Source organism: Streptomyces sp. NPDC002276 (assembly GCF_053891435.1).
In genome coordinates, this window is the sequence record NZ_JBSFCQ010000026.1 from 56,976 (window position 1) to 114,646 (window position 57,671).

A 57,671-nucleotide genomic window follows, 5' to 3' on the forward strand; every position below is an offset into this window, starting at 1 on the left:
CGGTGCGGTGGTGTCGACGCGGGCATGCTGTGCGGGTTCGGGGAGCGGGCGGGGCGGACGATCGCGTTCGCCGCGCAAGCCGGAACGGCGACGCGGCCTGCCGGGTATCGGACCGCCGCGCGGCTGATCCGGCTGGCGGACCGGCTAGGGGTGCCGGTGCTGACGCTGGTGGACACCCCGGGCGCGGCGAACGACGCCGAGGCGGAGCGGCAGGGCGCGGGGGCGGCCATCGCGGACCTGTTCGGCGCGGTGGCGTCCGTCCGGGTCCCGGTCACGACGCTGCTGATCGGTGAGGGCGGTTCCGGGGGTGCGCTGGCGCTGGCCGCGCCGGGCAACACCTGGGCCACGCCGGACAGTTACTTCTCGGTGATCGCCCCGGAGCTGGCCACCGCGATCCTGAAGCGGGCGCCGGCGGAGACGGAGCGGACGGCGGACCAACTCCGGGTCCGTCCGGAGGACTTGGCGGAGCTGGGGGTGATCAGGATCCGGCCCGTGTGAGCGACGGGCCGTCATGAGAACACTCTCCGCACTCTTTACGCGTTACTTACTTAGGACATAACAGACAAATAACCCATTCAGCCGCACCCCGCCCGGCCCACCACAAGGCGCGCCGACTGCCCCGCCCCCGCACGATGCGAAAGAGGCCCGCCGCCCGGCGACGCCCCGGTCCGCTCTCGGGAGAACCTTCCATGACCGTCAGTCTGGAGCAGTTGCGACGCTGCCATTTCGCCGTCGACCTGGGAGCCGCCCGCACCCGTGTCTACGTCAAGGGCGCCGGGCTCGTCGTCGACCAGCCGTCCGCCGCCGCCGTGAACACGCGGACCGGCGCGCTGATCGCCGTAGGAGAGTTCGCGGAGAAGATGACGGGCCGTACGCCCGACTACATCCGGGTCGTCCGGCCGGTCTCCGGCGGCACGGTCGTCGACATCGAGATGGCGCAGCGCATGCTCCGGCACCTGATCGGCGACAAGGTGCGCCGCGCGCTGCGCCGCAAGCCCCGGCTGCGGGCCGCCGCCTGCACCCCGCACGACGCCGATCCGCTGGCGCAGCGCGCCGCGATCGAGACGCTGGTCGGGCTGGGGGCGCGCCGGGTGGAGCTGGTCGACACGCTGATCGCCGCCGCGGTGGGCTGCGGGCTCCCGGTGGAGCGGCCCGAGGCCACCATGATCATGGTGTGCGGGGCCGCCGCGACCCAGGTCGCCGTGCTCTCCCTCGGCTCGATCGTCACCGCCGAACGCATCCCGGTGGGCGGCGAGGCCGTCGACCACGCGATCGTCCAACACCTGCGCCACGAGCACGAGTTGATGCTCCCGAGCCAGTCCGTACGGCCGCTCCAGCTGGCCCTGTCCGGCAACGGTCTGACCCCACACGGCCCGACCACCACCGAGATCCACGGGCGGGACGTGGCGAGCGGCCTCGCGCGTTCCGTACGGGTCGACACCGCGGCCGTACGGGACGCGATCGAAACCCCGCTGACTGCCGTGCTCGACGGGATCGGCCGGGTGCTGCGCAACTGCCCGCCCGACCTGGTGGCCGACCTCGCGGACCGCGGGATCATGATGGTCGGCGGCAGCGCGCTGCTCCCCGGCTTCGACCAGATGCTGCGCGCGGCGACCGGGATGCCGGTGCACATCGCGGAGCGGCCGGACGTGTGTGCCGTACAGGGCCTGGGTTACATGCTGGAGGGCAAGATCGAGCCGCTGGTCCTGGCCCCGCTGGCGAGCGCCTGAGCGCGGAACCGGTCGGCCCGCGGGCCGGTGTCCCAGACCTCTCCCGGCTCCTCGAAGCCGTCCTGAGCGTCGGTTCCGAGCTCGAACTGCGCACCACCCTTCAGCACATCGTGGACGGCGCGGCCGAGCTGACCGGCGCGCGGTACGCGGCGCTCGGGACCGCGGACCCCGGGCAGGACGGGCTCACCGAGATCCGTACGGGCGGGGCCGAGCCGCCGCCCGCGGGGGTGCTCAGCGTGCCGATCCACGTCCACGACGAGGTCTTCGGCTATCTCCACCTCGCCGGGAAACGGCGCGCCTCTCCCGCCGGCGCCCATTCCGTCACCGCCGAGCCCTTCACCACCGAGGACGAACAGCTGCTGCACGTCCTCGCCGCGCAGGCCGGCATCGCGATCGGCAACGCCCGCCTCTACGAGACCGCCCGGCAGCGCGAGCGCTGGATCGAGGGCGCGGCGGCCGTCACCACCGCGCTGCTCACCGGGGAGCGGGCGGCCGACGCGCTGCTGACCGTCGCCGAAAGCGCCCGGGCCCTCGCCGACGCCGACGCGGGGGTGATCCTTCAGCCCACCGAGGCGGGCGGCATGGAGATCGTCACCGCCTCCACCTTCGAGGACCCGGGCGACATCGTCGGCGCGACCATCGCGCCCGGCAGCCCCGTCCTGGTCCAACTCCTGGGCGGCGAACCGGTGTTCATCGACGACTCGGCGACCGACCCGCGCATGACGACGCATGTACGGCACCGGTTCGGCCCCAGCATGATGCTGCCGCTCCAGACCGAGGGCCGTCTCATCGGCACGCTCGCCCTCCCCCGCCGTCCGGGCGACCGCCCCTACACGGCCGTGGAGCGGTCGCTGGCAACGCAGTTCGCGTCCCAGGCCGCGCTCGCACTCGTCCTGGCCGACGCCCGGCACGGCCGGGAACGCCTCGCCGTCTACGAGGACCGGGACCGTATCGCCCGCGACTTGCACGACCTGGTCGTCCAACGCCTGTTCGCCACCGGCATGTTGCTGGAGTCCGCCCAGCGCAGGGGCGGACCGGCCGACCCGGCCCACGCGGCCATCGGACGCGCCGTCGACGAACTCCAGTCGACGGTCCAGGAGGTCCGCACGGCGATCTTCGCCCTGCAACAGCCACCGGCGGAGGCGCCAACCGGCCTGCGCGGCAAGGTACTTCGGGAGACGGCGACCGCGGCGGCCACTCTCGGCTTCCAGCCCTCGGCCCATTTCCGGGGCCCGGTGGACACGCTCGTCCCCGACCAGGTGACCGCCCGACTCCTCAGCGCCTTGCGCCGCGCCCTCAGCGCCGCGTCCCGCCGCCCCGGCGTCTCCCGCCTGGAGATCACGGTCGACGTGACGGCGCCGCTGCCGGACGGGCGGGACGCGGTACGGATGAGGGTGTACGACGACGCCAGGCAGGACGGCGACTCCGGGACGACCATGACGTGGCGGTCACCGCTCTGAGCAGGGCGCGCTTTCGTTCAGGTGTGCGACAGCCGGAATAGAGTGATCGACGGGCCGTCCCACCGGAGGTCCCCGGCCCCCACCCACCCGCGAAAAGGGCGTACTCGTGAACAGGATCGGTGTCACCGGGCACCTCTTCCTCCCCGCCACCGTCCTGCCATCGGTGCGGGCGGGGATGCTGGACCTCCTGCGCGTCGGCGACGTCGACATGCTCAGCAGCCTCGCCGCCGGCGCCGACCAGCTCTGCGCGAGCCTCGCCCTGGACAGCGGCGCCACGGTCACCGCGGTGCTCCCCGGCACCGACCACGAAACCCACTTCACCGACGACACGGCCCGCACCGCCTACCACCGTCTCCTCGCCCGCTGTACCGGACGGATCGACCTGCCCGCCGAACCGACCCCCGAGGAGGCGTACGACGCGGCGGGCCAATGGATCGTGGACCACTGCGACCTGCTGGTCGCGGTGTGGGACGGCCGCCCGTCACGCGGCCGGGGCGGCACGGGCGACGTCGTCCGCCACGCCCGCCGGGCCGGTGTCGAGGTCAGGGTCCTGTGGCGGCCCGGCGTACTCCGCCCCTGAACATCCGCCGGACCGCCACAGGACCCTGACCAGGCTGCCCCGGCGGCCGCCACCTCGGACAACAGCCCGGTCCGGTCCCGGTCCTGGAGCCGTCGAAAGTCCGCGGCACGGCCGCGACCAGTGCGCGCAGGATCAGTACGGCCGTCAGTGCCGACCGCGCAGTCGCTCCCGGACCTAGAGGTCCCGGCGCTCGGCGAAGGGCCCGGACCGGATCGCGTGCATGCCGTCCGTGATCTGTCAGGGGCCGGGCCGGGCGTGGTCGCGGGCGTGGTCGCGGGCGTCCTGCCAAGGGCGGCCGACTTGGGTATCTCGGCCGCCGCCAGGAGTCGTACCGCCCGAGAGGGATGTTCAGCGCGTGCCGGACCGCCGCGAAGCCCCCGCCCCACGCCCGTGGTCCGGCACGTGACCGTGGTGACGGTACGTCAGAAGCACTGATTCCGTATCGACTTGGCACCGACCACATGGTGGGACTCCAAATCGGACGCTACCCTCCTTATCCGGGGAAAACGGGGATCGGGGGAGGTCGCCCATGCCTGAGATGTCGTTCGACTTCGAAAATCTCATCCGAATGTTCGCGAACAACCTTTACAGCGAGAAGAAGGTGTTCATTCGCGAACTCATCCAGAACGCGCACGACGGCATCCGCCGACGGACCCAGCGGGACGGAGGGGTGGTCGGCCGTATCGACGTGGAGACCAGGCCGCAGGACCTGGAGATCACCATCCGCGACACCGGGATCGGCATGAGCCGCGAGGACCTCGAAGGCTATCTGTCGAACATCGGCAAGAGCCTGACGAAGGAGGAGCGGGAGCAGGACAACTCCCTGATCGGCCAGTTCGGCATCGGCTTCCTGTCCGCCTTCGTGGTCGCCTCGAAGGTACGGGTGACGACCCGCAAGGTGGGCGCGAAGACGGGCTGGCTCTGGGAGAACGAGGGAAGCAAGGAGTACCGCCTGACCGAGTGCGAGGTACCCGCCGCGGGGACCACGGTGACGGTCACGCTGGCGGGCGTCGAGGACCGGGGAATCATCCAGGAGTCGGAGGTACGCACGCTGATCCGCCACTACGCGGACATGCTGACCATCCCGATCCATCTCAACGGCTCGCAGGAGCCGGAGAACACGATGCACATGCCGTGGGAGCGCACCGGCATCACCCCCATGGAACTCGACTACGACCTCCGCGTCTATGTGCAACGCACGCTCAACGACCGGGTGTTGGAGGTCATACCCGTCCAACTCCGCAACGGGGTGAAGGCGGAGGGCGTCCTGTACATCACCCCCGACCGCCTGTACGCCGTCGACCAGCCCCGCACCATCCGGCTGTTCCAGCGCAGGATGTTCCTGTGCGAGGACCAGCCGGACATCCTGCCGAAGTGGGCCAGGTTCATCAACGGCGTGATCAACACCCCTGATCTCACCCCGACTTCGGCCCGGGACAACTATCTGCGCGACGACCAGTGGTCGGCTCTGCGCGACGCCCTCGGCAACCTGGTGATCGAGCACCTGGAACGCCTTCGCGACACCCAGCGCAAGCGGTTCGTCGACATCGCCCGCTACCACCGGACAAGCTTCGCCTCCGCGAGTTACTACTACGAGGACTTCTTCGCGAAGTTCGCCGACCTGCTGCTGTGGCGGACCAACTGCCTGCCGGACGAGCCCAGTGGGACCACCGTCAACGATCCCCTGAACGACACGGGCACGACCGTCGCCCTGCGCACCCTCCCGGAGATCCTGAAGCGCCTGCCCGGCCAGGAGGGCGAGCCCAGGACCCTACAGTGCGTCACCGGGATGGACGCCGCCCGCCAGTACTTCGAGATCGCCAACGCGGCCGGGACCACGGTCGTCGACGCCAGCTTCGTCTTCGAGCCCCAACTCCTGGACGCCTACACCCGGTTGCCCGGCGTCAGCCTCCGGCTGGTCCACATAGACCGCGAGGACGCGCCGTCCGGCGACGCCATCTTCCGGCCGACCACCGGGGAGGAGGGCGCGGCGGCCCAACGGCTCGCGGACCGGATGAGTGCGGTCCTGCGCACACCTCAGGGCCACGTAATCCGCACCGAGGCCCGGGAGTTCAAGCCTTCGGACATCACGGCCGTCCTGCGGACGGACCCCCGCACGGAAGCTCAGGTCGAGGCGGAGGATGTGCTGCGCGACCCCAACGCCTCCCCCGGCGCCCGGGAGATGGCGGAGGCGATCCAGCGCATGACGCTGGGCAGCGGTCACCGGCTGACGATCAACGCCAGCAACGAACTGGTCCAACGGCTCGCCGCACACCACGAGAACGTGAGCCCCGAGGTGGGCCAGCTCATGCTCGCCCTCTACCACAGCGCCGTACTCGCCAACGGGCAGCTGATCACCGCCCACGCCGCGACCGCCTTCCACGACCAGCTCCAGCAGTTGATGGGCCGTAGCCTCGAAGCGCTGGACCTCGAAACGCGCTGCCGGACACTGGACGAGCGGCTCCGGGCGGCACAGGGCCGCAGCCGCGCGACCACCGAGCCCTCCCGCTCCACCCACCGCAGCTTCTTCATGATCACCCCCTTCGCCCCCCGCTACCAGCCCGTGATCGACGCCTGCCGCGAACTGGTGGAACAGCAGTGGGGATACGAACTCGTAGTGGCGAGCGAGCGCCAGGAGGACCACCGTCTCCTCGACAACGTCCAGGTGCTCATGGACGGGGCCGACGGTTTCATCGCGGAGATCACCGACAGCAACCCCAACGTGATGTTCGAACTCGGCGCCGCCTTCGCCGACCGCCGCGAGCGCCCGGTGATCCTCCTGCGCGAGAGCGCCTCCGCCGGGACCACGGCCCTCCCCGCCGACCTTCAGGCCCTGCTCTACATCCCGTACACCCTGGACAATCCCTCTCTGGCGGAGCACCTCCGCGCCGAGATGCGGAAGTCCCGCATCCTGCGTGTTCTCGTCGACGACAGCCAACACCCGCGCTACGTCGGCGCGAAGCTCCTGGCCGAGCTGATCAAGCCCGTCGTCCTCGCGCCGGAGACCCTCGACAGACTGGCCTCCCGCTACCGCACGACCCAGGACTGGCTGGCGGCCGAACCGGAGGAGGTGGCCAAGCTCCTCCAGCCGGAGCATCAGGGGCTGGCCCCATTCATCGTCGACCGGGCGCGGAAGCCGGAGCAGGCATGAGTGAGGCCGATGAGTACGACAAGCGGATGCGGCAAGCCTATAAGGCATACACATCAGGTGAGATGTGGACCGCGGCGCTGCTCTACGAGCGGGCGCACGAGTCGGCCGTGGCCCACGGATGGCGGGAAAAAGCCGTCTCCGCACTGAGGTGGGCCGCACACAGCTGGTTGGAGACCTCTGAACTCGACCGGAGCGTCAGGCTGATTCTGGACGCCATCCGGCAGGCGGAGGCCATGGGCAACGCCGACGAGCGGTACTGGCTGCACAGCATGTTTCTCTGGCACGCAATGTCTCACGACGTGATCGTCACCGACCTTGATGAACGGGTGGAACAGTTGTCGGAGCTTGCGTTGGACGCGTGGGGGCACGAAGGGGCCGCCACCAAGTCACGACGGGCCCAACTGCTGAACCAGAGAGGAAGGTGGGCGGCGGCGCTGGAGATCCAGGAGCTGGCGTGGGCTCAACGGGACGGTCCGGGGCCGAGCCACTGGCCCTCCGGCACCGCCTTCGCCGCCGCCGGGTACTGCCTACAGCTTTCCCGTCGGGACGAGGCGGAGCGCTGGACCGCGCTGCTCGACACCTTGGACGATCCGGGGGCGGACTCACTATTTGCCGGGCGTACGGCTGGCCTGGCGCTGTACGACAACGACACTCAGGCCGCACGGGCGGCATCACGGCAGGTCGACGCCTTGGCCCGACCGCAACAACCGCACGAACCCATCCACGCCACGCTGCGCGCGCTCTACGCACTGTTGCTCGACCCTGAGGAGGGCGACCCCGCACGCCCCTCCCACCTGATCCGGCTGCGCCTCGCACACGAGAAGGTCGCCGAGCCCATGCCGTTCTGGCTCCGCTTCGACTGGCATGGGGCCCTCGCCGCCCTGGAACTCGCCGGCCTCCGCCACGCCGCGGGCATGCTCCCGGTGGACGACTTCTACTACCGCAAGCCCCAAACTCTGCCCGACCCCCGGAACGCCCGCCTGCCCGCCGAGATCCTTCCCCGGCTGGCCACCTTCGAGCGGGCCTGCGACACCGCCCAGAAGTACGCGCACGAGGCCGACACCCGCTTCGGCTGCACCTGGCGTCAGCAGAGAATCGCCGATCTCAGGCAACGCGGCAGAGCCGTCGCCCAGGTCTTCCGCACCTGAAGCGCCTGAACTCCCGCTCCCGCCGCCGTCAGTACGGCAGCAACCGCCCCGAAGGCGTACGGCGGTCGATGGTGAGATCGCGGGGCGCGGCAGGCCGGCGGCTTACGCGAACGCGGATCTGTCGATTCATGGCGCCCTCCCGAGGCTCATCTCTCCTATGCCCAACGATCGCCCTCGTAACGCGCCCTCGCGTCGCCCTCTCGGAGGCATCCGACCTGCCACCTGAGGGGGAGCCGCGTGGGGCCGGCTACTCCTGGGGGAGGAGACCGGCCCCTGAGTCGGGCGAGGGGTTCAGTTCAGGCCCCTACCGTGGGGCCCATGACCACGTTGACGCTTCTGCATCCCGGCGCCATGGGCGCGAAAGTCGGCGGCCAGGCGGCCCTTGCGGGTGCCCGGGTGCTGTACGTCCCCACCGGCCGTGGCGCCGCCAGTCTCCAACGGGCCCGGGACGCGGGCCTGGAGGCGGCCGAGTCCCTTCAATCGGCCCTCGCGGCAAGCGACTTGGTGCTGTCGGTGTGCCCGCCGCACGCGGCGGAGGACGTGGCGCACGAGGTCCTCGCGCACCCCTTCCGGGGCGTGTACGTCGAGGCCAACGCGATCAGCCCGGACCGTACGAGGCGGATCGCGGCGGCGTGCGCGGAGCGCGGCGTGCTGATGATCGACGGCTCGATCGTCGGGGGCCCGCCCGGACCGGGCAGCGCGCCGCGCCTCTATCTGAGCGGCGACGGGAAGGAAGTGGCCAGGGTGGCGGCGGTGTTCGAGAACACCCGGGTCCTGGCCCGCCCTCTCGACGCCGGGATCGGTGCCGCGTCGGCGCTGAAGATGTCGTACGCCTCGTACCAGAAGTCGGCCCGGGTGCTGGCCGCCGTCTCGCACGCGCTCGCCGCGAGCCACGGCGTGGCGGCCGAACTCGCCCTGGAGGCAGGCTCGTTGACGTCCAACATCCTCGCCGAGACCGATCAGCTGCCGAGCGTCGCCGCGCGAGCCTGGCGCTGGGCACCGGAGTTGGAGGAGATCGCGGCGACCCTGCGCACGGCGGGACTGCCGCCGGAGCTGGCGGAGGGCGCGGCGAGCGTGCTGCGGCGATGGGACGACGACAAGGACCGCTTCGACCTGCCGTTGGCGGAGGTGTTGGAACACCTCCGCACGAACGAGGGAATGGAGAAGTGAGTGGAGAAGTGAGTGGAGGAGGGAGTGGAGGAGGGACTCAGGGGGCCGACACCGTGGGGCCGAAGGAAGCCGACGCCGTGGGCCCGGCACCGCGCAACTCCTGTACGGTGCCGCCGAGTCGGGCCCGGAACCCCTCCAGCAGCTCCGGCCGCGCGCTGACGACCCAGCGGGTGCCGACGAGGTACTTGCCGCCGTAGACGGCCGCGGTGTCGAGCCAGGTCACCTTGAACCGCTCCTCCGGGAACGTGGTGATCCGGTACTCGCCCTGCTTCGTACGGCACTGCCCCTCACGCAACTCCTCCGCCTCGAACCGGATCTCGGCGGTGCACCCGGTCAGCCCGGCGATCACCTCGACCTTCGCCGGGGCGACGACACCCGCCTCGGGAGCGGCGGTCACGGCCGCCACCCGCTTGCGCTCCTCCGCGTTCTCGCCCTCGCCCTCACCACCACCGCACGCCACGGCGAACGGGAGCAGGGCGAGCGCGGCACCACGGCGGAGGCGGGCGGTGTGTCCTCTGGTGAGCTGCGGCGTCTGTGTCTGGGGGGTCATGTCAGGGGGTACGGAGGTGTCGCGTCGGCTGTTCACCGCGTTCCCGCCACCATGGGGGGCATGACGCACCGCACCTCGGACACCGCCGCCGCCCCCATCCTCGGAGGGCTGCTCACCGAAGAGGGATCGGCCGATCCCTACCCGTTGTTCGAGCGGGCCCGGGCGCTCGGGCCAGTCGTGCCGGCCGGGGACGGGGTCCTGCTGGTGACCGGGTACCAGGAGGCGGAACGGCTGACGCGCGACCGTGCCTTCGGGATCCTCAGCGGGGAGACGCGCGAACCGGGCGGCTCCGGCTCCGCCGATCACCTCTCGCGGTGGGTCGTCGCCGCCTCCCTCCTGGAGACCGACCCGCCCGACCACACCCGGCTCAGGTCCCTGGTGTCCTCGTTCTTCGCGGGCCGCAGGGTTCCCTCGTTCGAACCGCTGATCGCTGCGGAGGTGGACGCCCTGCTCGACGGGGTGCCGGGCCACGCGGGACCCTCCGGCGGTGTCGACTTCATGGAGGCCTTCGCGTCCCGGCTGCCGATGGAGGTGATCTGCGAGTTGCTGGGCGTACCGAAGGCGGACCGGCTGAGGTTCCGTGCCGCCGCGTCCGCCCTCACGCTCACGCTGGAACTCGCCCCGCCCCCGGAGGCGGTACTGGCGGCCGACATCGCGGTGGCCGAACTCGTCGAGTATTTCCGGGACTTGGCCGCCCGGCGGCGCGCGGATCCGCGGGACGACCTGGCGAGCGCGCTGGCCTCGGCGGCGGACGGAACGGACGCCCGCCTCAGCGAGCACGAGATGCTGTCGATGTTCGTGCTGCTGCTCGTGGCCGGTTTCGACACCACGGTCAATCTGCTCGGCAACGCCGTCGCGCTCGCCGTCCAACACCCCCTGGCGGCTGAGGAGTTGCGCACCGGCCGGATTCCCGCCCCCGGATTCACCGACGAGGTGCTACGGCTCGAATCCCCCGTCCAGTACGCGGCCCGGGTACCGCTCGGCGAGGGGCTCGACGTCGGCGGGGTGCCCGCGCCCCTCGGCACGATCGCCCTGGTGTTCCTGGGGGCCGCCAACCGTGACCCGCGGCAATACGACCGCCCGGCGGAGTTCGACCCGTTGCGCACCGGACCGCAGCCGCTGGCCTTCGGCGGCGGCGCCCACTTCTGCCTCGGTGCCCCGCTCGCCAGGCTGGAGGCGAACATCGCGCTGCCCGCGCTGCTGCGGCGCTTCCCCCGGCTGAGCCTCGCCGAGGAGCCCGTCAGGAGGCGCGGACTCATGATGCGCGGCTACGAACGTCTGCCCGTGACCCTCGGCTGACATTCGCACGGGCGTTCCTCAACTCCCCCGTTACGGGTGGGCATTGCCTCCCATATCGCACCCAAGCAGACAGAAAATCCGGGGCGCGACGGAGGGGATAGTTAAGCTGCAATGCACAAATAGACCGCATATCGATGCATTTCTTTTCGTTTGGCTCACCCATACCCACAGGCTCCCCACCGGCCCCCCTCCGCCGGACGAGAGGCACCACCCGTGAAGTTCCTGCACCAAGAACGCGCCACCCTCGAAGCCCTGTTGCCGGGGCTCGACGCGGCCCTCGCGCGCTACCCGCTGTCCGAGCTGGAGAGCGCGCCGAGCCCCGCCATCGCCGAGTTCCGCGCGGCGGGCGGCCCCGCGCTGCTGGTGCCCACCGAGAACGCGGGCGTCGGAGCCGGTCCCCTCCAGGCCGTACGGGTACAGCGCGCCGTCGGATCCCGCTGCCCCTCGCTCGCGGTGGCGACCACCATGCACCACTTCTCGATCGCGGGCCTCGTCCAGGCCGCCGCGTACGGCAGCGGCACGGAGGGCCTGCTGCTCGAAGCCATCGCGAAGGAGGGGCTGTTGCTCGCCTCCGGCTTCGCCGAGGGCAACACCGGCCAGAACATCCTGGGGCCGCACATCACCGCCCGCCGCACGGAGAGCGGAAGCATCGTGCTGAACGGCAGCAAGATGCCGTGCAGCCTGTCCCGTTCGATGGACCTGCTCACCGCCTCCGTCATGATGGCGGACGACAACGGTGTCGAGCGGCTCGCGGTCGCCCTGATCCCCGCCACCTCACCGGGCCTTGAGGTACGGCCGTTCTGGAGCTCCCCGGTCCTCGCGGGCGCCGAGAGCGACCAGGTCGTGCTGACGGATGTCGAACTCGACCCGGAGATGGTGGTGTTGACCCGGGTCACGGCCGACGCCGTCCCCGACGAGCTGAACCTCGCCGGCTTCCTCTGGTTCGAACTCCTGCTGACGGCCGGGTACATCGGGATCGCGAGCGCCCTCGTCGAGCGGGTCCTCGGCAAGGCGGGCGGTCCGCAGGACCCGACGGCCTTCCTGGTCGACATCGAGGCGGCGATGCTCGCCGTCGAGTCGGTGGCCCGGGCCATGGACACGGAGGCGTGGAACGACGCGCTGCTCGTCGACGCTCTGTCGGCCCGGTACGCGGCGCAGGACGCCATCGCCCGCACCACCACGGCCTGTCAGGCGGCGCTCGGCGGCATGGCGTTCATCACGGCGCCCGACATCTCGTATCTCGCGTCCGCCGCCACCGGTCTCACCTTCCACCCGCCGTCCCGGGCCCGCATGGGCGCCCCGCTGCGGGACTTCCTGAACGGCGCGCCCCTGCGCATCGGTTGAGGGCGGTGCTGACAACGAACAGGAGCGGGTGGCCCATGGAGCGTGAAGGTGACGGAGACGGTGTCGCCCGCCGCGTCGAGGTGCTGCGTTCGATCGACTTCCTGCCGCCGTCGGTCTGGCGCGAACTGGCCCCGCCGGACGACCCCATGTGGTCCCGCGCCGTCTTCGAGGCCATGGAGGACGGCTCCATCGGCCCCGACGGCTACGCCTACCTGGTGGTCCGCAGCGGCCCGCGCACCGAGGCCGTACTGCCCCTGTCCCTCTTCCGGAATCTGCGCCTCGACGACGTCGTCGGCCTCCACGAGCGCCAGCTCCTCGCCCCCGTACGGAAGATGGCACCCCGCCTGCTGCGGGCGCCGATGCTCTTCTGCGGCAACTTCCTCGGCCAGGGCCATGTCCTGGCCCCCGGACCGCTCACCGACGAGGTCGCCAAGGTGCTGGTCGACGCCGTGCTCCGGTTCGCACGCACCGAACGCCTCGGCACCGTGGTCTTCAAGGACTTCGCCCCGGCCGGTCTCAACCCGCTGCGCACGGCGCTCACTTCGGCGGGCTTCTTCCCCGCGCCCAGCCTGCCCGACACCGAACTCCCCCTGACGGGCGGCACGTTCGACGAGTACATCGAGCGACTCCCCGCCAAGCCACGGCGGAACGCGCGCAGCAACCTCCGTAAATTCGCCGCCCATCCGGGACTGCGGATGGAGACGGTGGAGGACTTCCGCCCGCTCGTACCGCAGATGCTCGGCCTCTACCGGCAGGTCATGGTCCGGGCCGGGCAGCGACTCGACGTCCTCGACGCCGGCTTCCTCACCGCCCTCGCGGCCTCCCCCGGGCCGGACCGCCGGCTCGTGGCCTGCTTCGACGGCGAACGCCTCGTCGCCTTCCTGCTCTGCCTGTTCAGCGGTTCCGGCGCCACCGGGGCGCGGATCGGCCTCGACTACGCCCTCGCCCACGAGGCCCGCCTCTACCACAACGTGCACTACGCGGCGATCCGCCTGGCACTCGACGCGGGCTGCCGTCACATCCGCTTCGCGCAGACCGCGTACACCCCGAAGATCGAGTTCGGCTGCCGGCTGATCAAGCAGTCGTACGCGATCACCCATCTACGTCCGCTGCCCCGCGCGCTGCTGCGCCGGCTGCTGCCCGCGGCCCTCGCGGCGGCCCGCGCCGAGGCACTCGGCCCGCACGTCCCCGACCACGACTCCCACCACGACTCCCACCAGAAAGGTGCCCCCTCCCCATGCCCCGAGTAGAGGTCGAACTCCCCATCGCCGTACCGCCGGAGGCCGCGTGGGCCGCCGTCGTGGACGTGGAGGCCTTCCCCGCGTGCATGGACAGCGTGGACTCCGTGACCATCACCCGGCAGACCGACGACCGTCACCGCACCAGCGCCTGGGCGGTGCGGCTCAAGGGATCCGTGCTCCAGTGGACCGAGGACGAGGTCATCGACCCGGTCGCCCGCCGCTTCGACTTCCGCCAAGTCACCGGCGATCTGGGCGAGTTCATGGGCCACTGGGCCGTACGGCCCGCGCCCGGCGGACACAGCACGGTCTCCCTGGACGTCACCTTCGACATCGGCATCCCGCTCCTGGCCGACCTGCTCAACCCGGTAGCGGCGGACGCCCTGCGGGAGAACGCCGCCCAGATGCTGTCGGCGCTGGAACGCCGGCTGCTCGCCGCCGGGGACCCGGTGAGCCTCCCCACGCCCGCCCGTGAAGCCGAAGAGGAACACGACCGCGTATGAGCACGACAATCAGCGCCCCCTCCGACACCTTCGATCTGATCCGGCGTCACCTCTCCCCCCGGCTCGCGCTGACCGGTTCGTTCGCGGGGCGGGGCGCCACCGAGGTGTCCGCCGACGGCTGCCGGGTGACACTGTCCGACGGGCGTACGGCCCTGGACTTCGGTTCGTACGCCGTCACCCTGCTCGGCCACCGGCACCCGGACGTGCTCGCCGCCGTGCGCGGGCAGCTCGACGCGATGCCCACCTCGACCCGTAGCCTCGCCAACCCCACGGCCGCCGGTGCCGCCGCGCATCTCGCGGAGTACTTCCAACAGGCCCTGCCCAAGGTGTACTTCGGGCTCAACGGCGCCGACGTCGTCGAGGTCGCCGTCAAACTCGCGCGGCTGGCCACCGGGCGCAGCAGGGTCGTGGCGGTCCAGGGCGGCTTCCACGGCAAGTCCCTCGGCGCCCTGGCCCTCACCCACAGTCCCCTGTTCCGGCGGGGCCTGCTGGGCGCGGCCGTCGACGTCGTGCACGTCCCGGCCGACGACCCCGACGCCGTACTGCGGGAGGTGCGGGGCGGGAACGTCGCCGCGGTCGTCTTCGAACCCGTCCAGGGCGAGAACGGCGCGGCCGTACTGCCCGTCGACGTACTGCGCCGGTGGTGCGCCGACGCCGCACGGCACGGCACGTTCACCGTCTCGGACGAGATCCAGTGCGGGCTGCGCAGATGCGGGGAGCGCTCGGTCGCCCTCGCGGCCGGACTGCCCGTCGACGCCGTACTGGTCGGCAAGCCGCTCGGCGGCGGGGTCGTACCGCTGTCGGCGCTGGCCTGCACCGAGGAGTTGTACGCCCCGCTGAGCGCCGACCCGTTCCTCCACTCGGCGACCTTCGGGGGCCATCCGCTGAGCTGCGCGGCGCTGCCCGCCGCGCTCACCGCGATCGAGGCAGCGGCCGAACACGGGGCGCGGCTCGCCGCCGTACTGGACAGCGCGCTCGTCGAACTCGCGGGCAGACACGGTGAGTTGATCGCCGAGGTCCGCGGTACGGGCCTGCTGCGCGGGATCGACTTCAGCTCGCCCGGGGTGGCCGGGTCGGTGGTGGTCGAACTCGCCGGTGCGGGACTGCTGGTGTCGCCGTGCCTGGGCCGCCCGGGCACCGTACGGCTGCTTCCGCCGCTGGTCAGCACGGAGTCGGACATCGCGGAGGCCGCCGACATCCTCGACACGGCGATCGGCGCGGCGGCGCGGAACGCCACGTGAAAGGCCGTACCTCCACAGAAGAGAGAAGGGTACCCATGGACCTGAGCACGCGGGTCGACCACGCCGCTCAACCGGCGCTCACCCGGGCGGAGTTGTCCCTCACCGTCAGGACGGCCGTCTCGGACGTCCTCGGCACGGAGGTGGAGGAGATCAGCGAGACGACCCACCTCGGCAACGACTTCGGCATCGACAGCCTGGAGTTGATGGATGTGGGCGCCCGGCTGGAGAACGCGTTACGGGTCAAGATCCCGGTCTCCGACCTCCTGGAGGCCAAGACCGTCGGCGACGCCGTCGACCTGCTGGACCAGCGCCTGGGGCGGACCGCGTGAACGGCACCTCATCCACCGGGCGGACCCGGGTCGTCGTCACCGGTCTCGGGGTCAAGTCGCCCGCGGGCAACGACGTCGAGACGGCGTACGCGCGGCTGCTGGCCGCCGAGTCGACAGCCGCCGTCGCCAAGCATCTGGTGGAGGCGGAGCGCGGGGTCGCCGTCGAAATGGCCTGCCTGGTACCCGAGTTCGACATCGAGCCGTACATCACCCGGCGGGAGCGGCGCCAACTCGACCGGGCGGCCGAGCTGTTGCTCTGTGCCGCCGTGGACGCGGTGTCCGACGCGGGCGAGTCGGCCCTCGCCGACCTGCCGTCCTCGCGGGTGGGTGTCCAGGTCGGCACCGGGATGGGCGGCCTGGGGACGATGGAGGGCACCACCTTCGACTACGGCGCGGACCCGATGACGATGCCGGTGCACACCGTCCCGAGAACCATGGCGAACTCGCCGGCCTGCCGGGTGGCGATGCGCTACAACTTCCGCGGCAACTGCGCCACTTACGCCACCGCGTGCGCGAGCGGCAGCACCGCGATCGGCGAGGCCGCGCGCCGCATCCGGTACGGCGAGTTGGACGCGGTGGTCGCGGGCGGTGTCGACACACCCGTCACGACCACCATCGTGGGCGCCTTCGCCAAGATGCGGGCGCTGTCCCGGCGCGGCGACGAACCGGACCGGGCCAGCCGCCCCTTCGACACCGACCGCGACGGCTTCGTCATGGGCGAGGGGGCCGCCGTACTCGTCCTGGAGAGACGCGACTTGGCCCTCGCGAGGGGCGCCAGGATCTACGGCGAGATCACCGGCTACGCGGCCAACTGCGACGCCTTCCACATCGCCGCGCCGGACCCCGAGGCGGCCACGGCGGCCGAGTGCATGCGGCTCGCCGTCGCGGACGCCGGACTCGCACCGGCCGACATCGGGCACATCAGCGCGCACGGTACGTCGACGGTGCTCAACGACCGGGCGGAGGCGACCGCTATCCACCAGTGCTTCGCGGGACAGTCGCCGCCGCTGACGGCCGTCAAGGGCATGAGCGGCCATCTCATCGGCGGATCAGGCGCGTTGGAGGCGCTGTTGGGCCTGCTCTGCGCCGACCGGGGTGTCGTCCCCGCGATCGCGAACACGCTCGGCAGCCCCGAGGCCGACCTGGTGGACGTGGTGATCGGCCGACGCCGCACGATCGCGCGCGGGCCGGTGCTCTCCAACTCCTTCGGCTTCGGCGGTCAGAACGCGTGCCTGGTACTGGTGCCACCGGGGTGACCCACCATCGCCCCTCTCCTCTTCCCTCCCCGACTCACGGACTCACGGAACGGTCAACATCATGCGAACCCTTGTCACCGGCGCAACCGGTGTGGTGGGCACCGAAGTCGTCGACCGGCTGCGCGCGGATCCCGCCCGCCCCGGGCCGCTCACCCGGGTGGCCCGGCGGGCGCCGGACACGACGGTGACGACCTGGAACATCGGGAGCGAGCCGCCCCCGCCGGACCTGTCCGGGCACTGGGACGTGATCGTGCACACCGCCGCCTCCACCCGCTGGACGATGAGCAGGGCGGAGGCGCGGACGGCCAACGTGGAACCGCTGCGTGCGGTGCTCGCCCTGGCCGACCGGGACACCCATGTCGTCCATGTCTCCACGGCGTACGTGGGCGGGGTGCGGGCCCAAGAGGACCTGCGGGGACCGGAGTTCGAGGGATACCGCAACGGCTACGAGTGGTCGAAGGCCGCCTGCGAGTCGTTGGCGCGGGAGGAGCACGACGGGCCGCTGACGATCGTCCGGCCGCCGCTGATCGTGGGCAGGCGGGACGACGGGCGGATCGCCCGCTTCTCCGGGCCGTACACGATCGTCCACGCCCTGGTCTCCGGCCTTGCCGCGGTCGTCGTCGGCGACCCGGACGGCTACGCGGAGATCAGCCCCGTCGACGACGTGGCGGAGGCCGTCGCCTCGGCGGTGCTCGCCACTCCCCCGCCCCCGGCCGCCCCGCGCGTCGAGGTGATCGCGGGCGGCGGCGGCAGTCTGCGCCTCTCCGCCATGATCGACATCGCGTGCCGGACCCTCAACGAGTTCCGCGCCCAGCACGGGGCCGCCCCCATCGAGCAACCGCCGTTCGTCCCGACGCGCACCTGGAACCGCTTCTTCCTGCCCCTCGCGAACCAGTATCTGTCCCCGTTCCAGCATCACGCGGTCCAGCTGCTGGCCATGTTCCAGAGCTACACCAGCATGTCGACACCCTTCGAACCGACGCGAACGGTCCACGATCCGGGGGCAGTTCTGGAAACGGCGGTACGGCACTGGGCCGTGCGCAAGCCGCGACTGGCGCTGGCTCGGCCGAATCCCTGGACTCTGCTCACGACGTGATCAGTCGTCGGACCGGAGTTCCAGGTGGAGTTCGTAGCCGCCGTCGGTCGTCAGGCCCGAGGTGATGGTGCCGCCGAGGAGTTCGGCGCGCTGGCGCAGACCGACGAGGCCGTGGTGGGCCCCGGGGAGCGGGAGTGCGGGGCGAGTGGCGGCGGTGTTGGTGACGGTGGTGCGCAGGGTGCCGTCGCGGTGGTGGATGCGGACGGTCGCGGTGGCGCCGGGCGCGTGTTTGCGGACGTTGGTGAGTGCCTCCTGGACCGTGCGGTAGACGGCGCGTTGAAGCGTGGGCGGGAGTCCGTGCGGCAGGTCCGTCTCCAGTCGGGTCTCGATGCCGCTGGCGTCGATCAACTGGTGCAGGTCGGCGAGGGACGGCTGGGGTGTGAGTTCGGTGGGACGGCTGCCGGAGGCGCGCAGGACACCGACCATGTGCCGCAGTTCTTCCAGGGTCTGCACGCTGAGCCGGCGGATCGTGGCCCCGGCCGCTCTCGCCCCGGCGTCCGGGCTGCCGACCTGGAGCGCGCCCGCGGTGACGGCGATGAGACTGACCTGGTGCGAGACCACGTCATGCATCTCGCGGGCGAGTTGGGCACGTTCCTTCGCCAACACGGCCTGGGCACTGAGGAGTTGCTCCTGCTCGCGGGCCTCCGTGATCTCGGCGAGCCGAATCGTCAACTCCCGCCGGGCCTGCACGAGTTGACCGAGGAAGACCGGGGCGGCGGCCGTGGCGAGGGTGTAGGTGAGATGGACCAGGCTGTAGGTCTCGTCGAGTTCGTCGACATCGAGGGACGTCCACGGCCAGGGCATGAAGTCGACGGTGGCGAAGGCCAGCGCGCAGCCCGCGAGCAGCGCGCGGTGACGGCAGAGCGAGGAGAGGGTGTACAGCGCGGCCATCGTGGCGAACGCCGCGTCGCCGATCAGGGCGGAGGGCAGCGTGAGGGTGAAGGCGAGCAGCGGGCGGTGGCGGCGCAGCGTGAGCGCCAGGGCGGCGAGGAGGCCGTAGGCGGTGGCCGGGTGGTTGTCGCTGTCGAAGTTCACCCACAGGTCCAGCAGTGCGACACCGACCAGCAGCGCGTCCAACAACAGGGCGGGCGGGCGGCGGGAGTTCATCGGGCGGCTCCGTCCTCGGACGGCCTGAGCAGCCCGGCCCGTTCGGCGATCAGCGCGGCCTGCACCCGGTTGTCGACCCGCAACTTCTCGAAGACGACGCTGACATGGCCTTTGACGGTGCCGTTGCTCAGATGGAGCCGGTCGCCGATGTCGGTGTTGGAGAGGCCCTCCGCCAGCAGCACGAGGACGGCACGCTCGCGCCCGCTCAGCCGGTCGACGAGCCGGACGGCGTAGGGCTCGCGCCCGCCCTGGTCGAGGAAGCTGTCCACCACCGTGCGTATGACCTGCGACGACAGTACGGTTCCGCCCTCGGCCAACGTGCGGATCAGATACGGCAGTTGCTCGGGGTCGGTGTCCTTGAGGAGGAAACCGGCGGCGCCGGAGCGCAGCGCCGCCTCGACGTACTCGTCGGTGTCGAACGTCGTCAGCATGGCCACCACGGGAGGGTCCGGCAGTCGGCGGAGTTCGGCCAGGACGGTCAGTCCGTCCACGTCGGGCATCCGGATGTCGAGCAGGACGACATCGGGGCTCAACTCCCTTACGGCCTTGAGAGCTTGGCCGCCGGGGACCGCCGCCACGGCTCCGATGTCGTCCGAGGCGTTGAGGATGTGGGTGAAGCCGGTGCGGACGAGAGCCTCGTCGTCGACCACCAGGACACGGATCATGTGCGCTGCGCTCCTCAACTGCCCTTACTTCTTGAACTGCCCATATTCCCGCCGGCCGTTCATCGACTGGGACCGTCCGGTCGGCCGGTGCGGTTCCGGCCGGTCGGCGGGCCGGGTCCGGAAGACTGCCGGGTGTGCCGTTCCCCGCGGCCCGCGAATTCTGAGGGCATGACACACGACGCATCGCCGACCGCACCGGCCGCCGCGTTACCCGAGCGGCAGCCGGTCCCCTCCGACGCTCCAACGACCGGACGTCTGATCGGTGTCGACCTGGCACGCGGACTCGCCGTCCTCGGCATGTACTCCGCGCACGTCGGCCCCGACGTCACGGTCGGCGGACCCGTCGGCTTCCTGCTGGAGACCGCACGAGGCCGCTCCTCCGCCCTGTTCGCCGTACTCGCCGGGTTCTCGCTGATCATCATCACCGGCCGCCCCCGCCCCCGGACCGGCCGCGCCGGACGCCAGGCGATGACCCGGGTCGCGATCCGCGCCGTGGTCCTGCTGGCCCTGGGCTACGCGCTGACCGCCCTGGACACCGAGGTCGACGTGATCCTCAGCTGCTACGGCCTCCTCTTCCTGACCGTTCTCCCGCTGCACCGGCTGCGCGCCACGACGCTCGCGCTCGTCGCCGCCGTAGGCGCCTTGGTACTCCCCCAAATCCTGTACTCCGTAAGGAAGTTGATCGAGGAAGGCGGGTGGGCGGACGCCGTCGTCCAGGCGGACCCGCTGGCCCGGATCAGCGGCACGGACGGCGTCGTAGAGCTGCTGTTCACCGGTGACTACCCGGCGCTGACCTGGGCGCCGTTCCTGATCGCGGGCATGGCGGTGGCCCGGCTCGACCTCACCCGGCCCGGGATCAGGACCCGGCTCGCCCTGACCGGCGGTGCGCTCGCCGTCCTCGGCTACGGCGGCTCCTGGCTGGCCCTGCACCTCGTCCCGCACGCGCTGACCGTCATCTCCTCGGCCACGGGCGGGAGTTCGGCGTCGTCGGCCTGGTGGTCCGACACGGTCGGCGAACCCCGGAACGGCACACCGCTCGCCTGGCTCCTGGTGGCCGCACCGCACAGCCAGACGACCTTCTCGATCGTCGGCAACACGGGCGTGGCCCTCGCGGTGCTGGCCGTCTGTCTGACCGTCGCCGACCGGATGCCCCGCCTCACCCGGTCGCTGGCACCCGTCTCCGCGGTCGGCACGATGGCCCTGACCGTCTACGTCCTGCACATCGTCGCCCTCTGGCTCCTGACCGACGTCCGGTATGTGGCCGTCGTCGAGGACGAGACGATGGCCGGGCTGCCGGTACTGCTCGCGTTCATCGCGGCCGCCATGCTGCTGGCCACCGTGTGGACCCGCCACTTCAGGCGCGGGCCCCTGGAGTACGCGCTGCACACGGCGACGCGGCCCGCGCGCCACGTCAGGTAGCTTCCACGAGGTGCGGACGGTCAGCGGTTTCCCTCGCCGAGTGTGGCTGTGGCCCGCCCGCTCTCTTCAAGGCACTGTGAGCACAAGGGAGTTACAGAGCCGCCGCCCGCTCAAGAAGCCTGGGCTAGTTCAGAACCTCCCGTCGTCGCGCGTGTAGTTGGGGCTGAGTTGCAGCAACGCGCCGACGGCGGGGCTCGGTTCGCGTCCCGCGCGGACGGCGAACGACAGGCCGAGCGTGGGTACGGGTCCGGACAGCGGCTTGATGACCACTCCGGTCGTGTCCACCGGCTCGTAGCGGGGTACGACGGCGGCGCCGCCGATGGCCCGCACATACGACGCGGCCGAGGCGATGTCCGTGATCTCGACGGACACGCGGCGCGTGATGCCCAGTTCGCCGAAGGCCCGGTCCATGGCGGCGCGTGAGCCGAAGCCGCCGGCGCCCGAGACGAAGTTCTCGTGGGCGAGATCCTGGAGCGCGATGCGTTCGCGCCGGGCCAGTGGATGCCCGGACGGCAGGATCACCACGTAGGGGATCGTCGCGAACCGCCGTAGGTCCAGGTCGTGGGCATCGGTGGCGGCCAGGGCCACGACGCCGATGTCGAGGCGGCCGCGGCGCACGTCTTCGGCGATTCCGCCCGATCCGGATCCGGAGACCTGGATCTGTATGTCCACGAGGGGATGGCGCTGGCGGAACGCCCCCACCAGGCGCGGCAGATCGAGAGCCGTCATGCGGGTCATCGTGCCGATGCGCAGGCTGCCCCGCAGGGTTCTCGACGCCTCGCCGACCACCTCCCTCGCCCGTTCCGCGGCCGCTACGACGGCCTTGGCCTCGGGCAGGAACGCCTCGCCCGTCGCGGACAGGGCCACCGTCCTGGTCGACCGGTCGAAGAGCGACACCCGCAGCTCCTCCTCCAGGGCGCGCACAGCCGCCGACACGGTCGACTGGGCCGCGAAGAGGCGTGCCGCGGCGCGCGTGAAGCTGAGTTCCTCGGCCACGGTGATGAAGTAGCGCAACTGCCGTATCTCCACGGCCAATTATCGATTTCTTCGATAACACATGTCAACATTTTTCGTTGGACTCGATATACCTTCCGCGCCAGGCTGTCACTCACCGGCAGCGACTCCCGCTGCCTGCCTGACGAAGGGAAGCCCATGAGCAAGCAGGTCTTAGTCGTCGGAGGCACCTCCGGCATCGGCCGCGAACTGGCCGCCGCCTACGCCCGCCTGGGCGCCTCCGTGACCATCGCGGGCCGCGACAGCACCCGCGCCGAGAAGATCGCCGCCGAACTCAACACCGAGACGGACACAACTCAGGTGCGGGGCATAGCAGTTGACCTCTCCGAGCCCGAGTTCCTCAAGGAGGCGCTGAGCGGCATCGAGCATGTCGACGCGATCGTTCTGGCCGGCATGCGGCGCGACAACAACACGATCGCGGGCTACGACATCGCCGGGGCAACGGAGTTGGCGATCACCAAGATCGTCGGCTACACCACGGTCGTCCACGCGCTGCGGTCGCGCATCTCCCCCACCGGCTCCGTGCTGCTCTTCGGCGGCCTGGCCAAGGACGTGCCCTACCCCGGCTCCACCACCGTCACCACCGTGAACGCCGGTGTGACAGGTCTGGTGGCGACGCTGGCCAAGGAACTCGCACCGATCCGCGTCAACGCCGTCCACCCCGGCATGGTCGGCGACAGCCCCTACTGGGCCGACAACCACGCGGTCGTGGAAGCGGCACGCGCGCGGATCCTGACCGGCGTCGTCCCCACGATGCGCGACATCGTCGAGGGCTCCCTGTTCCTGCTGGAGAACCCGGCCGCGAACGGCGTGAACCTCGACCTCAACGGCGGCCACGCATGACCGCCGCCCTGCCCACACTGGCGGTGGTCGGCATCGGCCGCATCAGCCGCCCCATGGTGGTGCGTCTGCGCAGGGCAGGGCACAACGTGACCGTCACCAACCGCACCCCGGCCCGCGCCCTCGACGTCGCGGGCGAGACGGGCGCGCGCGTGGCCGGTTCCCCGCGCGAGGCGGCCTCGCGCGCCGACATCGTCATCGTCTCCCTGTCCGACGACACGGCGGTCGGCGAGGTCTACGACGGACCCGACGGCATCCTCGCCGGGCTGCGCGAGGGAGCAACTGTCCTGGAGACCAGCACAGTCGCTCCGCGGACGACACGGGCACTCGCACCCCGGGTCCTCGAACGCGGCGCCACTCTCCTCGACATCCCGATGTCCGGCTCCGTCGAACTGGCCACCCGCGGCGAACTCACCTTCCTCGCCGGCGGCCCCAAGGAGGCGCTCGACCGCGTCCGCCCCGTCCTGGACATCCTGGCCACCCGCATCCTCCACTTCGGAGAATCGGGCAGCGGCAACATCATGAAACTGGCCATCAACTCCCTTCTCCTTTCCCTGGCGACAGCACTGGCCGAAGCACTCGTCCTCGCGGAACGCGCCGGCATCGACCGGACCGACGCCTACGACGCCTTCACCCAGAGCCCCGCCGCGGCCCCCTTCGTGCTCTACAACCGCGACAACTTCGTACGACCGCACGAAGCGGCCATACACATGACGCTCGCCCTGGTCGCCAAGGACCTGACACTGATCGACGCCCTGGCAGCGTCCGTGGGAGCACCCATGGCCCAACTGAACGCGAACCACCAGCTCATCGACCAGGCAATCGCGGCAGGCCTGGGCCACCGCGACGGCGTCTCCGTACTGGCCGAACTCCTACGGCACAACGCCACAGCCGACGACAGTCGCAGAACGCCCGACTCAAACAAGCGGGCTTGAACACCAGGAGATCTCCACCTGCACGGTGGGCACACCAGGCAGAACGAATACGCCGCACGTCTCTCCGCGCCGTACGCGCCCTACCAGCTCTGTCGGTACCTACCGGTCGGAAGTAGTTCCATCTCGACGATTCCGGCCCTTGCGGGATTCACCCTTGGCGTGTTTCGGGATCACGAACGAGGGCTGGCCAGAAAACGCGAGAGAGATTTGGGCCAGGAATCCGAGGAGAAAAATAATCAACCCGGCGGACGCAATTCCCGATGCGACCGGGTTCGCCGCAGCCGAACTCCCCGCGGGCGGCAGCCAGGCACCCCCGAGGAAAAGGAACATCAACCCGCTCAAGCACACGGCGTTGAGCACGAAACCGGATTCGAGCCTTTGGCGCGCTTCCGGGCCAAGCATTCGCGAAAGAGCCATGGGCGACCTGCGCGCCCTAGGATCGCGCCAATACCTGACCGCCCGCACCCAGGAGCGGACAGAAAAAACAGCGAAAACGGCGGCACCCGCGAGAGCACTCCAGGACATCACAGCTAGAACCAGCTCCCGATACCCGATCCGATATGTTCGAGATGATGCCATTCGTCACGTTACTGGTGACAAACCCCGCAGCCAGAACCACAACCCACAACCGCTCCGACCACTCCCCCGACGACTGTACCTTCCGGACCGATGACCAGGGAGGCGTACCTAACGGACTCGCGAGATCAGCCCAAGACGGAGAAAAGCCGTTCTCGACCATCCCGTCGCACTGTTCTGCATCGCCAGGACTCTGTTCGCATCGGCCATTCCCTCTCCGCTGCTTCCTTTTCTGAGCACCACGGAAACCGCCGCCGCGTTGCACTTGGCAAGATGGACTCACGCCGAACCGATTCCGGCCGAGAGCACATCCCTCCCCCGTGGCACAGACCTTTCCTATGACACTAGCTCGGCTTTAGCTTCGGGTTGCAGTCGGAGCAGTTCCTTGCATTGCGGGCTTGTTCACGGCGGGGCGCCGATGTCGGTGAGGCCGGTGATTTCGTCGATGGCCTTGTCGAGGAAAGTGCGGTTGCCCGCCCAACTGGTGGTGCTGCCGCGGGCGAGGACCAACTGGTTCCAGTACGTTCCGCCGGTGATGCCGTCGCCGATGGTGCTGTGGTCGCTGCTGCACTGGGTCAGTTGATCAGTGGCGCTGTAACTGACGCTCTGTAGGTAGCTGTAGGTGCTGGACGGTGCCCTGAGCACCCGGGGGTGCTGGTCTTCCTCGCCCAGGGCGGTCCGGTTGCCCGGAGAGCCGACGGAGCTGTAGGCGTCCTGTTGTCGGCCACCGAGTGGTGCGCGTCCGGGTCTGGCGGTCGCGGCCGAACGGTAACCGCTGTTGTCGTTCGGGGTGTTGGTCACCACGCCCGACAAGTAGCTGCCGAACAGCGTGTAGGCGTAGGTGAGGTTGGCGAGCCCGGTGGTGGCGCGGGAGTTCTTCCACACCGACGTGGCCCGCCCCAGCGCGTCGTAGTCATAGAACATCACACAGCACGTCACCAGGGCCCCACCATCGCCGCCATGGTCGCCATCACTGGCCCCACCGCCGACCGCAACGCCGTTGACTCCACGCACGGACCCGGCCGGTTGGCCCACAGCCACGGATCCACGGATCCACGTGCCCGGAGAGACATTTCCGCTAGGTACTGGAGGTACATGGTGGGGCGGGTGGGACTCGAACCCACAGCCGACGGATTATGAGCCCTTTGAGGATCTTGGCGACCTTTGTCGATTCCTGCTCACCTTGGCCGTTTTCCCAGTTCAGACGATGTTTGGCGCCTCGCTCCTTCTCAGCCCTTGTCGGTCTTTTCCGATTCTTGTGTCCAACCTCCGTCCAGAACGCGCCCCGGATGGACAAGCCCGGCCAGCCCAGGGGCCGCTCCCTCAACTGGGGGACCTGCTCCGAAACGGTGCACAGCGGATTCATCTTCCGGATGTGCAGCGGCTCCGCCACCACACCTCTCACACTCCCGGCCGCCGCACCGGCACCGGCGGCGACGTCGGGGCCGGCCCCGACGGAGTGAGCGTGACATCCGCGAGATCGATATCGCCCCCCGCTATGACTTTGCCGAACAGCCACACCAGCCGCGTCGCCCGCGCCACCCCCAGAGCTATGGCCGCCTCGGCCAACCAGTGTGTCCCGCCTGGGTCCCGCTGCGTCGTATCGAGGATGATGGCCAGCAGGCACAGACCTGAGATCACCAGCGTCGCGCTGAGGATGCTCATCCAGTTCCGGCGGAACTGCGGCCCCTGAACAGGATGCGTGCGCAGCGTGCGCATACGTTGCCCTGTGGATGCGGCGTACAGGGTGACGGCCGCGGTGATGAAGCTACCGACGACGGCGGCGACGGTCGCCGTCGCGGTGTAGGCAGCTATCCTCTGTTCCCTGCCAGGCCAGGCCAGCACATCCCCGCCACCCACGATCTGCACAGCCGCCACATGCGCCCCGGTGATCGTCAGCGCGAGGATCCAGTCCACCGCCGGCCGCCCCACCCATCGCCGCCACAGCCAATCCAGCATGTCGGCCCCCAACTCCTGTGCTGCTGCTCAGGTTAGCGGCCGGTACTGACAGGCTTCCTGGAGCGCACGTTCATGCGTGCGGGCCGCGGCGAAGATCGCATCGACGGCGTAGTGCAGATCGACCGATCGGCCGTCGGTGAACGCGATCGGCACTTCGCACTGCGCTGTGATGCGGTGTGCCAGGAAGTCGAGCGGCTCGTACTCCAGAGACTGTCGGTGTGGGTCCCGTATGGCGACCTGGCCGCTGACCGAGCGCACCACACCCGACTCGTCCATCCACTCGTCGAGGTCGGGAATGAACTGCAGTACATCACTGCGCAGTTGGGTGGCGGCACGGTTCCTGCGGAGTTTGCTCAGCCGTCCCCCGCGCCTGGGAACCTTCAGCGAGAGCGTGATGGAGGTGTCTGGATGACGCTGCCCGAAGCTCCGCAGCGAGTCCGCGAGTTCGCCCCGCGCGGTCAAGGCACTGACCGTGTCCGCCGGGGCGCCTTCGAGCTGCACCGTGAACTCCGACACTGCCTCGATGCGATTGAGTTTCTCCCGAGCCCGCGCGTGAATGACCGGCTTGAGTGCGACCTCGCCGCACGGAAGCCCCATCCCGTTCAGCCACTTGGTGATACCGCTGACCCTCGGAGCGGAAAAGCCGCCGGGCAGCGCACCGACGATGTTCCCGAACGGCAGGAAGCACAGGGTGGTTACATGGACGACGTCCGTACCGGCCGCCAACTGCAACGCTTCGATGGTGCCGTTGTCGTGGTCGAGTTGGTGCGGCACCTCGCCGGTGATCTTGGCTAACTGGAGATGGTCGGCCGCAGTGGCCGTGTCCACGATGCCGACGAGTTGATCGTCCGCACTGCGCACGATCCGTTCGTGCGGCTCCGACACCGCGACCTGGTCAAGGAACTCTCTCCAGGGCTGGGGCTCCATGCGGGGCTCGCCGTCTTTGGCCTCTACGATCTCGAAGAAGTACACGGTTCGCCGCCGCGCCACCCCAGCCATGTCCATCTCCCCCAACTATCCTTGGTTCACTGCTACTTGATCGTAGATGGACGCGCCATTGCGCGTGGCATACCAGCCATCCAGAATGGCCGAATCACTAGACTTTTCGGCGCCTCGCAACTGACAAAATTGCGCATTCACTTGTCTGACGACATGACCATGCCGCGACTCACCACACCTCCTCATGCTCCCCACGGATCACATCGACAGGCGCGTGGGTCGGGCGGATGAAAGGTGCGGTGAACGGTGGCGGCGGCAGCAGTCGGCCAAGCGACCCCCAGGCCCGGTCCACCTCAGGTGAAACGCTGGTATCAGACTCAGCCATCGCCATTCCCCTGGGAACAGACAGCCCTCGATCACATCAAGCAGCGGATGCCGGTCGCCGCTCCGCACTACGGCTGGGCGACCTTCTCCTTCACCGCCATGAGCGGCCGTATCAACGAGTGCGATCTCCTCATCGCCGTACCCCGCGGCCTGTACCTGGTCGAGCTGAAGGGGCACCCAGGCAAGGTCGTCAACAGCGGCGGCACCTGGAGCTTCCACGCGCCCGACGGCAGGATCCGGACGATCCGCAATCCACTGCATCTCACCGACCTGAAATCCAAGGAACTCAAGTCCCGTCTCCAACAAGCTGCCCGCGAGATCTGTCCGGGAGAACGGATCCCGCGCATCGACCCGGCCGTCTTCCTCTCCGACCCTCTGCTCGACAGCAAGTTGGACACGGTACAGCGCATTCACGTGTACGGACGTGACGGCTCCGCGACAGGACTGCCCGGCATCTGGGACGACTTTCTGAGCCTCCCGCCGGAGCGCGAGAGCTGGCGGATCACCGAGAACTTCGCCCGCCACCTGCCAGCCCTGATGAAAAAGATCGGGGTGCGGGCCTCCACCGCTCACCTCGACTTCGGCGATGGTTGGAAGCTCTCCTCCCGCCCTCTGGACGCCGGCCCCACCTGGGAGGACCGGCTGGCGGAGCGCCAAGACATGATCCACGAGGAGGGCCGGGTCCGGGTCTACCTCGTCGAGCAGCTGGCGAGTGAGGAGAAGCGTCGTTCCGCCACCCGAGCCGCGGAGCGCGAGTACCAGGTGCTCCAGGGCATCACCCACCGCGGCATCGCCCAGGCCGTGGCCCTCCGCCAGCACCAGGGCGGTCCGGCGATCCTTTTCCGGCACCGTGAGAGCGATCTCCGCCTGGACAACTACCTTGCCGTGTACGGCGCGAAACTGACCGACGCGGTCCGCCGCGACTTGGTCCGCCAACTCGCCGAGGCCGTCCGCTACGCCCATCGCCGCTCGCTCTACCACCGGGCGCTGGCCGCCCGCTCGGTGTACGTCAGTGCGCGGGCGAACGGCAGCAATCCGATCCTGCGGATCATCGACTGGCAGGCGTCCGCCCGCGACTTCGACACGACCTCGCTGCGCTCGCTCGGCGAATCCTCCTTCACCGAGGAACACATCGAGGACGCGGCCCAGTGCTACCTCGCGCCCGAGACCGACGCCGACTTCCCCGATCCGGTGGACCTGGATGTCTTCGGCCTCGGCGCGGTCGCCCACCACGTCCTGACGGGGATGCCGCCCGCTGAGACCCGTACTGCGCTCAAGGAGCGGCTCCAGGCCGACGGCGGGCTGCACATGTACGCGGTCAGCGACGCCGTCGACTCTGATCTCGACGAGCTGGTGTACGCCGCCACTCGTGCCTCGGTCGACGATCGACTCGACTCCGCCGACGCTTTCCTCTCCCTGCTCGACGAAGCCGAGCAGGCCTGCGCCGCCCAGGCCATCGCTGTGGAGGCCGACCCTCTCGACGCCACCCCGGGGCAGGCCGTCGACGGGGACTGGACGGTGGAGCGGGTACTCGGCACGGGCGCCACCGCCCGAGCCCTGTACGTGACCCGCGTCAGCGAGGACGAACGCGGGCGGAGGGTTCAGGAGGAGCGGGTCCTCAAGGTCGCTCTGGACGCGGAGAAGAACGAGCGTCTGACCGCCGAGGCCGCAGCCCTGCAGCAGGTCAGCAGCGGTCGCATCGTCAAACTGTACGAGGGTCCGCGCACCCTCGCCGGGCGGACCGTCCTCGCCCTTGAGTACGCGGGTCAGGAGACGTTGGGCCGGCGGCTGCGCAGTCACGGGCCGCTGGGTTACGAGGAGTTGGCGTCCTGCGGCGAGGATCTCTTCACGGCACTGGACGACTTGGCGGCCAGGGGCATGCGCCACCGCGACCTCAAACCCGACAACCTCGGGATCAAGGTCAGAGAAGACGGCGAACAGCAGCTGATGCTCTTCGACTTCTCGCTGGCGGCCGTCTCCGACCGGGATATCAAGGCGGGCACCCGAGGCTATCTGGACCCGTTCCTGGGTGACGCCCGGCGGCCTGTGTACGACGACTATGCGGAGCGGTACGCGGCTGCCGTCGTCCTGCACGAGATGAGCTCCGCCGAGCGCCCCACCTGGGGAAATGGCACCGACGACCCGCTGACCGCCTTGAAGGACGAAACGCCGCTGCTCGGCTCCGACGCCTTCATAGCCGTACTGCGTCCGGGACTTGAGGCGTTTTTCGAACGGGCGCTGCACCGGGACGTCAACCGCCGCTTCGAAACACTTCGGCAGATGCGGGACACATGGCGGGCGATATTCGCCGACGCCGACCGCACCCAGCCTCCTCCGACCACGGACACGGTGACGCTCCTGGGGGTCGGCGCGCTGCCTAAGGGGTTGTCCGAGGACGACATCCGAGACTTGTACGCGGACAAGGCGAAGCTCTCCACCACACTCCGCGACGCGGGACTGACCGAGCGGGCGGCGGCAGTGGCCGAGGAACTCGGCGCGGTGACGGTCGGCGAACTGCTCGACGTACCGTTGCCCCGCTTCCGCAACAAGCGCGGGATCGGCGCGGTGGTCAAGAAGGAACTCAACCGGCGACACAGGCAGTGGACAGCGACACTCCGTCCGAGGAAGTCCAAGACGACAACTGCCTTACCCCTAAAGCCGATTGATGCAGTCGGGCTGATCACGGACGACAAGCTCAGCGCGCAGCACGAGGCCCGGCAGAACGTGGAGCGGCTCGCCTCCCTTCTCAACCCGGAGCCCACGGGCCGCAAGGACAACAAACGCCCGCAAGTGGTCGCGGCCTGGCTGGGGCTCGACGGCGACTCGGAGGCCGGTACCTGGCCGACCAACCGACAGGTCTCGGCAGCGGTCAAGGCCTCGGAATACACCGTCTCCAGACACCTCGGCGCTGCCATAGGCGAGTGGGCCGAGGCAGGCTGGATGGACGTCCTGTGCGGTGAACTGGTCGACGCGGTTCGCGACGCCGGTCGCGTGATGACCGCCCACGAACTGGCACGAGTGCTCGCCGCGGGCCACGGCTCGGAGAGCGAAACGAACGAGGGTACGGAGGTTGCCGCGCTCGCCGTAGTGCGGGCGGCGGTCACAGCCGAGACGCTGCTCACCGGCCGTGACGAGGAGCACGAGCCCAGGCTCGCGCAGTTCCGGCGGCGGGGGCGGCTGATCGTGGCCTTGGAGTCGCTGGACGGCTCCGACGACCCGACACCGGACGAACTCGCCGCGTACGCCATGGCGTTGGGCGACGCGGCCGAGAAGATCGCCGCCACCGATCCCCTTCCCGACCGGAGTGCGGCACTGCGCGACCTGCGCGCAGTGGGCACACCCGAGGGAATGGACCCGCTGCCCGACGCCCGGCTGGTCACACTCTCAGCGGCGACCTCGACCGAGGCAGCCGCCTCACCCCGCCTTGAGGTGTACCCCAAGGCGCTGGAGCTGTGGCGGGCCCTGCAGATCTCGCAAGCCGCGGCGGGCGTGCGCCGCGAGGTCGGTATCAGCCTGGACGGGTTGCTGGCCCGGCTGCGTTCGCGCTTCCCCGAGATGGCACTCGGCAGGCCCACGTACGTGGAGGTCGAGGACGCACTGAAGAAGGCGGGCTTCCCGCTGACGTTCGAGACGGCCGAGCAGCGCTTCAAGCCACCGATGCCGGTCGCACCGGTTGGGGGCAGCAGCAGTTGGCTGTTCTCGTCCTCCACGGGAACGGTGACGGCGGCCGGCCGGGCACAGGCAGCAAGGGCGGGGGCCGGGCGGGACCCATTAGCACTCCTCACCTCGAAGCTCAACTCCGCGGTACGGGACGGCGGTTTCCTCGCGCTCAACGTGGCGGTCAAGCGAATGCGAACCGAGAGCGGATCAGTCGCGGAGGCGGTCGCGAGTGCGTTCCCGGTGGTGTCGGTGAACCTGGCGCGGGTCTTCCTGGAGGAGTTCCGGACGCTGGCCACCGAGCACGGCACGGACTGGTCCAAGGTACTCGGCGCGGACACCCGGTACACGAGAAGCGGTGAACTGCCGGGCGGGCTACGGTCGTTCGTGGTACGGGTATGGCCCAGGGTCGCGGAGCGGCTAGCGGAAGCGGCCGAACGGAAGCCCGGGACGGTTCTGTTCGCCCATACGGCCGGACTGCTCAGCCACTACTACTCCGCCGGCGGACACGAACTGCTGGTGGGGCTCCAACGGGAGGCCCGCAAACCGGGCGGCCGACCGCACGGGCTGTGGCTGCTCACCCCCACGCACAACGCGCACGGCGCACCGGAGTTGGACGGACGGACAGTGGAGGTGACGGGCGGCGACGCGGAACGCGTGGTGCTGACCGAGGACTTCCTCAAGAACTTGGCAGCATTTCAAGGGGGATTGGCACAATGAGTACACGTGGCAGCGGCAAGGACGGCTTACTGAAGGACCTTCGCAAACAGGTCTCGCTCCTGGAGGACGACTTACGAGCGCGCAGCGACTCGATGGAGTTGTACCGGGACAGACTGAGCGCCGAGTACGGGAGGGCCTACGGGGCCGGACGCACCGCGGCCACGTACGAGGCATGGCGGGACGAGCGGATCACGCAGGTCGCAGCAGCGTGGGTCCTCGGCTGCGTCTTCGTACGCTTCTGCGAGGACAACGGCCTCATAGCCCGGCCGTGGTTATCGGGCGTCGGCGAACGCCTCAAGGACGCGGAGGACCACGACGCGGCATTCTTCGCCGCGAACCCGGAGAAGAACGACCGCGACTGGATCATCGCAGCGTTCGACCACTTGGCAGGAACCAACCCGACGGTCGCGGGCCTCTTCGACCGTGCACACAACCCGCTGTGGGAGATCGAGCCGTCGTACGAGGCGGCGACGGGGTTGTTGAAGTTCTGGCGGCGGGTAGGCGCCGACGGTGAGATCGTGCACTCGTTCGTGAACCCGACCCTGGACACCCGATTCTTGGGCGACCTATACCAGGACCTGAGCGAGCATGCTCGGAAAACCTACGCTTTGCTCCAGACTCCAGTGTTCGTGGAGGAGTTCATCCTCGATCTGACGTTGGAACCCGCGGTTGCGGAATTCGGCCTTGACCACGTTGCGAAGATCCGTGACGGGCATGGCAATGTACGCGAACTCCCAGCGGGGTTAAGGACCATCGACCCAGCGTGCGGGTCCGGGCATTTCCTACTGGGGATGTTTGAGCGGCTACTGAGCAAGTGGCGGGACGCGGACATGGTAGCTGACGAGTGGACGCTGATCCGGCGCGCGCTCGCTTCGGTCCACGGCTGCGACAAGAACCCGTTCGCGGTAGCGATCGCACGGTTCCGGCTCCTTGTAGCGGTGCTGAAGGCTGCGGGCAAACAACGACTGAACTCACTGAGCGAGTTCCCGATCAACATCGCGGTGGCTGACTCCCTGCTTCATGGACGCGGCGCTCCAAAGCGGGAGAGCGAGGACCTGTTCTCCTCACAGGAGGTCTTCCACTACCGCACCGAGGACATCAAGGACTACGCGCAACGGTGCGATCTACTGACGCGGGACTCGTACCACGTAGTCGTGGGAAACCCTCCGTACATCACGGTCAAGGACAAGCAGGAGAACCTCAACTACCGAGTGTACGAGTCCTGTTCGGGCAAGTACGCGTTGTCGGTTCCGTTCACCGAGCGGCTGTTCCAGCTTGCGGTGCGAACGTCAGGGTCGGAGCGGGACGCAGGGTACGTCGGACAGCTCACGGCAAACTCCTTCATGAAGCGGGAGTTCGGCAAGAAGCTGATCGAGGATTTCTTCCGACTCAAGGTCCATCTGACGCATGTCATCGACACGTCAGGGGCGTATATCCCGGGGCATGGGACGCCGACTGTGGTCATGATCGGTAGGAACCACGTGCCTCGGCAGGACGAGCGGATTCGAGCGGTCTTGGGTGTCCGGGGTGAACCGGCACAGCCGATGGTCGCCGCCGAAGGAATCGTTTGGACCGCAATCACTACACAGATCAATATTCCTGCCAGCGAATCTGACTGGGTAAGCGTCGATGATCTCCACCGTTCCGATCTCGCCGATTTCCCTTGGAGTCTGTCGGGTGGTGGAAGTTATAAGGTACTGAGTAGCCTCACTCATGCATCGCGCATGCTGCATTCATCACTATCACGCCCCATCGGATTCGCCAGCTTCCCAGGACAAGATGACGTCTTCTTCCTAAGTCGCCCTTGGTTCAGCCAACGCAAGCTACCTGCCCATCTTCAACGCCCCTTACTGACAGGAAAGGTGTTGCGAGATTGGGGTGAGCACTGCGACCAAGTCGCTCTAGTTCCGTATGGAGATGACCAATCCCCGGCTACCTACGAAGCCAACTCGTCCTGGGGGCGCCACCTGTGGACCATGCGGCAAGTATTGGGGTCCACTACAGGATTCAACGGAGAGGCGCGATCAGAGTCAGACGCCCCGTGGTGGACTTGGTATCGATGGGTGCCAGAACGTTACAAATCCCCACACGTAATTACTTTCGCCTCCGTAGCTACCCACGCCCATTTCGTAATTGACCGTGGCGGCAAGGTCTTCAATCGACACGCCCCAATGATAACGTTGCGGGATGAGGAAAGCGAGGACGCAAATTTGGCGTTGCTCGGATTGCTCAACTCTTCGATTGCATGCTTCTGGCTCAAGCAGGTCTGCCACAATAAGGGCAACAGCGTCGACAGCTTGGGGGCACGGACCACCTCTGTCCCCTGGGAAGACTTCTACGAGTTCACCGGCACCAAACTCCAGGAGCTGCCCGTTCCCTCTCAGCTCCCTCTCCCCCTTGGGCGCTCTCTCGACGCTCTTGCCCAAGAACTCGCCACCTACGAACCCTCCGCCATCTGCGCTGCCGACGACCCACCCACGCGCACCCGCCTCGATGCGGCCCACGACGCCTGGACCCATGCTCGTCAGCGCATGATCGCGCTCCAAGAGGAACTCGACTGGGAGGTTTACCATTTCTACGGTCTCCTCACCGACGCCGAGAAGGCTCGCCTAACCACCCTCTCCCCCGAACCCGCCACCATTCCCCAAGTCAACCTCGGAGAGCGCGCGTTCGAGATCGTCCTCGCGCGCAAGCAGGCCGCCGGAGAGTTGAAGACCACCTGGTTCGAACGGCACCGGTCCACCCCCGTCACCGAGATCCCGCCCCACTGGCCAACCTGGTACCAGGCGGTAGTCCAGGCCCGAATAGATACCATCTCCACCCGCCGCGACCTCGCCCTCATAGAGCGCCCCGAATGCAAACGCCGCTGGGCCACCGACCCCTGGGACAAGCGCGAGAAGGCCGCCCTCCACACCTGGTTACTCGACCGCTGTGAAGACAAGTCCCTCTGGTTCCACGTCCTCAACGACTTCGTACAGCCCCGCACACTCACCATCGCTCAGCTCGCCGACGAACTCGAAAAGCTGCCCGACGCGAAAGCGATCCTCAACACGGCCGGGCTCTACGCTGCCCACCTCGGCAAGCCGAACCTCTCCCTCACCCAGGTCCTGACCGACGTGGTGGACGCCGAGCACGTCCCCTACCTCGCCGCCTACCGCTACAAGGACACCGGCCTGCGCAAGCGGGCGCAGTGGGAGTCGGTATGGGAGTTGCAGCGCGAGGAGGACCGTACCGGGGAGCGGCTGGACATACCCGTGCCGCCGAAGTACACCTCCGCCGACTTCACCAAGCAGTCGTACTGGTCGAACCGCGGAAAACTCGACGTACCCAAGGAGCGCTTCGTGTCCTACCCGGACGCGAACCCCGACGCCGACCCGACCCTCCTCCTCGGCTGGGCGGGCTGGGACCAGCGCGACCAGGCGACCGCCCTGCTGAACATCGTCAGCGAGCGACGCCAGCGGCAGGACTGGCCGACCGAGCGGCTCGTACCGCTGCTCGCCGGCATCGCGGAACTCATGCCCTGGCTAGAGCAGTGGTTCGGGGAGATCGATGAGGAGTGGGGCGAGGAGTCGGCAGCCGAGGAGTTCCAGAGTTTCCTCGACGGGGAGTTGGCAAGCGCGCAGCTCACCCCAGCCGCACTCAACAGCTGGCGCCCGGCGAAGAAGGCCCGGGGACGTAAGGCGACAACCACAGCAGCGAAGACGGCAACGACAGTCACGACGGAGACGGTGGAAGACGATGACTAGCGGCAGCGGTGAGCTCTATCTCCGTGACGTGCTGGATCTGTCCGAGGTGGTCCGTGCCGGGTCGTTCAAGATCGAGCTTTCCGGCGGTTTCGACGAGACCGCCAAGCGCGTCAGTGAGTACGTGGTCACCCCTCAGCTGGAACAGGCCCTTCGCCGCGCGCTGAAGATCGTCGAGGCATCCGTCCGAGCAGGGTCGTCCGACGCCGCCTATGTGCACGGGTCCTTCGGCTCCGGCAAGAGCCACTTCATGACCGTGCTGCACGCGATCCTCTCGAACGACCCGGCCGCCCGCGCCAAACCAGCGCTCCAGCCGGTCATCGCGGATCACGACGCATGGCTGCGGGACCGGAAGTTCCTGATGGTGCCGTTCCACCTGGTCGGGGCGACCGACCTCGACTCGGCGATTCTCGGCGGCTACGTCCGCACAGTCCGGCAGTTACATCCGGACGCACCAGTACCGCCGGTCTACCGGGCTGATGCGATGTTCGACGACGCCCGTCGCCAGCGGGACTTCTTCGCAGACGACGAGCAGTTCATCCGCTGGCTCGGCAACCCCGCTCTACCGAAGCAGGAGACAGCACCTGCCCAGCAAACCCCAGCGGCCGACGACGAGGACGACCTGGTCGACCTTGACGTCAAGGAGGCCCCTGCGGTCTGGACTCCGACTCTCCTCGACCAGGCTCTGGCCTCCTCCCCCGATCCTCAGGTCCGCGAGTGGCTGGCGTCCGCGCTGCTGTCCGGTCCGTACTCCTCGTACTCCCGTGGCGCCCTCGGTGCGAAGAACGCCTACCTGCCGCTGGAAAACGGCCTGGAAATCGTCAGCCGGCATGCCAAGTCCCTCGGCTACGACGGTCTGATCCTCTTCCTCGACGAGCTGATCCTCTGGCTGCAGGCTCACCTGCGCGAGCGGACCTTCGTCAACGACGAAGTCAACAAGCTGGTCAAACTGATCGAGTCCGGCACCGGCGGCCGGGCGCTGCCGGTCGTCTCCTTCATCTCCCGCCAGCGCGATCTGTCCGAGCTGATCGGTTCGGACGCGGTCGGCGCCGAAGCCAAGAACCTTGAGCAGCAGGTCAAGTATCTGGCAGGACGCATCGACCCGATCAGCCTGGAGGACCGCAACCTCCCCGAGATCATCAAGGAACGTGTCCTCAAGCCCAAGGACGACGCCGCGAAGGCCGCCCTCGAAGCGGCTTTCGCACGGATCGAGACCTCGAACCAGGCCGTACGCGACGTACTCCTCGATGCCAACGGCGTCACCCACGCCGATTGGAACGACTTCAAGGCGCTCTACCCCGTCTCCCCCGTCCTCCTCAACGTCTTGGTCGCCCTCTCCGGCGCACTCCAGCGTGAGCGCACCGGTCTGAAACTGCTCCAACAGATGCTCTATCAGCGACGCGAGGACATGAAGGTCGGCGAGCTGATCCCGCTGGGCGACCTGTGGGACGTACTGGCCGAGGGAATGGGCGAAGCGTTCACCGACCGGCTGCGCAGTGAGGCCGAGGCGGCGACCCGTTTCCACGGCAAGGTGAAAGACCACCTGGTACAGAAGTACGGGTCCGTGGAGGACTCCAAGTTCAAGGCCGACGAACGCTTCGTCAAAACGATGCTGCTCGCCTACCTCGCACCCGAGGTGCCGGCTCTCGCCCGATTGACCGGACCGCGGTTGAACGCGCTCAACCATGGGTCGATCCGCTCGCGCACCGGTCAGGAGGACCGGATCGTGGTCAGGCGGATGCAGGAGCTTCAGGCGGAGTTCCCTGGCGAGCTGCGCAGCGACGGTCACGACCTGGACCCGGTGTTCACGCTGCATCTGTCCGATCTGGACGTGGAGCCGATCCTGGACAGCGTCGGCGAGAAGGACACCCTCGGGGCACGCAAGCGGTGGGTGCAGGAGTGGCTGTGGCGGGAGTTGAGGATCGCCGACAACGGCACGCTTGTCGCCGACCGTGAGGTCGTCTGGCACGGAACGCGCCGGACCGCTGAGTTCGTGTTCGAGAACGTACGGGATCCACAGATCCTGCCGGACGCGCAGTTCGAGCCGTCCATCCCCGACCGGATCCGCTTCGTCATCGACTACCCGTTCGACGAGGTCGACAAGTACGCACCCAGCGCGGACGAGAACCGAGTCTTCCGCCTCCAGCGGGAAAAGCCTGCCGCAGCGACCATCGTCTGGTTGCCGTCCTTCATATCCGACCAGCGGGGTACCCAACTCGGCCGCCTGCTGAAGATCAACTACCTGCTCGACCGTGACCGGTTGAAGGACTTCGCGACTCACCTCGGCTCCGACGACCAGGTGCGGGTCCGTCACCAGTTGGAGGCGCAGCGCGAAACTCTGGTCGCGCAGTTGGGGCAGGTGCTGCATCAGGCATACGGAATCGCCAAGGCCAACGAGAGTGATCTGGGCGCCCAGGTCACCGAGGGCAAGCACGTCCACGCGCTGTATGCCGGGCACAGCCCTCAGCTCCAGGGCGGCGGAGCCTTCGATTACAACCTGCTGAAGCTCGCCGACGGCCTGCTGGACTCGATGTATCCCAAGCATCCGAACTTCGACCGTCAGGAGACCCGTAAGCCGGTCACCACCGCGAAGTTCAAAATGGCGTACGGCTGGATCGTCAAGGCCATGGACGACAGTTCTCGCCGGGTCGTCGTCGACAGCCGGGACCTGGGCGATCTGGCTCGGATCGTGCACCCGCTGGAACTGGGCGAGGTGCACGACGGACCGCTGAACCTGTCCACGGACTGGCGCCGGCACATCGACCAGCAGGCGGGCAAGCACGGCGCGAAGGGCGACCTCGGGGTCGAGGACATCCGCACCTGGATCGGTGAGCTGGGCTGGACGGGGTTGGACAAGCTGGTCTCCAACCTGGTGATCGCGACTTACGCCCTGCTCGCGGACCGTTCCTGGGTCTACAACGGCAAGGCCGACAAGGCACCCGCGCTGGACCAGATAGGTCCCGGCTGGGCGCTGCGGGCGCAAGAGCGGCCGAGCGAGGAGGAGTACACCAGGGCGCATGAGCGCGCCGCAGCCCTGTTCGGCACGAGCGTGCCGACGATGCTGAACACCCGTAACGTCAACTCGCTCGCGGCGGATATCCGCACCAAGGCCGAGGCGCGCGAGAACGCCGTCAACGGGTTGCGGCGCGCTCTGGCCCGCTACCGCTCCGCCCTCGGTATCACCGGCGAGGCGCCGACCGCACGCGAACATTCGGTGCGGGACGCGGCAGACCTTCTCGCGCGGATCAAACAGACTCGGGAGGCGACACCGCTCGCCCGGGACCTGGCGGCGGCGACATACGCGAGTTCGTACTTCGAGTTGGGCAAGGTGATCTCGTCGGCCCAGAAGGTGCTGGACGCGCTGGAGGACACCGACTGGGAACTGATCGACAGCGTACGGAAGTACACCGACCGGGGGGACGGCCTGGCCGACCGGTCCGCGCGACTGCTCGCGGAGATCGCGGACGCCGCGTCGAGGAACGAGTACGACACCAGCCTGAAGCCGGTCCTGAACGGGGTACGAGGCCAGGCCGTGGCTCTCATCAACGAGGCTGCGCGGCTGAGCACGGTCGCCCCTGTGTCGCCCGCTCCCCCGCCGGCCGTGACGCCGGAGGCGGACTCACCCCGTGGAGGGACTGCCCACAGCAGTGCGCGCCCCGCCACTGACGACCAGTCGCCGCTGCCCTCCCCGCCTGCCACGTCGACGGCAGCGCCTCGTCGTGGGCGACGGGTAAAGGCTTCGGCAGGCGGGCGGGTGCAGGAGCATGAACTCAACCGGACCCTCACCGACGTACAGGATGAGATTCGCGAGTACGCCGCCGCGCATCCGGACGTCGAGATCGAGATCAAGTGGGACGTGGTGCCGGTCGGTGAGGGTGACGACTTGAGCCTGCCGGATGGTGATCGCTGATGGGAGCCCTCGTGCCCGAACTCGATCAGCGGGTCATCACCGGACTGCTCACCACTCGACTGGCCCGCACCAAGGGCCGAAGGCTGCTGCTGGTGCACGGGAAGTACGCGGCGGGCGGCCCCGACGAGTTCAGCGTGCCGGTCGGCGACGGAACACGGCGCAAGGTCCGGGTCACTCATAGCTCCTCGGTGCTCGGACTCACGGATGCCTGGCAGACCCATCTGGCCATTGAGGGCGCGGACTTGCTGGTGATCACCACTGATGTGCCCGGCGAGCGGATCAGTCTCGATCTGTTGGGCGAGATGGTGCGCTCCCAGATCATCGCCGTCGACGAGGCCGACATCGTCAAGCAGCTCTTCGGCGCCGCCGACCTCGACCCGCGGATGCGGCGCGATCCATGGCTGTGGCTGCCGGCCGCGCTGATCGACGCCGAGCCCGACGCGGCTCAGGGCGGCTGGCCACAGCACGGCACCGTGCTCACCCTGGACGCGGCGATGCGCGCGCTGGTCGGGGTCCGGCTCGGCCTCGGGGGTCTCTTCGAGGGCGGGGCCTCAGTGGACGTCGACGCCCTCCTGGCCTGGTCCCGCACGCCGGGCGGTCCCGAGTGCCTCGCCGTGCTGTCGGAGGCCGAACGCCGGGGCATCACCGAATGGCTGGCGCAGAACGCGGGAGAGGCCGCGCCTGTACTGGTGCGACTCGCGCTCCAGGGACGTGGGGTCGAGGCCACGGCGCTGGGTGTGCTGGCGTCCGTCATGACCGGGGACGAGGCGTCGGCCGATGCGGCTGTGGCTCTGGGCTCGGTGTTCGGGCTGGGATCCCGTCCCTCCGAACTGCGCGCCTACGCGCGAGCGGTGGAGGGCACGCTGACCCGTTGGATCGGCGAGGCCTCGGGCCGGGGGCCGCAGCGCGAGGAGGCCCTGCAACGGGTTGTCGACGTGTTGCAGCAGGCCGACCTGCTGGCGGACGACGCCCATCTGACCGCCGCGCTCGCAGGCAATCCTTTCCTTCCCTCAGGCTTCCAGGCGCGCCTGGACGGGTTGGCCGAAGCCCTGGCCGAAGGGCCGCAGGCCGCTCAAGCCGCCTGGGAACATGTGGCGGAGCACCAACTCGCCGCCGTCCTCTACCCGAAGCGGGTCGAACTCGCTCGTATGGCGGTAAGGCTGCGGCGCTGGCTGGACACCGCGGAACCGGTCGTCTCCTCGGTCGGCCAGGCCGTGCGTACACATGTCGCCGACTGGGGGTGGGTGGACCGGGCACTGGCACGGCTGTGTGTGGGAGCCGGAGAGGCCGAGCCCGCGCTGGCGCTGGCGTATCGCACGGTGCACGACGCGGCGCGACGGCGACGGGCCACACTCGACGAGGCTTTCGTGGCCCAGCTCGGGCCGTGGCTCGAACGCGCCACCGCCGCACAGCCCGGTGGGGCGCTACCCATTGAAGACGTCCTGCGGAGCATCGCGCTGCCACTGGCGAAAGTACGGCCACCGGTGGTGATCGTCCTGGATGGGATGACCAGTTCGGTCGCTGCCCAGCTCGGCGAGGAACTGACGGTCACCGGGCGGTGGAGCGAACTGTCCGGCGCCGGGCAGCGGGCCGCCGCCGTGGCGATGGTCCCTTCGGTCACGGCGATCAGCCGTGCGACCTTGCTGTGCGGACGGCCGGTGTCCGGCGGTCAGGACGAGGAGAAGGAAGGCTTCGCCGCTTTCTGGGAACAGCACCGGCACACGGCGGTCCTCTTCCACAAGAGTGAGATCCCTGGACCGGCCGGGCAGTCACTCGATCCGCGACTGGTCGCGGCAGTCGCCTCGGACGATGTGGTCGGTGTCGTACTGACGACGATCGGCGAGAATCTCGATCACGGACAGCGGAGCTCACTCGCCGACTGGTCGGTGAGCCAGGTGAAGTACCTCGCCGAACTGCTCAACACCGCGCGTGGGCAAGGGCGTCCGGTGGTAGTGGTGTCCGGCCACGGACATGTGCTGGACCGGGCGGAAGCCGGGTGCGAGCTGTCGGCCGCGGAGGGCGTGGAGTCGGCTCGCTGGCGTACGGGGACGGAAGTCGGTGAGGGCGAGGTCGCGCTTTCCGGACCCCGAGTACTGGAGAACGGCGGCCGGGTCACCGTGCCCTGGTCGGAGGAGATCCGCTACACCCCGCGCAAGGCCGGATATCAGGGCGGTGCCGCACTCGCCGAGATGGCGGTACCCGTGCTGGTCCTGGCCCCGTCGGCGGAGCTGGCACCCCCGGAGTGGCGCGAGCTGCCACGCGAGTCCGTACAGCCGCCGTGGTGGGACGCGGAAGTCGCGTCCACCGCGGCGCCCGTCCCTGTCAAGCAGGTGAAGAGGACGACGAAGGTCAAGCCGAAGCCACGGCCGCAGGAAGGCGAGTTGTTCGCCGACGACGCGATCGAGGCGCCCGTCGCAGCCCCTCCGGTGGAGCCGGCCGCACTCACGCTCGGCATGCGGATCCTCGACACCTCGATCTACAAGCATCAGCGCAAGTTCGTCCGTAAGGCGCCGGAGCACAAGGTGGTGGCCGCCGTCATAGACGCGCTCGATCACGCGGGCGGCACGCTCTCACTCGCGGCCGTCGCCGCCGCCGCCATCGGCTCGGGCGGCCGTACGAACACCCGTCCCGAAGGCCTGGTGACCGTGCTGACCCGGCTGTTGAACATCGAGGGCTACGAGGTCATCAGCCTGATCGACTCCCGGACCAGGGTCCGGCTCAACCGAGAGACGCTGCGCGAGCAGTTCGAACTGCCCGAGGAGAGCGCGTGAGCGCCCTGTCCGTCAGCGCGGCCCGCCGCCGCGAAGTCATCGACGCGCTGCGGCGCGGTACCGTGCCACAGTCCGGACTCGATCTGTTCGCGGTCGGCCTGGAGCGTTTCGCGCCCGCACTGGACGAGCGGATCTCCACGATCGCCTCGGGCGGCGCGTCCTTCCACGCGATCCGCGGAGAGTACGGATCCGGCAAGACCTTCTTCGCACGCTGGCTCGCCGAACGGGCCAAGCGGTCCGGGCTGGCCACCGCCGAGATCCAGATCTCCGAGACGGAGACCCCGCTGCACAAGCTGGAGACCGTCTACCGCCGACTCACCGAGCGGCTGACCACCGCGACCGAACCGGCCAGTGCGCTGCGCTCGGTGATCGACGGATGGTTCTACACCCTTGAGGAGGAGGTGGACGAGGCACATCCCGAACTCGCCGAGGACGACGAGGCGTTGGAGACGGCGGTCGAGGAACTGCTGGAGGAACGCCTCCGCGCGGTCGCCCAGACCACGCCGGCCTTCTCAGCGGCTTTACGCGGCTACCGCCAGGCGACACTGGCCGGGGATGCGGCGACCGCCGAGGCTGTGATCGCCTGGCTCGGCGGCCAGAAGTCGGTGGCAGCCTCGGCACGAAGGACCGCCGGGGTACGCGGAGACCTGGACCACTTCGCGGCGCTCGGCTTCCTCCAGGGACTACTCACCGTGCTGAAGGACTGTGGGCATCCCGGGCTGCTGGTGGTCCTGGACGAGATCGAGACCCTGCAACGGGTCCGGGGGGACGTACGGGAGAAGGGGCTGAACGCACTGCGTCAACTTCTCGACGAGATCGACGCGGGCCGCTTCCCCGGACTCTTCCTCGTGATCACCGGCACCCCCGCCTTCTACGACGGACATCAGGGCGTGCAGCGGCTCCCGCCGCTCGCCCAACGGCTGGCGACCGACTTCTCGACCGATCCACGCTTCGATTCACCGCGGGCGGTCCAACTACGGCTGTCCGGCTTCGACCTCGTCCGACTCGGTGAACTGGGGCGTTCGGTAAGGGACTTGTACGCAGGCGCGGCCAAGCACCCCGAGCGGGTCGACGAGCGGGTCGACGATGCGTACGTAGCCGAGCTGGCGACGGCCATGACAGGCAGGCTCGGCGGGCGGGCGGGGATCGCCCCACGGTTGTTCCTGCGCAAGCTTGTCGCAGATGTACTGGACCGGGTCGACGAGTTCGATGAGTTCGACCCGCGCAAGCACTACGCGCTGACAGTGAATGCCGCCGAGTTGAGCGAGGTCGAACGCAACGCGGCAGCGGACAGTGCCGACGAGATCGAGCTGGAGCTGCCGTGACAGGTGCCCCCGAGCCACTCGACAGGTTGCATCCCGGACTGGTCCACCACATCGTCAACACCTTGGGGTGGTCCGGGCTCCGCCCGCTGCAGGAGGAGGCGATCGAGCCGCTGCTAGACGGCCAGGACGCCGTCCTCCTGGCCCCCACAGCCGGAGGCAAGACCGAGGCTGCCTCCTTCCCCCTGCTTTCGAAAATGGCTCAGGAGAACTGGACCGGCACCTCGGTGCTGTACGTCTGTCCGCTGAAGGCGCTGCTGAACAACCTCCTGCCACGTCTGGAGACGTACACCTCCTGGCTGGGGCGGACCTCCGCTCTGTGGCACGGAGATGTGTCACAGCCGCGCCGCAAGAAGATCCTTCGGGACCGGCCGGACGTACTGCTGACCACACCGGAGTCGCTGGAAGCGATGCTGGTCAGCGTCAACGTCGATCACCGGGCGTTCTTCGCCGGACTGCGTACCGTCGTCGTCGACGAGGTGCACGCCTTTGCGGGGGACGACCGGGGATGGCACCTGCTCGCCGTGCTTGAGCGTCTGCAACGGATCGTTGGACGACCAGTACAACGCATCGGGCTGTCCGCGACGGTGGGCAACCCTGATGAGCTGCTCAGCTGGCTCCAGGGCTCGGCGAGCGGGCACCGTCCGGCGCGGGTCGTCGCCCCACACCTGCGCGAGGAATCCCCCACGCTGCCGCCGCCTGGTGACATCCAGGTCGACTACGTGGGCTCCCTGGAGAACGCGGCCACGGTGATCGCAGCCCTGCACCGCGGCGAGAAGCGGCTCGTGTTCTGCGAATCGCGCCGACAGGTCGAGAAGCTCGGAGAGAGCCTGCGGGCCAAGGGCGTGACCACTTTCCTGTCCCACGCGTCCCTGTCAGTGGATGAACGGCGGCGGGCAGAGGAAGCCTTCGCCGAAGCACGCGACTGCGTGATCGTCTCAACCAGCACCCTCGAACTCGGCATCGACGTAGGCGACTTGGACCGCGTCATCCAGATCGACGCGCCCTCCACCGTGGCTTCCTTCCTCCAGCGTCTTGGCCGGACCGGCCGACGGCCGGGCTCCACCCGAAACTGTCTGTTCCTCACCGTCGACGAGGACGGACTGATCGCTGCGGCAGCCCTGCTGCTGCTGTGGTCGCGCGGTTGGGTGGAGCCGGTGGTGGCCCCACCGGAGCCTCGGCACATCGTCGCCCAACAAGTACTGGCCCTCTGCCTGCAGGAGCATCGGGTCGGGGACCGACTGTGGCAGGAATGGTGGGGAGGGCTCGGTCCGTTCGGTGCTCCCGCCGAGCCCATCGTGCGCCATCTGATTGAGGAGGGATTCCTGGACCGGGACGGGGGGATGCTGTTCATCGGCCCCGAGGCCGAACGCCGCTTCGGCTACCGGCACTTCATGGATCTCACCGCGGTGTTCACCGCGGCTCCTGAATTCGCAGTGCTCTCGGGCCGCACCGAGATCGGCACCACCAATCCCGCCCTGCTGACCGAAGAGGTTGCGGGCCCCAGGCGCCTGCTCCTCGCCGGACAGAGTTGGCAGGTGACGTACATCGACTGGTCCCGGCGGCGATGCTTCGTCGAACCGGTCGACGGCGGGGGCAAGGCCCGCTGGGGAGGCGCGGGTTCCGGCCGGACCGCCTCCTACGAACTGACTCGCGCGGCACGAGAAGTGCTCCTCGGCTTCGATCCGCCGGTCACCCTCACCGAGCGCGCCAGGACTGCGCTCGCCCAGGCACGTGAGGGCAACTCAGAGCTGGTCCACCCCGACGGGACAGTGGTCGTCAGGGGCGGACGCGACACCAATGTGCGCTGGTGGACCTGGGCAGGCTATCGGGCCAACGTCACCCTGGCCGCCACCCTCACCACCATCGCCGATCCCCTACAGAGGCCGACAGACACCTGCATCCGACTCCGTGAGGACGTGACGCCTACGGAATGGGGGAAGGCCGTCTCGGAGGCCGTCGGCCAACTGTGCCTTCCCGCGGTGGACGCACGGGCGTTGAACGGCCTCAAGTTCAGCGCCGCACTGCCGACTCGACTCGCGGAGGCCACCCTTGCCGCACGGCTCGCGGATCTGGACGGTGCGACGGCTGCGCTCAGAGGACCGACCAGGTTCACGGTTCTGGGACAGTGACGCGCGCGTCGATCGCTGAGGGACCAACGGGATGACAGACGCGAGCCGGCCCCAGAGGGTCAGGTTCGCACGTCACGCTGCTGAAGTTCCTTGAGGACTCCGGCCACCGTCACGAAGTCGTTGTCCACGTGGAGGACAGTGTGCCCATGGTGTACAGCTGTCGCAGACACCAACAGGTCGATCGCTCCAGCCGCGCGGTGCTGGGCCTGCTGGGTCAGTTTGTACTGGGCGGTGTCGACCCAACGCCAGGCGTTCTTCGGAACCGGAGAGAGCAAGCAGAGCGCGTCCAGTTCCTCTGCGAGCTCATCCCGATGGGACGGGCTGGTTGCCGAGTAGAGAAATTCGGCCCGTGTCGGCTCGCAGATGTGGAACACCCCGGCAGCAATGTGTCCCTCCCAGGGACGCAACGCACCTGGGGTGCGAAACAGGTGCCACAGAGCCGAGGTGTCCACCAGATACGTGATCACTCGAAGGCCTCGCGTCGCGCACGCTTCTCCGCGTCATGCGCCGCCGCGGCCTGCTCGAACTCTCCACGCGCACCCCGCGCGGCCAGCTTCTCCGCAGCCTCAAGCCGCTTGATCCGCGCAACGTAGTCCCGAAGGGCCGCGTTGACGGTCTCCTTCTTCGTCGTGACACCCATGAGCCGCATGGCCTCGGCCAGCGCCTCGTCGTCGAGATCAATCTGCGTGACGGACATCGAACACCTCCAACATCCACGATGTACGCACCCAAGATACATCACCAACATTGGGCGCAGCCATCGACCACAAACAGACCACGCGAGGGAAGTGCGCTGGATGTCAGGGCGTTCCCATGGGCCGCCTCCCGCCACGGGGCGAACCGGCGGAGACCTGCTCGACGTCGACACGAAATACCACATAGGCGCCATGCCCGACTTGACCGGAATCGGCGTCCAGAATTTGCCCAGCCGATCATGGAACCGTGATCACCACGGGTCCGCCAGGACCCTCAACTCGCCCGACCCTCCAGCGAAGTTGCCGGTCAGATCGATTCTGCTCGTGTAGCGAGTGGTGGGGCGGGTGGGACTCGAACCCACGGCCGACGGATTATGAGCCCTTTGGGGATCTTGGCGGCCCTTGCCGATCAATGCTCATCTTTGCCGTTTTCCCAGGCCAGAAGCGCTGATCAGTGTCAGTCCCGTGTGGTAGTTGTCGACGCGTTCCCATCCTTGCGACCCCTCAATGCCCCCTGAGGAACGACGAGTTGGACAATCCCCACAAAAGCAGCGGCATCCGCGCAGTTCAGCCAAGGGGACAGAACCCTCGCACAGCGAATTTCCCTACCGACGTGATGATGCACCACCCTTGTCTCGGGCGGAGCATCATCCCTGACGTCAAGAAACGAGTTCGTTCACCGAACTGCGCATGGGCCTGGATCACGGCGTGCCGATCGGATCAACCGAGGACGTAGGTCTCATCACCGAAGTCAGCGACGATCTTCAGCTTGCCGCCGAGCGCCTTGACGTAGGCGGCGAGGGTGTCGACCTCGCTGCGCTCCAGCTGGCCCTTCTCGATGCGTGAGACGCGGGCTTGGGTGACACCCATGGCTTCGGCAACCTGCACCTGTGTGGTGTGCTGCCGCTTCCGCAACTCGGCGAGGCGGTGCACACGGGAGGCCAGGACCATTGCCTGCGCCCCCTTCTGGATCTGGTCCTTTTCGGCATCGGTGAAGGCGAAATCCTCAGCCAGGTCCCCCCAGGAGACGGCCTGCGGATCCTTGAGGTGATCAGTCATCGTGCCCCGTCCTCTCCATCGATTCGCTTCAGATGCTCCGCGTACGCCTGCTCCGCCTGGGGCACCGCGATGCGGTACCAGCCGGCCCAGTTGCCCGCCTTGTCACCGCCGACCAGGATCACGGCCTGACGGTCCGGGTCGAACACGAACAGCAACCGCACTTCCGTGGCCCCCGCCGAGCCGGGGCGGAGCTCCTTGAGGTTCGACAGCACCGAACCCTTGATCGTGTCCACCAGAGGCCGACCCAACGCGGGACCTTCCTCCTGAAGGGCGGTGACAGCCTGGCTGACCTGAATCAGGGTGTCGCGGTCAGTACGGCGCAGGCCGTGAAGCCATGAAAGAGCCGGCTCGACCACGACGATCTTCCAAGCCATGCACACGTCCCTCATCTGCAATTTATTACACTGACAGCATACACCACTGGCATTATAATGGGAGTGACTGCGGTTCTCGCAGTCACCTCCGTGCTCGATGACGCGCTCCGAAGGCAAGAATCGTCACCCGTTTGGTTGGGCGGTGCTGGAGTCCGACGCGAGGGCGGGCGCGGAGGGCTTGGCCGCGAAGAAGCTGAGGTATCAGTTGGGGCTGGAACAGGGCCCGGCTACGTCGAGTGCCGACGCTCCGCTTCCACACTCCAGAAGGCAAGACTGTCTTCTGTAGCGCGGGTCTCGGGGTGCCGCGGACCAAGCACACGCAACTGATCGGCGAGCAACTGGGCAAGCGCCGCCGCCGCGTCGGCGGGGGCGCCAGCCCGGCCGGCCCAATGGGCGAGGTGGTGGCGTGCGGAGAAAGTGTGGGGATGCTCGGGCCCCAGCACGCGCAGCCGATCAGCCAGCAGTTCCGACTCGGCGACGACAGCGCCTGCCGCATCCCCCGTCTCAGCCCTCCACTGCGCAAGATTGTGGCGAGTGGTCAGCGTGTCAGGGTGGTCCGGGCCGAGGACACGGAGCCTGTCGGCCAACAGTTCCGTCGTGACGATGACAGCACCTGCCGGATCGCCGCTCTTCCCTCGCCAGTAGGCGAGATTCGCGCGAGTGGTCAGTGTGTCTGGGTGGTCTGGACCCAGCACGCGCAGCCGCTCAACCATTAACTGCTCCAGTTCGCTGACTGCGGTGTACGCGTCGCCGCTTTCTCCGCGCCAGGAGGCCAGGTCGTGGCGGGTCGTCAGCGTGTCAGGGTGGTCCGGGCCCAGCACCCTTAGTTGATCGACCAGAAGCTGTTCGAAGTCGGACACAGCCGTCTCGGGATCCCCGGCTTTCCCACGCCATCGAGCCAGATCGTGGCGGGTACTCAGTGTCTGGGGATGATCGATTCCCAGCACTCTCAGCTGATCAGCCAGGAGGTGTTCGAAGTCGGAAGCGGCGCCGACCGGATCTCCTGCTTCGCCTCTCCAGATGGCCAGGTGGAGGCGGACGGCCCGGGTCTTGAGGTAGTCGGACCCCAGCAGCCCCGAAGTGTCGGCGAGTAACTGCTCGCACGCTGTCACAGCTTCGGCAGGATTGCCGGCTACTCCGGTCCAATGCGCCACGTTCAGCCGGGCGGTGAGGGTCTGGCTGTGATCGGGACCAAGAACCCGCAACGATGCCTCCAGCACCCTTCTGGACTCCTCGCCGGCTCCGGTCGGATCACCTGCCCGGCCCTGCAAGGCGGCCTTGTCGCCGCGGGTGGCCAGAGTGTCGGGGTGGTCCGGACCCAGCACGCGTATCCGATCAGCCAGTAGCTCGGCAAAGCCTGCTTTCGCGCGGGTCAGATCTCCCGTCTCGCCTTGCCAGGTGATCAGGTAGTGCCGGATGGTCAATGTGTCCGCGTGATCGTGACCCAAGTGCTGGCAGGCTGCGTCGTAGAGATCTTGGAAGTACGTCCACGCCGCACTCGCCAAACCTGTCAGCCCCAGGCTCTCGCCCGTGCGAAGGAGCACGGAGTGACAGCCGGACATCCACAGCGCAGTACCTGAGTGAGAGATCAGTGCTTCGGCGTTGGCGCGCAGGGTCTGCGCGAGGGCAGGATCACCCTCAGACATGGGCCACACGGCGGTGAGTGCTTCTGCACAGGTGACAACAAGGGTGTCCTGCATGGAAGAAGGCAGAGTGTCACGGGTGGCGCGCTGGATGAGGCCATGGACACGGACTCGCTGATGGGGGCTGTCGGTGATGTGATCGGTCAGGCTGAGCCGGTCCAGGCACCGCAGTGCTCCGGCCGCGTCCTCCACGCCGACCGGGTCCGACGGTCCGTGCACCCCCGCGGGTCGATAATCGGTGAGGTAGCGCAGAACCGGAGAACTGGTCAGCACGGCCAAGGGAATTCCGTTGGCATCCAGCACGCTGGCAAGGTGCAGCATGGGGCGGGCCAGGCCTGGAGGACGTAGTCGATCCGCGTGCTCGACGGACAGGGACCACGTGGCTTGAAGGGCCGCACGGTGATCGTCCGGCAGGCCGCTGTCGTCCGGCATTAAATCGGCGAGGCTCCGAGACCGGTCGGCAAGCCGCGCACGGTATGCCGCGCAGTCCAGACCGAGGTCGACGAGGTAGGCGGCTGCTTGGGCAAGGGCGAGCGGCAGGTGGCCCAGGTCTGCGGCAAGACCGGCAATCTGCACGGGGTCTTCCCTGCGGCCCAACGCGGCGAGTTGGGCGCGTAAGTAGCTTGCTGCCTCGGCAGGGGTGAACAGACCTACGTCGATACGGACGCGGCTTCGTCCGCGGAGGGCCGCGTCGCGGCGGCGGGTGGTGATCAGCACCTGACCGCCGAGGTTGGCGGGCGGCCAAAGGCCACGGAGGTCAGCGGGGTCGGCCAGGTCATCGAGCACGATCAGCCATCGGCGATCGGTCGTCTCGGCCCACGCCAGGAAACGGGCGGCCGCCTGTTCGGGATCGCGTGAGTCCGCTGCCGCAACGTCTGCCCCAAGTCGACTGTAGGAGCTGACAATTGATTCGCGGCTCGACGCGGTGACCCAGGCCATGAGGTCCACAGCCCCGTGTCGCCAAGAACGCCGAGCGTAGTGCGCGGCCAGCTGGGTCTTGCCGACACCGCCTGTCCCGGAAAGGACTTGGCATAGAACTGCGGTGCCACCGCCGGTTACCGCACGCTCCAGCGCCTCCAACGCGTCACGGTGTTGGAAGCACTCCACTTCTCGCGGAATCACGCCGACGACATGCGGCCACAGTATCGGCGCTGGCGGCGCCGCGTAGTATTCAAAGCGGTTGATGCTGTGGGCGGCAACGCTGTGGTGATGCGCATTGATCGAAGGGCTTGTGGTGTCAGAGGTCGCCGGAGTGGCTCCGAGGGTCGTCAGTTGCCCCCCAGGTCCGGCCGCTGAGGGTTTCCGATCGTCACGTCGCCCATCACGCCGGCAGCAGCCGACCCCCGATCGGCGCGGATGTCGACTGTTCCCTCGACGGCGAGTCCGCCGTCACCGGCAGACGCCCCACCGAACGACTGTTGCCCGTACCTGACCAGCTCGTTGAGATGCCGAACCAACTCCGCACGGTCCTCGCCGTCGGCGTCCTCCAAGAGATCGTGAAAGCGAGTCTGCCAGGCAGCCACCACCCTGGCACGGGCTTGTTCGCACTCATCGGGTCCAGCGCGTTCCAACTCGACGATGGACCCGTCGAGTCGTTCCAGGAGGATCCTCTGTTCTGCCCCGTCTCCACGGCCGAAGATCCGAGCCACGCGTTGGCGCAAGCCCTGCCAAGCATCCGTGCCGGCTGCGGAGGCCACAGCGCCCCCGGCCGCGGACGTCAGCGCAACCAGCGTCTGATCCAGCATGCTGTCCCCCTTCGAAGCACACCGCAGTGAGATAGACCCGCCACCGAGCGTACTGGCGCACTAGGCGTCAGCCCAGACACGTGCAGGCAAGCGGGCGGGCGGCGCGCAGAGATGACTTCCGACATAAATAGCCGCCGAACACCGCGTTAGGCAGGGGCTGCATCATCTGGTCTGCCCAGCCCCTTCTCCAGCCAACGAAGTGGCCTGGGGGCACACTCGGTGCTCCAGTAGGGCTGTCTTTAGTACGGGCCGTTTCAGCCGAGCACTCTCGTCAACCGACCATTACGTACCGACGCTCCGGCGAGCAGCTCCTCGAACGTGTTCTTGCCCAGTTCGGCCGAAGTCGTCGGAGCAGCTGTATTGGCCGCAAAGACCGGACACGCCGACAGCAGGCGGTCAGCCCAGCATCGTCGTGCCATGGAGTGCCGTCATCATCCGGCTCCACTCATGATCGGCCCGGGCAGACCCCGACGACCGCCCGGTGATCCGACCCTCCGATCCGTGGGGAACTATACGAGAGGGCAGTACGCCCCCGTAGGGCCGTTTCCTCTTCGGGCCGTTTCCTTGTCCCCCCTCCTGCACACCAGACGTACCAGCATCTGCGCCCCTCCGCTGCCTGCCCGGTACTCGACTGGCTGCGCTGTGGATGGCAGCCCCACGCGCAGACAACAAGCAAATGGGACAACGAATCGGCCCGGAGCACCGTCGCCTGGACACGGCCGCACCGTCCCAGCCCCTGTACGGCCCCTGAGTCTTGGCATCGGCCCTCAAGGCAGTCGTCCAGACGGCGAGCGATAACCTCGATCACCTACTCCGCCGCAGGTCAGAGGGTTTGGAACCCCCAGAGCGTCGCCAGACCCCTAACCCACGAGCAGCGGATCCAGTCCGTTCAGGCAAAGTTGACGATCCGCCACCCAAAAATGAACGTTTCCGCAGGCCAGAGACCTGCACAAGTGGGGCGGGTGGGACTCGAACCCACGGCCGACGGATTATGAGTCCGCTGCTCTAACCGGCTGAGCTACCGCCCCATTACGGCGCGTCGCGCACATTTGTGCGCGCCGTCTGCCGCAGCATAGCCGCTCATACGATCTCCTGCCTCGGATGGTCGACTTCGCACGACCATGAGGACTGCGGCCTGCCCCGGGCGGTTCCGGGGGACATGAAAAAGGACCCCAACGGGGTCCTCGTCCACTCGCCAAACGCCTGCTCTCCCGACTGGACTCGAACCAGTAACCTGCCGGTTAACAGCCGGCTGCTCTGCCAATTGAGCTACGGAAGATCGAAGCTCCCCCGACTGGACTCGAACCAGTAACCTGCCGGTTAACAGCCGGCTGCTCTGCCAATTGAGCTACAGGGGAATGCCTCGTTGCATCGATCGTACCTACCCGGGTATTCGCCAGGGGGCGTGCGCTCGCTGCGACACATACATTAGCGCAAGCAGGGGGGTGCTCCGCCAATCGGTTCCCCCGGCACCGATGCCGCGCCGGAGACCCGCGAGGGACGGACCCGCGAGGGACTACGCAAGGGAAGGGTGGCCGTCATGCGCTACAAGCTCACGTTCGTCGTCGGACTGGCTCTGGGTTACGTGCTGGGCACACGGGCCGGACGCGAGCGCTACGAGCAGCTGAAGAAGTCGGCACGCCAGGTCGCGCAGAACCCGGTCGTCCGCAACACCGCCGAGTCGGCGGCGCAGCAGGGCCGCCAGTTCGCGGGCAAGGCGTACCACGCGGTCGGCGACAAGGTGGGCGATCGGGTCCCCGACTCCGTCGCCCAGCGCGTACGGTCCCTGCGTGAGCGCAACGCGAACGGCACGGGCGAGGACGACTGGGGCACCAGCAACACCTAGGGAACCCCGACCCGGCGCGGTCACCTCCCGCCGTACGGCAGAATTTCCGCCATGGGGATAGTCGCCGGGTTGGACAGTTCGCCCGATTTCACTCGCATCGTTGTCTGTGACACGGACACGGGGTCCGTACTCAGGCAGGGATACGCGCCGCATCCGGTCGAGACCGAGACCGAGGGCGGCGGGCGGCCCTCCGATGTCGATCCACAGGCCTGGCTGCTGTCGCTGGGCGAGGCGGCCGGTGGGGGGCTGCTCGAAGGTGTGCAGGCCATCGGCGTGTCCGCGCAGCAGAACGCGCTGGTGCCGCTGGACGCGCAGGGCAACACCGTGCGGCCCGCGATGGTCGGCGGTGACAAGCGGGCGCAGGTCGCCGCCGCCGATCTGATCGACGCGCTCGGCGGGCGCGAGGCGTGGGCGCAGGCGGTGGGCTGTGTCCCGCAGGCCGCGCAGCCGGTGACCAAGCTGCGCTGGCTGAACCGGACCGAGCCCGACAACGCCCGCCGTACGGCGGCCCTGTTGCAGGCCCACGACTGGCTGGTGTGGCAGCTCCTCGGGCGGCCGGTCAGACGGACCACCGATCGGGGCGGGGCCTCCGGGACCGGGTACTGGTCCGCGGCCGGCGGCGGTTACCGGCCCGACCTCGTCGAGCTGGCCCTCGGTCACCAGGCCATGCTGCCCGAGGTGATCGGCCCGTCCGACGCGGCCGGTACGACTCCGGAGGGGCTGCTGATCTCCGCCGGGACCGGCGAGACCATGGCCGCGGCCTTCGGGCTCGGGATCGGCTTCGGGGACGCGGTCGTGTCGCTCGGTGCCTCCGGGTCCGTGATGGCCGTACACCATGAGGCGCTCGTCGATCAGAGCGGGATGATCACCTCGCTGGCCGACGCGACCGGGATGCATCTGCCGGTCGTCACCACACTCAATGCCGTACGGACCCTGCGCGGGGCCGCCGAGTTGCTGGGGCTGCCCGATCTGGAGAGTCTGTCCGAGCTGGCGATGAAGTCGACGCCGGGTGCGCACGGGCTGGTGTTCCTGCCGTATCTGGAGGGTGAGCGGACGCCGAATCTGCCGCACACCGCCGGGACGCTGGCCGGGCTGCGGCGCGAGTCGATGAAGGCCGAGCATCTGGCGCGGGCCGCGTTCGAGGGCATGCTGTGCGGGCTCGCCGACGCGCTGGACGTGCTGCGCGGGCGGGGCGTTGCCGTACGGCGGCTCTTCCTCCTCGGGCCGGCCGCCGAACTGCCCGCCGTGCAGGCCGCGGCGCCCGCGCTGTTCGGGACGCAGATCGTCGTACCCCAGCCGGCCGACTACGCGGCGATCGGTGCCGCCCGGCAGGCCGCGTGGGCGCTCGGGGTCTCGCAGGGGACGCTGGACCCGCGGACCCCGCCGCCCTGGCAGGGGCCGGTCGCGCAGGTGCTGGAGCCGGGTGACGAACTGGCCGTGGGACAGGCGGTGCGCCAGCAGTACGTGTCCGTGCGGGAACAGACCCATCCGGGGGCGTTCCGCACCTGAGGAACGGAGCGTTCCGCTCTTACGGGTTCATAAAGGCCCATGTGGCACTGCTGTTGGCTTAATCAGTTGAGGTAACGCGGGTGGAGTGTCGGACGATGGGGGCGAGGGGCAGACCGCCCACCCCCCACCCGCCGACTCCGAGAGACCCAGCGTGCTCATACGACTTCTGCGGACCTATCTCAGGCCCTACAGGAAACCCATCCTCCTGCTGGTGCTGCTGCAGTTTCTGCAGACCTGCGCCACCCTCTACCTGCCCACCCTGAACGCTCACATCATCGACAACGGTGTGGTGAAGGGTGACACCGGTTACATCCTGTCCTTCGGCGCCCTGATGATCGGGATCTCGCTGGTCCAGGTCGTGTGCAACACGGGTGCCGTCTACTACGGCGCGCGCACCGCCTCCGCGGTCGGCCGGGACATCCGGGGTGCCATCTTCGACCGGGTGCAGTCGTTCTCGGCCCGCGAGGTCGGGCAGTTCGGCGCGCCCTCGCTGATCACCCGTACGACCAATGACGTCCAGCAGGTCCAGATGCTGGCCCTGATGACGTTCACCCTGCTCGTGTCGGCGCCGATCATGTGCGTCGGCGGGATCATCCTGGCGCTCGGTCTGGACGTGCCGCTGTCCGCGGTGCTGATCGCGGTGGTGCCGACGCTGACCATCTGCGTGACGATCATCGTGCGGCGGCTGCGGCCGCTGTTCCGGGCGATGCAGGTGCGGCTGGACGCGGTGAACCGGGTGCTGCGCGAGCAGATCACCGGCAACCGGGTGATCCGCGCGTTCGTCCGGGACGAGTACGAGAAGGACCGGTTCCGGAAGGCTAACGGCGATCTCACCGAGATGCAGTTGAAGACCGGCAACCTGCTCGCACTGATGTTCCCGGTGGTCATGACGACGGTGAACCTGTCGTCGATCGCGGTGGTCTGGTTCGGCGCGCATCGGATCGACAGCGGCGGGATGCAGATCGGTGATCTGACCGCGTTCCTCGCCTATCTGATGCAGATCGTGATGTCCGTGATGATGGCCACCTTCATGTTCATGATGGTGCCGCGCGCGGAGGTCTGCGCCGAGCGCATCGAGGAGGTCCTCGACACGGAGAGCAGTGTCGTGCCGCCGGTGGCTCCCGTCTTCGAGCTGCGCAGGCACGGGCATCTGGAGGTCCGTGGGGTCGGCTTCTGTTACCCGGGCGCCGAGGAACCCGTACTGAAGTCCATCGACCTGGTGGCCCGCCCGGGCGAGACGACGGCCGTGATCGGCTCGACCGGCAGCGGAAAGTCCACCCTTCTGAGTCTGGTCCCGCGCCTGGTTGACACGACCGACGGCGAGGTCCTCGTCGACGGTGTCGACGTGTCGACCATCGACCCGGTACTGCTCGCCAAGACGGTCGGCCTGGTCCCGCAGAAGCCGTACCTCTTCGCGGGCACGGTCGCCACCAACCTTCGCTACGGCAACCCGGACGCGACGGACGAGGAGTTGTGGCACGCGCTGGAGGTGGCGCAGGCCAAGGGCTTCGTGGAAGGACTTGAGAACGGCCTCGACTCGCCCATCGCGCAGGGCGGGACGAACGTCTCCGGCGGTCAGCGGCAGCGGCTCGCGATCGCGCGCACGCTGGTGCAGCGGCCGGAGATCTACCTCTTCGACGACTCCTTCTCCGCGCTCGACTACGCGACCGACGCGGCGCTGCGGGCGGCCCTCGCGCACGAGACCGCCGAGGCGACCGTGGTGATCGTGGCGCAGCGGGTGGCGACCATCAGGGACGCCGACCGGATCGTCGTACTCGACGAGGGGCGGGTCGTGGGGACGGGCCGGCATCACGAACTGATGGCGGACAACGAGACGTACCGAGAGATCGTGCTCTCCCAGCTCACGGAAGCGGAGGCTGCCTGATGGCCGGGCCCATGGGGCGGATGATGGCCGGGACGGGCCCCGACGCCCGTTCGATGGACTTCAAGGTGTCCGGCAAGCGGCTGATCAGTCAGTTCAGGCCGGAGCGGCTGACCATCGGCCTGCTGCTGGTGTGTGTAGTGATCAGCGTCGGGCTGAACGTGGTCGGGCCGAAGATCCTCGGCAACGCCACCGACCTGGTCTTCGCAGGCATCATCGGGCGGCAGATGCCGGCCGGGACGACCAAGGCGCAGGCTCTCCAGGGGATGCGCGACCGCGGCCAGGACTCGATCGCGGACATGCTCAAGAGCACGGACTTCACTCCGGGCAAGGGCATCGACTTCACCTCGGTGGGTCATGTGCTGCTGCTCGCGCTGGGCACGTTCATGGTGGCCGGGCTGCTGATGGCGGTGGCGACCCGGATGGTCAACCGGGCGGTCAACCGGACCATGTTCCGGCTGCGCGAGAGCGTGCAGACGAAGATGTCGCGGCTCCCCCTGTCGTACTTCGACAAGCGCCAGCGCGGCGAGGTCCTCTCCCGCGCGACCAACGACATCGACAACATCGGGCAGACGCTCCAGCAGTCGATGGGCCAGCTGATCAACTCGCTGCTCACGATCATCGGCGTCCTCGCGATGATGTTCTGGGTGTCCTGGCTGCTCGCGCTGGTCGCGCTGGTGACCGTGCCGCTGTCGTTCCTCGTCGCCACCCGCATCGGCAAGCGCTCGCA

At 68.5% G+C, this 57,671-nt stretch carries 41 protein-coding genes and 3 tRNA genes (2 of these 44 cut by a window edge); 28 read left to right on the forward strand and 16 right to left on the reverse strand.

Translation table 11 applies throughout. The features are described 5' to 3' along the window. The 7 genes from ACWIHT_RS41955 to ACWIHT_RS41985 all read left to right on the forward strand — a co-directional run. A protein-coding gene (locus ACWIHT_RS41955; protein WP_456173877.1) for a carboxyl transferase domain-containing protein crosses the window boundary here: on the forward strand, positions 1 to 498 show its final stretch. The gene continues 828 nt to the left of window position 1, outside the view; 498 of the gene's 1,326 nt are visible here — the last part of the coding sequence; the start codon falls outside the window, past its left edge; its stop codon occupies positions 496 to 498. Between the two features lie 191 nt (positions 499 to 689). After that, positions 690 to 1,730, forward strand: coding sequence for a rod shape-determining protein (locus tag ACWIHT_RS41960; RefSeq protein ID WP_456173878.1), 1,041 nt, complete (start codon positions 690 to 692; stop codon positions 1,728 to 1,730). Further along, positions 1,727 to 3,190, forward strand: a complete 1,464-nt coding sequence (locus tag ACWIHT_RS41965; protein WP_456173920.1) for a GAF domain-containing protein — start codon at positions 1,727 to 1,729, stop codon at positions 3,188 to 3,190. The genes ACWIHT_RS41960 and ACWIHT_RS41965 overlap by 4 nt, the downstream gene beginning before the upstream one ends. Before the next feature lie 106 nt (positions 3,191 to 3,296). After that, on the forward strand, positions 3,297 to 3,770 hold the full coding sequence (locus ACWIHT_RS41970) for a hypothetical protein (RefSeq protein ID WP_456173879.1): 474 nt from the start codon (positions 3,297 to 3,299) through the stop codon (positions 3,768 to 3,770). 529 nt (positions 3,771 to 4,299) lie between these two features. Next, positions 4,300 to 6,921 carry an ATP-binding protein gene (locus tag ACWIHT_RS41975; protein WP_456173880.1) on the forward strand — a complete coding sequence of 874 codons (2,622 nt, stop codon included), beginning with the start codon at positions 4,300 to 4,302 and terminating at the stop codon, positions 6,919 to 6,921. Beyond that, positions 6,918 to 8,069 (forward strand): hypothetical protein, encoded by a 1,152-nt coding sequence (locus tag ACWIHT_RS41980; RefSeq protein ID WP_456173881.1) that lies wholly within the window; start codon positions 6,918 to 6,920, stop codon positions 8,067 to 8,069. Before ACWIHT_RS41975 ends, ACWIHT_RS41980 begins: the two co-directional genes overlap by 4 nt. Before the next feature lie 318 nt (positions 8,070 to 8,387). Continuing rightward, positions 8,388 to 9,239, forward strand: a complete 852-nt coding sequence (locus tag ACWIHT_RS41985; RefSeq protein WP_456173882.1) for a DUF1932 domain-containing protein — start codon at positions 8,388 to 8,390, stop codon at positions 9,237 to 9,239. Positions 9,240 to 9,276: 37 nt separating this feature from the next. On the opposite strand, the gene ACWIHT_RS41990 is transcribed toward ACWIHT_RS41985, so the two are convergent. Beyond that, positions 9,277 to 9,789 carry a hypothetical protein gene (locus ACWIHT_RS41990; protein ID WP_456173883.1) on the reverse strand — a complete coding sequence of 171 codons (513 nt, stop codon included), beginning with the start codon at positions 9,787 to 9,789 and terminating at the stop codon, positions 9,277 to 9,279. Positions 9,790 to 9,849: 60 nt separating this feature from the next. Between ACWIHT_RS41990 and ACWIHT_RS41995 the strand changes: the two genes are divergently transcribed. The 8 genes from ACWIHT_RS41995 (at position 9,850) to ACWIHT_RS42030 (ending at position 18,095) form a co-directional block, all read left to right on the forward strand. Further along, complete coding sequence (locus ACWIHT_RS41995; protein WP_456173884.1) at positions 9,850 to 11,088, forward strand: cytochrome P450; 1,239 nt, start codon at positions 9,850 to 9,852, stop codon at positions 11,086 to 11,088. A 213-nt stretch (positions 11,089 to 11,301) separates the two neighbouring features. Beyond that, the gene (locus ACWIHT_RS42000; protein WP_456173885.1) at positions 11,302 to 12,432 is read left to right on the forward strand and encodes an acyl-CoA dehydrogenase family protein; all 1,131 of its coding nucleotides are present in this window, start codon (positions 11,302 to 11,304) and stop codon (positions 12,430 to 12,432) included. A gap of 35 nt (positions 12,433 to 12,467) precedes the next feature. Beyond that, positions 12,468 to 13,682: a GNAT family N-acetyltransferase gene (locus tag ACWIHT_RS42005; RefSeq protein WP_456173886.1), complete on the forward strand. Its 1,215-nt coding sequence runs from the start codon at positions 12,468 to 12,470 to the stop codon at positions 13,680 to 13,682. After that, entirely contained in the window at positions 13,670 to 14,173 is a 504-nt protein-coding gene (locus ACWIHT_RS42010; RefSeq protein ID WP_456173887.1) for a type II toxin-antitoxin system RatA family toxin, read from the forward strand. Before ACWIHT_RS42005 ends, ACWIHT_RS42010 begins: the two co-directional genes overlap by 13 nt. Next, positions 14,170 to 15,414, forward strand: a complete 1,245-nt coding sequence (locus ACWIHT_RS42015) for an aspartate aminotransferase family protein (RefSeq protein ID WP_456173888.1) — start codon at positions 14,170 to 14,172, stop codon at positions 15,412 to 15,414. Before ACWIHT_RS42010 ends, ACWIHT_RS42015 begins: the two co-directional genes overlap by 4 nt. Before the next feature lie 35 nt (positions 15,415 to 15,449). Next, positions 15,450 to 15,743: an acyl carrier protein gene (locus ACWIHT_RS42020; RefSeq protein WP_456173889.1), complete on the forward strand. Its 294-nt coding sequence runs from the start codon at positions 15,450 to 15,452 to the stop codon at positions 15,741 to 15,743. Beyond that, positions 15,740 to 16,999: a beta-ketoacyl-[acyl-carrier-protein] synthase family protein gene (locus tag ACWIHT_RS42025; RefSeq protein ID WP_456173890.1), complete on the forward strand. Its 1,260-nt coding sequence runs from the start codon at positions 15,740 to 15,742 to the stop codon at positions 16,997 to 16,999. Before ACWIHT_RS42020 ends, ACWIHT_RS42025 begins: the two co-directional genes overlap by 4 nt. A gap of 61 nt (positions 17,000 to 17,060) precedes the next feature. Continuing rightward, positions 17,061 to 18,095, forward strand: a complete 1,035-nt coding sequence (locus tag ACWIHT_RS42030) for an SDR family oxidoreductase (RefSeq protein WP_456173891.1) — start codon at positions 17,061 to 17,063, stop codon at positions 18,093 to 18,095. On the opposite strand, the gene ACWIHT_RS42035 is transcribed toward ACWIHT_RS42030, so the two are convergent. Both ACWIHT_RS42035 and ACWIHT_RS42040 read right to left on the reverse strand, forming a co-directional pair. Further along, positions 18,096 to 19,202 (reverse strand): sensor histidine kinase, encoded by a 1,107-nt coding sequence (locus ACWIHT_RS42035; RefSeq protein ID WP_456173892.1) that lies wholly within the window; start codon positions 19,200 to 19,202, stop codon positions 18,096 to 18,098. Beyond that, on the reverse strand, positions 19,199 to 19,867 hold the full coding sequence (locus tag ACWIHT_RS42040; RefSeq protein ID WP_456173893.1) for a response regulator: 669 nt from the start codon (positions 19,865 to 19,867) through the stop codon (positions 19,199 to 19,201). The genes ACWIHT_RS42035 and ACWIHT_RS42040 overlap by 4 nt, the downstream gene beginning before the upstream one ends. A gap of 168 nt (positions 19,868 to 20,035) precedes the next feature. On the opposite strand from ACWIHT_RS42040, the gene ACWIHT_RS42045 reads away from it, so the two are divergent. After that, complete coding sequence (locus ACWIHT_RS42045; RefSeq protein WP_456173894.1) at positions 20,036 to 21,286, forward strand: DUF418 domain-containing protein; 1,251 nt, start codon at positions 20,036 to 20,038, stop codon at positions 21,284 to 21,286. A 129-nt stretch (positions 21,287 to 21,415) separates the two neighbouring features. Here ACWIHT_RS42045 and ACWIHT_RS42050 read toward each other — a convergent pair whose 3' ends face one another. After that, positions 21,416 to 22,315 carry a LysR family transcriptional regulator gene (locus tag ACWIHT_RS42050; protein ID WP_456173921.1) on the reverse strand — a complete coding sequence of 300 codons (900 nt, stop codon included), beginning with the start codon at positions 22,313 to 22,315 and terminating at the stop codon, positions 21,416 to 21,418. 123 nt (positions 22,316 to 22,438) lie between these two features. Here ACWIHT_RS42050 and ACWIHT_RS42055 point away from each other — a divergent pair, with 123 nt between their 5' ends. Both ACWIHT_RS42055 and ACWIHT_RS42060 read left to right on the forward strand, forming a co-directional pair. Continuing rightward, the gene (locus tag ACWIHT_RS42055; protein WP_456173895.1) at positions 22,439 to 23,143 is read left to right on the forward strand and encodes an SDR family NAD(P)-dependent oxidoreductase; all 705 of its coding nucleotides are present in this window, start codon (positions 22,439 to 22,441) and stop codon (positions 23,141 to 23,143) included. Continuing rightward, positions 23,140 to 24,075 (forward strand): NAD(P)-dependent oxidoreductase, encoded by a 936-nt coding sequence (locus ACWIHT_RS42060; protein WP_456173896.1) that lies wholly within the window; start codon positions 23,140 to 23,142, stop codon positions 24,073 to 24,075. Before ACWIHT_RS42055 ends, ACWIHT_RS42060 begins: the two co-directional genes overlap by 4 nt. Positions 24,076 to 25,053: 978 nt before the next feature. On the opposite strand, the gene ACWIHT_RS42065 is transcribed toward ACWIHT_RS42060, so the two are convergent. The 3 genes from ACWIHT_RS42065 to ACWIHT_RS42075 form a co-directional block, all read right to left on the reverse strand. Beyond that, on the reverse strand, positions 25,054 to 25,575 hold the full coding sequence (locus ACWIHT_RS42065) for a hypothetical protein (RefSeq protein WP_456173897.1): 522 nt from the start codon (positions 25,573 to 25,575) through the stop codon (positions 25,054 to 25,056). A 477-nt stretch (positions 25,576 to 26,052) separates the two neighbouring features. After that, complete coding sequence (locus ACWIHT_RS42070) at positions 26,053 to 26,610, reverse strand: hypothetical protein (protein ID WP_456173898.1); 558 nt, start codon at positions 26,608 to 26,610, stop codon at positions 26,053 to 26,055. Positions 26,611 to 26,637: 27 nt separating this feature from the next. Then, on the reverse strand, positions 26,638 to 27,609 hold the full coding sequence (locus ACWIHT_RS42075) for a hypothetical protein (RefSeq protein ID WP_456173899.1): 972 nt from the start codon (positions 27,607 to 27,609) through the stop codon (positions 26,638 to 26,640). A gap of 297 nt (positions 27,610 to 27,906) precedes the next feature. On the opposite strand from ACWIHT_RS42075, the gene pglW reads away from it, so the two are divergent. From pglW to ACWIHT_RS42105, 6 genes are read left to right on the forward strand one after another with little or no spacing between them, the layout of a single operon-like run. Beyond that, positions 27,907 to 32,310 (forward strand): BREX system serine/threonine kinase PglW, encoded by a 4,404-nt coding sequence (gene pglW / locus ACWIHT_RS42080; RefSeq protein WP_456173900.1) that lies wholly within the window; start codon positions 27,907 to 27,909, stop codon positions 32,308 to 32,310. Beyond that, a complete protein-coding gene (gene pglX, locus ACWIHT_RS42085; RefSeq protein WP_456173901.1) occupies positions 32,307 to 36,056 on the forward strand; it encodes a BREX-2 system adenine-specific DNA-methyltransferase PglX in 3,750 nt (1,249 codons plus the stop codon). Before pglW ends, pglX begins: the two co-directional genes overlap by 4 nt. Continuing rightward, positions 36,049 to 39,963: a PglY protein gene (locus ACWIHT_RS42090; protein ID WP_456173902.1), complete on the forward strand. Its 3,915-nt coding sequence runs from the start codon at positions 36,049 to 36,051 to the stop codon at positions 39,961 to 39,963. Before pglX ends, ACWIHT_RS42090 begins: the two co-directional genes overlap by 8 nt. Next, positions 39,963 to 42,734 carry a BREX-2 system phosphatase PglZ gene (pglZ, locus tag ACWIHT_RS42095; protein WP_456173903.1) on the forward strand — a complete coding sequence of 924 codons (2,772 nt, stop codon included), beginning with the start codon at positions 39,963 to 39,965 and terminating at the stop codon, positions 42,732 to 42,734. Before ACWIHT_RS42090 ends, pglZ begins: the two co-directional genes overlap by 1 nt. Next, positions 42,731 to 44,059, forward strand: coding sequence for a BREX system ATP-binding protein BrxD (gene brxD / locus ACWIHT_RS42100; protein ID WP_456173904.1), 1,329 nt, complete (start codon positions 42,731 to 42,733; stop codon positions 44,057 to 44,059). The genes pglZ and brxD overlap by 4 nt, the downstream gene beginning before the upstream one ends. Further along, complete coding sequence (locus tag ACWIHT_RS42105) at positions 44,056 to 46,188, forward strand: DEAD/DEAH box helicase (RefSeq protein WP_456173905.1); 2,133 nt, start codon at positions 44,056 to 44,058, stop codon at positions 46,186 to 46,188. Before brxD ends, ACWIHT_RS42105 begins: the two co-directional genes overlap by 4 nt. A 59-nt stretch (positions 46,189 to 46,247) precedes the next feature. On the opposite strand, the gene ACWIHT_RS42110 is transcribed toward ACWIHT_RS42105, so the two are convergent. The 9 genes from ACWIHT_RS42110 to ACWIHT_RS42150 all read right to left on the reverse strand — a co-directional run bounded on the left by ACWIHT_RS42110 (position 46,248) and on the right by ACWIHT_RS42150 (position 53,062). After that, complete coding sequence (locus ACWIHT_RS42110) at positions 46,248 to 46,655, reverse strand: PIN domain-containing protein (RefSeq protein ID WP_456173906.1); 408 nt, start codon at positions 46,653 to 46,655, stop codon at positions 46,248 to 46,250. After that, positions 46,652 to 46,885 carry a type II toxin-antitoxin system VapB family antitoxin gene (locus ACWIHT_RS42115; RefSeq protein ID WP_053672219.1) on the reverse strand — a complete coding sequence of 78 codons (234 nt, stop codon included), beginning with the start codon at positions 46,883 to 46,885 and terminating at the stop codon, positions 46,652 to 46,654. The genes ACWIHT_RS42110 and ACWIHT_RS42115 overlap by 4 nt, the downstream gene beginning before the upstream one ends. A 718-nt stretch (positions 46,886 to 47,603) precedes the next feature. After that, on the reverse strand, positions 47,604 to 47,942 hold the full coding sequence (locus ACWIHT_RS42120) for a helix-turn-helix domain-containing protein (protein ID WP_079662454.1): 339 nt from the start codon (positions 47,940 to 47,942) through the stop codon (positions 47,604 to 47,606). Continuing rightward, entirely contained in the window at positions 47,939 to 48,316 is a 378-nt protein-coding gene (locus tag ACWIHT_RS42125; protein WP_456173907.1) for a type II toxin-antitoxin system RelE/ParE family toxin, read from the reverse strand. Before ACWIHT_RS42125 ends, ACWIHT_RS42120 begins: the two co-directional genes overlap by 4 nt. Positions 48,317 to 48,543: 227 nt before the next feature. Continuing rightward, positions 48,544 to 51,081 carry an FxSxx-COOH system tetratricopeptide repeat protein gene (gene fxsT / locus ACWIHT_RS42130; protein ID WP_456173908.1) on the reverse strand — a complete coding sequence of 846 codons (2,538 nt, stop codon included), beginning with the start codon at positions 51,079 to 51,081 and terminating at the stop codon, positions 48,544 to 48,546. Positions 51,082 to 51,227: 146 nt separating this feature from the next. Then, entirely contained in the window at positions 51,228 to 51,704 is a 477-nt protein-coding gene (locus ACWIHT_RS42135) for a hypothetical protein (RefSeq protein ID WP_456173909.1), read from the reverse strand. A 954-nt stretch (positions 51,705 to 52,658) separates the two neighbouring features. Continuing rightward, a tRNA-Ile gene (locus tag ACWIHT_RS42140) sits at positions 52,659 to 52,732 on the reverse strand. Positions 52,733 to 52,910: 178 nt separating this feature from the next. After that, positions 52,911 to 52,983: transfer RNA gene (locus ACWIHT_RS42145), tRNA-Asn, on the reverse strand. Positions 52,984 to 52,989: 6 nt separating this feature from the next. Then, positions 52,990 to 53,062 (reverse strand) — tRNA-Asn (locus ACWIHT_RS42150). Between the two features lie 182 nt (positions 53,063 to 53,244). On the opposite strand from ACWIHT_RS42150, the gene ACWIHT_RS42155 reads away from it, so the two are divergent. From ACWIHT_RS42155 to ACWIHT_RS42170, 4 genes are all read left to right on the forward strand, one after another. Then, a complete protein-coding gene (locus ACWIHT_RS42155; RefSeq protein WP_456173910.1) occupies positions 53,245 to 53,550 on the forward strand; it encodes a YtxH domain-containing protein in 306 nt (101 codons plus the stop codon). 51 nt (positions 53,551 to 53,601) lie between these two features. After that, positions 53,602 to 55,059: a xylulokinase gene (locus ACWIHT_RS42160; RefSeq protein WP_456173911.1), complete on the forward strand. Its 1,458-nt coding sequence runs from the start codon at positions 53,602 to 53,604 to the stop codon at positions 55,057 to 55,059. A 151-nt stretch (positions 55,060 to 55,210) separates the two neighbouring features. Beyond that, positions 55,211 to 56,944, forward strand: coding sequence for an ABC transporter ATP-binding protein (locus ACWIHT_RS42165; RefSeq protein ID WP_456173912.1), 1,734 nt, complete (start codon positions 55,211 to 55,213; stop codon positions 56,942 to 56,944). Next, positions 56,944 to 57,671, forward strand: partial view of an ABC transporter ATP-binding protein gene (locus tag ACWIHT_RS42170; protein WP_456173914.1) — the 5' end (the start) only. The gene runs 1,201 nt beyond the window's last position; the window shows 728 of its 1,929 coding nt (coding positions 1–728); its start codon is at positions 56,944 to 56,946; the stop codon falls past the right edge of the window. The genes ACWIHT_RS42165 and ACWIHT_RS42170 overlap by 1 nt, the downstream gene beginning before the upstream one ends.

Excerpts from the sequence above, each read along its gene's own strand:
- ACWIHT_RS41990 (WP_456173883.1), bottom strand. The coding sequence starts at position 9,789 with ATGACCCCCCAGACACAGACGCCGCAGCTCACCAGAGGACACACCGCC.
- ACWIHT_RS42155 (WP_456173910.1), top strand. The coding sequence starts at position 53,245 with ATGCGCTACAAGCTCACGTTCGTCGTCGGACTGGCTCTGGGTTACGTG.
- ACWIHT_RS41960 (WP_456173878.1), top strand. The coding sequence starts at position 690 with ATGACCGTCAGTCTGGAGCAGTTGCGACGCTGCCATTTCGCCGTCGAC.
- ACWIHT_RS42040 (WP_456173893.1), bottom strand. The coding sequence starts at position 19,867 with ATGATCCGTGTCCTGGTGGTCGACGACGAGGCTCTCGTCCGCACCGGC.
- ACWIHT_RS42035 (WP_456173892.1), bottom strand. The coding sequence starts at position 19,202 with ATGAACTCCCGCCGCCCGCCCGCCCTGTTGTTGGACGCGCTGCTGGTC.
- ACWIHT_RS42070 (WP_456173898.1), bottom strand. The coding sequence starts at position 26,610 with ATGCTGGATTGGCTGTGGCGGCGATGGGTGGGGCGGCCGGCGGTGGAC.
- ACWIHT_RS42060 (WP_456173896.1), top strand. The coding sequence starts at position 23,140 with ATGACCGCCGCCCTGCCCACACTGGCGGTGGTCGGCATCGGCCGCATC.
- ACWIHT_RS41980 (WP_456173881.1), top strand. The coding sequence starts at position 6,918 with ATGAGTGAGGCCGATGAGTACGACAAGCGGATGCGGCAAGCCTATAAG.
- ACWIHT_RS41985 (WP_456173882.1), top strand. The coding sequence starts at position 8,388 with ATGACCACGTTGACGCTTCTGCATCCCGGCGCCATGGGCGCGAAAGTC.
- ACWIHT_RS42045 (WP_456173894.1), top strand. The coding sequence starts at position 20,036 with ATGACACACGACGCATCGCCGACCGCACCGGCCGCCGCGTTACCCGAG.
- ACWIHT_RS41975 (WP_456173880.1), top strand. The coding sequence starts at position 4,300 with ATGCCTGAGATGTCGTTCGACTTCGAAAATCTCATCCGAATGTTCGCG.
- ACWIHT_RS42055 (WP_456173895.1), top strand. The coding sequence starts at position 22,439 with ATGAGCAAGCAGGTCTTAGTCGTCGGAGGCACCTCCGGCATCGGCCGC.
- pglZ (WP_456173903.1), top strand. The coding sequence starts at position 39,963 with ATGGGAGCCCTCGTGCCCGAACTCGATCAGCGGGTCATCACCGGACTG.
- ACWIHT_RS42160 (WP_456173911.1), top strand. The coding sequence starts at position 53,602 with ATGGGGATAGTCGCCGGGTTGGACAGTTCGCCCGATTTCACTCGCATC.
- ACWIHT_RS42120 (WP_079662454.1), bottom strand. The coding sequence starts at position 47,942 with ATGACTGATCACCTCAAGGATCCGCAGGCCGTCTCCTGGGGGGACCTG.
- ACWIHT_RS42115 (WP_053672219.1), bottom strand. The coding sequence starts at position 46,885 with ATGTCCGTCACGCAGATTGATCTCGACGACGAGGCGCTGGCCGAGGCC.
- ACWIHT_RS42015 (WP_456173888.1), top strand. The coding sequence starts at position 14,170 with ATGAGCACGACAATCAGCGCCCCCTCCGACACCTTCGATCTGATCCGG.
- ACWIHT_RS42125 (WP_456173907.1), bottom strand. The coding sequence starts at position 48,316 with ATGGCTTGGAAGATCGTCGTGGTCGAGCCGGCTCTTTCATGGCTTCAC.
- ACWIHT_RS42065 (WP_456173897.1), bottom strand. The coding sequence starts at position 25,575 with ATGTTCTATGACTACGACGCGCTGGGGCGGGCCACGTCGGTGTGGAAG.
- ACWIHT_RS42030 (WP_456173891.1), top strand. The coding sequence starts at position 17,061 with ATGCGAACCCTTGTCACCGGCGCAACCGGTGTGGTGGGCACCGAAGTC.
- ACWIHT_RS42135 (WP_456173909.1), bottom strand. The coding sequence starts at position 51,704 with ATGCTGGATCAGACGCTGGTTGCGCTGACGTCCGCGGCCGGGGGCGCT.
- ACWIHT_RS41995 (WP_456173884.1), top strand. The coding sequence starts at position 9,850 with ATGACGCACCGCACCTCGGACACCGCCGCCGCCCCCATCCTCGGAGGG.
- ACWIHT_RS42005 (WP_456173886.1), top strand. The coding sequence starts at position 12,468 with ATGGAGCGTGAAGGTGACGGAGACGGTGTCGCCCGCCGCGTCGAGGTG.
- pglX (WP_456173901.1), top strand. The coding sequence starts at position 32,307 with ATGAGTACACGTGGCAGCGGCAAGGACGGCTTACTGAAGGACCTTCGC.
- ACWIHT_RS42075 (WP_456173899.1), bottom strand. The coding sequence starts at position 27,609 with ATGGCTGGGGTGGCGCGGCGGCGAACCGTGTACTTCTTCGAGATCGTA.
- ACWIHT_RS42090 (WP_456173902.1), top strand. The coding sequence starts at position 36,049 with ATGACTAGCGGCAGCGGTGAGCTCTATCTCCGTGACGTGCTGGATCTG.
- ACWIHT_RS42020 (WP_456173889.1), top strand. The coding sequence starts at position 15,450 with ATGGACCTGAGCACGCGGGTCGACCACGCCGCTCAACCGGCGCTCACC.
- ACWIHT_RS42010 (WP_456173887.1), top strand. The coding sequence starts at position 13,670 with ATGCCCCGAGTAGAGGTCGAACTCCCCATCGCCGTACCGCCGGAGGCC.